Genomic DNA, 57,671 nt, shown 5'->3' with positions numbered 1-57,671 from the left:
TGCAACAGCTCCCGAAATAGCCACGATTGATCCGACAGACAAATCAATCCCGCTCGTAGCTACCACCAGAGTCATCCCGATCGCCACCAGTATCAGAGGGGAGCCAAAGTTGAGAATATCGATCAGACTGCCGTATAAATGTCCGTTTTGAAACGTAATCGAGAAGAAATCAGGAGAATAAAAAAGATTAAATAACATCAGTGCAGCCAGAACGCACAGCGGCCAAAATAAATGATGTTTGTAAATGGTTTTCATATGATCTCAGCTCCCTGCTATCGCCTGCATGATTGTATGCTGGCTCATATCCTTGTCAGAAATTTCTGTTACTATATGCCGGTCACGCAGCACGGCGATTCTGTCGCTGACGCGTAACACTTCTTCTAGCTCGGATGAAATAAACACAAAGGACATCCCTTGGCGTGAAAGTGACAGTACCAGCTTCTGAATTTCAGCTTTCGCGCCGATATCGATACCACGGGTCGGTTCGTCCAGAATAAACAGATTTGGCTCTGTCAATAGCCATCTGGCGAGTAATACTTTCTGCTGATTACCTCCGCTTAAATTCTTGATTAGATGATCAGGATTTGGCGGATTAATATTTAGCAAACGGATATATTCATCCGCAATTTCATCTTGGCGTTTGCGGGGAATTGTCTTAAACAAGCCCTGTTTAGCCTGCAGAGCAAGAATGATATTTTCCCTGATCGTAAGATCTCCAATGATGCCTTCCGTTTTTCTATTCTCAGAACAGAAGGCAATACGCCGATGAATCGCTTCGCGCGGCGAATGCACGCTTTCCCTTCCATCTGTAAACGTCAGCTTGCCGGTATCGGGCTTATCTACACCAAACAATAAACGAGCAATTTCGGTACGGCCCGAACCCAAAAGGCCAGCGAGGCCAACTACTTCTCCCTTACCAATAGACAGATCGAACGGTTCGATTGCTCCCTTCCGGCCAAGACCTTCAGCTTTGATGAGCACTTCTCCCGCTTCATTCCTATACGTTTCTGAGAGAACAGGCAGCTCCTCCAGCAAATTCAGTTCCTTTCCGATCATCTTCAAAACAAGATCCAGCCTAGTTAAATCTTTTGCCATATATTCTCCTACAAATTCGCCATTTCTCAGAATGGTCACCCGGTCAGAAATTTCATACATCTGGTCTAAAAAATGAGTAACGAATAGAATCGCAAGCCCGTCACTTTTCAGCTTCCTCACTACACGGAATAACTGCTCTACCTCGTTTTTGTCCAGACTGGAGGTGGGTTCATCTAGAATCAGAACCTTTGAGGAAATATTCAATGCTCTGGCGATCGCAATCAGCTGCTGGACAGCAACAGAATACATGTACAGAGGCTGAGATACGTCTAAATTCAGATTCAGGCGATCCTTTAGTAGCTCTTCCGCCCTTTGGTTCATTTCTTTCCATAAAATCCGGCCTAGTTTACGCGGTTCTCTCCCGATAAAAATATTCTCTGCCACCGTCAGATTGGGACATAGATTGACTTCCTGATACACCGTGCTGATTCCGACCGCTTGTGATTCCAGTGGACTATGCACCGTTATAGGGGTGCCTTCCATTTCAACATTCCCCTCGTCGATGGAGTAAACGCCGGTCAGTACTTTTATCAACGTTGATTTGCCAGCGCCGTTTTCACCCATAAGTGCATGCACTTCTCCAGGAAATAGGCGGAGACTTACATCGCTAAGCGCTTTGACTCCCGGAAATCGTTTATGAATGTTAGTCATTTGCAGTAGGGGCGTTTCACCGCTCATATCATCATCCACTCCTTGGTTTAGTGAAACCACTCCGCTGCCTTGCAGCCGCTGCGGAGTGGCGATGTAAACGATATTTATTTAGGGTTAAGGTTAATATTGACGGCTCGGCAGAGCTTCCTTGGCTTGCTCGGAAGTGAACGTCGTTTCTTCAGTCACAATACGGGTTTCAACCGATTTTCCATCAACAACAGCCTGAACTACCTCCATTAACTGAGGTCCGAGGAGTGGGTTACACTCCACGATGAAGTTAATTTTTCCTTCGCTGGCAGCCTGCATTCCGTCTTTAACCGCATCGACAGAAATGATTTTGATATCTTCCCCAGGTTTTAGTCCGGCAGCTTCAATCGCCTGAATTGCTCCCAGAGCCATATCATCGTTGTGCGCATAGAGAACATCAATATCCTTGTGCGCTTTCAGAAAAGCTTGCATTACTTCTTTTCCCTTGGCTCGTGTAAAATCTCCGGTTTGGGAAGCTATAATCTTCAAGTTTGGATTGCCAGCGATCTCTTCCTTGAATCCCTGCATCCGGTCATTAGCTGGAGCGGAGCCTGTCGTTCCTTGTAGTTCGACGATATTAATGTCATCTGTAGCATCCTTATATTGTTCAGACAACCATTGACCAGCTTTCCGTCCCTCTTCCACAAAGTCGGAACCTAGGAATGTCACATATAGAGATGTGTCTTTCGAGTCGACGGCACGGTCAGTCAGGACCACTGGGATCCCTGCTTCCTTGGCTTCTTTAAGTACCGTATCCCATCCGGATTCCACGACCGGTGAGAAAGCGATCACATCCACTTTTTGCTGAATAAATGAGCGAAGAGCTTTGATTTGATTCTCTTGTTTTTGCTGTGCATCTGAGAATTTCAGGGTAAAGCCGGCATCTTTCGCCGAGTCTTGTATCGACTTTGTGTTCGCGCTGCGCCAGCCGCTTTCTGCTCCTACTTGCGAGAAGCCGAGCGTGATCGTCTTTGCCGGTTTTGTTCCGGAGTCCCCAGCATTCTCCCCCGCAGCATTGTTATTTCCAGCAGCTCCTCCGCCACCGTTGTTATTGCTGCAAGCTCCTACCAACATCATAGACAAGGTTAATGCAAGCACTACACCCATCTTTCCAAATCTCTTCATGAATTGTTGACCTCCCTTTATCAATCACCATTATCCGGTGTTGGCCTCATTATAAACCGCTTACAAATGAACTTTACATGGGCAATCTTTAGCGTTTGTTTTCATTTTTTTGGGTTTTCACAAGAGATTAGTTTCTTTTGGTGTAATTTTTTTATTAAAAGTTGTGAATTTTGGTTGCGCTTTCTTTTTCACTTCCGAATAGGTCATAGTTGGTATAAACTATAAGTTGCACGAACCCTACCCCACTTGAGAGGAACATACTGATGAGGATCAAGCGCTGGATTTCATCCAGCCTGAGGGCAAAGCTGCTGGCCTTGTTTATCGTACTCACCACCATACCGCTAATGACTGTGGGAGTAATTTCTTATCAGAAATCCTACAATTCGGTTTCCAGTCACAGTAAAGCCTCCAGCATGCTCCAGGCTGATATGCTTGGAACAAATATCGATAATATGTTTAAAGATACCGAGAGACTTCTAGAGCTAAGTAAGAACCCTATGGTTATCCATTTTCTCATCTCTCAGTCGGAGACTTACGAGGAAGCCAAAGACATTCTTCGGACTTTTTCTCTTTATCGTGACACCTACAAATATGAGAACGTACTCAACATCAGCCTAATTAATCTTTACGGCAAAGGAATCAGTGAACGCAAAGGGATTTTCCAGACTCATATAAATCCGCTTCGAAATCACCATTTTCAGACGCTCGCGCAGAACCCTGATTCCGTGCTGAGAATTCCTCCTGAGCTGATTACCAGCCTAGATCGAATCGACGGTTTCACCTATGAAGATCGGGGTGTCATTTCGATTATGGCAACAGTCAGGCAGCAAATTACCCATGAAGTGATTGGATTTATTACAGTGGATCTAGACGATTCTTTTATTAAGTCGTTCTGTGATGAGGTCAAGATCGGCAAGACAGGATTTTTTTATATTCTCGATCAGCACAGCAATCCAATCTACGTTCCTCCTATAGACAGCGCTGACTGGGATATTATTCGAGAGACTAAACTTCCTTTGTCAGATCAACCCGGCGGAGACGGATTTGTTCTAAGGACAGACGGACAGCCACGATTCATCGTCCATACCGCTTCTCTTGTCACTGGCTGGACGATTATCGGGATCGCTCCATTGCAAGAGATCGTTGCCGAAGCGAACAGTATCAGGCAGTTAATCATAATCAGCGTAGTGCTCAGCATTGTATTTGCTATTACTCTTCATTACCTGTTGACCAAGCGACTTACTCGCCCTATCCAGCTTCTTCAGCATAAAATGAGACTTACCGCAAGCGGTTATCTTGAGGCTAAAGTCAAGCCGGTCGGTACGGATGAAATCGCCGATCTTGGACAAAGCTTCAACATCATGGTAGAGAAGATTAAAGAGCTTCTTGAGCAAAGTATAAGGAAACAACAGCAGTTGCAAAAAGCGGAACTGCGAACGCTGCAAGCTCAAATAAATCCGCATTTCTTATACAACACGCTTGATTCCATTGTCTGGATGGCCGAAGCGGGTAAAAACGATGCTGTAATTCAATTGGTGAAAGCGCTGTCAGATTTATTTCGGATTAGCTTAAACAAAGGACGAGATTGGGTGATGATTCGCACTGAACTAGCTCATGCTCAAAGTTATCTTGTCATTCAGCAGATGCGTTACCGAGATATACTAGAATATCGAGTTGAAGTCGATCCTGAACTCATGGATTATCCGATTTTAAATATGACTCTCCAGCCATTGATAGAAAACGCCTTGTACCATGGAATCAAAAATAAAAGAGGTAAAGGCTTGATCGTTATTGGTAGTTATACAGAGGCTTCAGCCGTTATTCTAACCGTTACTGACAACGGTATTGGTATTTCAACAGAACGTCTAGCCACGCTGAGATATCAGCTCGAGCAGCCAATCTTGTCTCAGGAAGAAGAACAAACGGAAGGAGGCTTTGGGCTGCAGAATGTGCACCAACGCTTACGGCTTTATTTCGGTAACGAATATGGACTTCGGTTGGAAAGTATAGCAGGAAAAGGTACGACAATCTCGGTACGGATACCTAAGAACAGGGGGGACTTGCCATAAAGAAGATTGTGCTTGTCGATGATGAAATTTTGATCCGTGAAAGCATTCGAGATTCTATAGATTGGAAAAAGGAAGGCTTCTTATACTGTGGTGACGCTCCCGACGGAGAGTTGGCACTTCCACTTATTGAAGAACAAACGCCGGACATTTTGCTTACTGATATTAAAATGCCATTTATGGATGGTCTGGAACTGACTTCCGTCGTTAGGCAAAGGTTTCCCGAAACCAAAATTATCGTGTTAAGTGGACATGATGATTTCCATTATGCCCAGACGGCACTTCGACTTGGTGTTGAGGATTATTGCCTGAAACCGATCAGCGCTGTGGAACTTATTCAGATGCTACATGCTGTAAGTGCCAAAATTGATGAAGAACATAGGCTAAAACAAAAAAAAACATATACCCCTGATAAGCTGTTTGCTGATCTTTGCGGGGGACTGATCAACACGGGGGCTGCCATCGAGGCAGCGGCTCAATTGGATCTTCAGCTTATCGCTCCTTATTACGCAACCGTTATCTTGTCTTTTGTTCCATCAATTCTGGATGAATCCGAGTTTTCCCATTCTCAGGTTAAAGCTGCTGAACTGCTGCTGGAAAGCACTCTGATCGAATATCCGGAACTCAACTACTTTAGGCGGAGTCGTACCGAAACGGTAATCATTTTGAAGAACAGCCATCCGGATCAAATATCAGCTAGAGTTGATGATCTCATCCGAGTACTGGAGCAAAGAAATGCCCATTTCGACTTGCAGTTGTCTGTTAGCTGCGGCGGTGTTCACGAACGTCTTCAAGGTATACATCTTTCTTTTCAGGAGGCTGAGGACGATCGGATGATCAAAAAGCTGTCGAGGCAGAACAAAGAGGCTTTGATCCAGGCCTCGATCGATCATTCCCCGGATAGTGTGCTGCTCGACCGTAATCGTCTAATTGATTTTCTAAAGTTGGGTAATTCTCAAGAGGCTCCGGGCTTTATCCATCAATTTGCCGATGGTCTTCATAAGATAAGCTGGAATTCCATGTATGCCTACTACCTGATTAACGACATTACCCTAGAATTGGTCCAGACGGCAAAGTTAACCTTTCGTTCAGACGGAAATCAAGCGAAAATGATTCAAGAGCTGCAGATGAAAATCCGGAATATTGCAAATGCTGAGGAGTGCCAAGATTATTTTCTTGGAGTATTTGAGCGGCTTTGGATATGGCGGTCTGAAGGTTCTGACAAATATGGAGAGTTAATCGAGAAGGTCAAACTCTATATCCGGGAGAATTATCACAATGACCAGCTCTCCCTTCATGAAACTTCTAAACAGATCGGAGTCAGTTCCAGTCACCTCAGCAAAGTCTTCAGCCAAGAAACCGGGCAAACAATGACAGAGTATTTAACAGCCACACGGATCGGCAGAGCGAAAGAGATGCTTAAAACAACCCGCTGCAAAACTTTCGAAATTGCTTTTCAGGTAGGTTATAGTGATCAGCATTACTTCTCTAACCTTTTCAAGAAAGTGACCGGCATGACACCAATGGAATACCGCAAACACGGGAGTGCTAGTGTGCCGGTTGGAACCATCGCCAAAGGAGGACAGCATTTGTGACTTCCCGATTCCAAGCCATTCAAACGATCTCGTTGATACTGGGATTTGCTTTTATTCTCAGTGGATGCTGGGATACGAAGAGTGAGGGGACCGTCCTTAAACAGAACGACGAGGTCCCCCCTCTCACTTCAGACGCCGGAACCAGGCTAACTTTCGGTATAATCTATCCTATGGTAAACGACACATACGAAATGGTAACGGAAAATGCCGAATCCGCCGCCAGCGACTATAATATCAATCTTATCGTTCAAGCTCCGGATGAGGCAAATCTGGAGCAGCAGATTCGGATCGTTGAGATGATGATCAAGCAGGAAGTTGACGGCATAGCTATCGATCCAGTTGACTCCGAGGCTCTAATTGGCGTTATAAACAAAGCAGTGTCCAGCGGGATCCCCGTTGTGTGCTTCGAATCCGATTCCCCGAACAGTGAACGAAATTCATTTATCGGAGCGGATAACTATAAGACCGGTACTGTGATTGGCCAGACCGTAGACACACTACTGGAGGGCAAGGGTATGGTCCTGGTTCAATCCGGGATGCCGCAAATGCTTGGATTGACTCAAAGACTGCAGGGGTTTCAGGATTATGTGGCAGAGCATACCGATATAGACGTGCTTGAGGTTCGTCATAACGACGGGAGCGAAGGAAATGCGATACTGCAGTTGGAACAAATGATTACGGCACATCCGCATTTTAGTGCACTGATCAACTTGGATTTCGTGTCGAGTTCAAGTTCTGTTTTGGTCTGGAAGGCCAAAGGGCTTAATCGATATAATGTAGCACTCGGTCTTACCCCCTCTGTCAATCAATCCATCGAGAACGGACAAATTACCCGCATTATCTCCCAAAATGAGCAAAATTGGGGTCAAGCTATCGTTAATACCTTGCGTAAGCTGGCTCAAGATGAAACTTCATCAGAGTTTATTAATACGGAAATTAAAGAAATACACAATTAATCGGTTCATAACGAAACAAAGGGCATTCTCCTCAGGGGAAATGCCCTTTGTTTATATTTTTGGTGAGCAATGGTAAGCAGATTAACGACAAGGTCCTGCCACGAAGAATATTTTCGCAGCAGGACCCCAGCAATCTAAAGGGTGATATAATCTGGTTGCTTTTCTTTTAAAAGAGTCCTGATTTTTTCATCAATTCTTGAGTCAGTTTGGCTGCTTCAGCACGGGTAATACGTGCTTTTGGCGCCAGAACGGATGCGCTTCTTCCGGAGACAATACCAGCTTGCAAGCTATCTGCAACTCCGGATTTTGCCCAGCTAGAGACGCTAAGAGCATCGTTGTACTCGCTCAGTATCTCTTCCGCAGCCGGACCTCCAACAACTTTCTTAAGCTCGGTGATTTCCATGCTTTTAGCAGTAATGACCATGGCTTGTTCCCGCGTAATCTTCTCATTAGGACGGAAGGTGCCGTCCTCGAACCCAGTGATTAGGCCGTATGCTTGTGCGATTCTTACATTGTCGGCATACCAATCCGATGTTTTTACATCGGAGAATACCTGCTCTTCTCCATCCGATTGAAGTCCAAACGCCCGCACCAGCAGTGCGGCAAATTCTGCACGGGTGATTTCCACATTTGGATTAAACAAGTTGCTGCCTGTTCCACTCAGTATCATCCGTGAAGCGAGATCATTGACGCTGTCCTTCGCCCAATGCGAGGTCATATCCATGAATTCTACCGAATTCGAGACAACCGCATAAGTGCCGTTGTTCAAACTGTGGATTTTCGCATACACTCTGCCGTTCTCTGTGACAATTTGAGTCGGCACCTGACGCACCATACCATCTGGATCGATCAGAATGCCGGTGGCAATACGGCTAGCGTCTGTACCTTTCGGAAGAATGATAGTACTTTCCACATATCCATTAAATGAAGCGATCTTTCTAACAGTAGATCCACTTATAGCAGAAACCTTAAAGTCGAGAAGAACCGAGCTAAGCTTAAATCCTTTTGCTGTCGCCGCCTGTTCCGCAACCTTAGTCATCGATGTTTCCGGTAAAGCAATCTCAATTTGGATCGTCATCTTTGTATTGGTTCCCTCTCCCATTGTCTCCAATGTGTTCAAGCTAATTTTGGAGGCCGGAACCTTGTAGATCCCCCCATCGTTCCGCAGTTCGATTACGATCTTCTTATCCTGAAGTGCCTTCAGCATATCAGTATTTAATTGAGCGATTGCACTGTCTGAATTCGCGGTAACCGTAATGGAAATCACATCGGCCTCACTAGCTGAGGAGAGCCAAGTTTCTAACCTCTTCTGGTCAAGTACAATTGTCGTTACTTTACGACCTTGCTGAGTAGTCGTTCCTATCGTACCCAAATCCACTTCTTTACCGCCAACCTTTATTGCCGCATCTTTACTAGCAGGTAATGCTGTTGATGGCTCTGTTGGGGTCAAAGGTGTATATGTTGGAGGTGGAGTAGAAGGATTAGACGGATTAGGACCAGGTATAGGCGGTGTAACACTTCCGCCGTCTTCAGCGTTTACCGTAATAGCAGTATGAGTGGTAATCTCTTTGCCGCCGGCCCTAACTGTTAAAGTCAAGGTACCATTGCCTGGAGCAGCGCCCTGTATATTCACTGTGTCTTTATCGCTGTCACCTGTAATCTTAATATTACCAAACGCTTCCCAGTGGTACTCCGGGTTCGTCGCATTGATAGGATTCAACTGAGAACCAAACTTAAGTGAATGGTTCACCTCAACAGAAGCGGCTCCTCCGGTGATCGAGACAGACTCCAGCGGGATGACTTCCGGTTCGATTTCGCTTTGTGTAAACTCCCAATAATCCATGCGGAAGGAATCTTTGCCTCCTGCCTTAAACATGAAGAAAATATTGTGAACACCCGTAACAGGTTTGACGGTAGTCTTAAGCGTCTTCCATTGATTCGCTCCGCCAGTTGGTGTCACTTCCAGCGTTCCGATCACATCACCAACCGGACTGTCCTGCCGGATTTCGATGGTGCCAACGGTTGTTGATGCAACGCTTGCTTCGAAGTCACCTGCCCCCCTCGTACCGAAGTCTGCATTTGCAACAGCAAGCCAATCCCCATCTTCCACATCCGTTATGTTCAAATTGATGCTGTCTACCATGTTTCCGGGCTGTGAGGATTTCTCCGTCGCAATTCCAGCTTGCCATGCGATTGTTTCTGCCTCGTTGCGCTGATAAGGATTAAGAGGAATGATCTGTTCAATTCCTTCCATATCTGCCTTGATCGGTTTGATAAACCCGTTGTCATAATACTCCACTTTATTAATGTGTGTAGAACGATACCCTTTTGCTTGGTTCATAGCTTTACCAAGAGTCTGGGCGTGATAGGCAACATACCACTGATCATTAAATTCGAAAATGGCATGGTGATTGTTTCCGCCAACATTGAAAAATACGTTTGGATTTTGCAGAATGGAACCGACATAAGTAAATGGGCCCATCGGGTTATCGCTGACCATGTATGCGATTTCTCCTTTCGGCGGTGATCCTTCCGGATGTGTGCCGGCGAAATTGGAGCAATATGAGTAATAGTATTTACCGTTATATTTGTGAATTCCAGAATCCTCGAAAAGATAAGGAGCATCGATGAGCTCCGCTGAACCCACGGTGCTAATCATGTCTTCTCCCAATTGGATTACTCTGCCGCTCTTCGGATTTGCAATCTGCTCTTGTGTGGGATTGTTCCCGCCGGGAAGACCCCCGCCGAAATACAGATATCCGGTACCATCATCATCCACCAGAACAGCCGGGTCAAACATCCACACAACCCCGTTCGTTCCAGGGATGCTGCTATTAATAAAAGATTTTCCTAGCGGATCAGTCCATGGTCCGATCGGGCTATCGGCGGTAAGAACGCCAATGCTGGAAGCATTATTGGCAAAGTATAAGAAGAATTTATCCTTGCCATCGATTACCTTGTGGGCAACCGCAGGAGCCCATGAGTTGTTGGCCCATTTAGCAGCGCCATTCGCACCTGCTACTGGAATCTCGCCGTGATCCGTCCAGTTAACCATATCAGCAGATGAAATGACGCTGATTGTGTTGATTTTGGAATAGCTATTATCTTTAAGATTTCCGTTCGCGTCATATTCAAAAGCATCGCTTGTCATATAAATATATACTCTATCGTTGTAGACAAGCGCATATGGATCTGCGCCGAATTTATGACTGACGAGCGGATTCGCATATCCAGGTACTTTGGCAAGGGCTTTCGTGTCCAGAGCTTTCAAATCAATGTTAGCAATCGCTTTACTCACGTTGTAAATCACATTGCCACCTTCGATTTTGATGTAATCCGTCCGAATTTTAACCGCTTGATCCTTCGGAACAAAATCTTTAACTTTAAGTTTAATGGTGGCGAACAGGTCGGATGAAGCATTCGTGAATCCCACGTTACTGCCGGATACCTTCAGTTCCAGCCTGCGGTCAGCAAACGCATAGGATGATGTACCCCTAATATTGTCTGTGTTAAATGACACCCCAGTTACCGATACAAATTCCGGAATATCGAAGGAAGCAGAAATTCCATTGTAAGTTCCGTCAGGCAATGCTTCCATTTTTACCGGAACTTCGAATTCTGTATTCGGGCCCCCTAGAACCTCTGAGACATTCCCCAGACTCGCTGTAAGAACTGGGGCTGATTCTCCCGTTCCTGTCATCTTGTTGTCTGTTCTGAAGTAGTCAAAATCAACGTACCCTCCTACTACTTTTGTGGAGTAATTAAATAAAGCATAACGGTAACCCATAAAATGCGGCAGAGTGTATGACATTTGGAGCTGTTCTCCGATCGCTGTCCAACTTACTCCATCTAGGCTGTAATAGAAATATGCCTTATCTGTTCGTTCTTTAAAATCCATATCAATCTTCAGATAAACTTGATCCTGAGTGAGTGGAATGTTAGCGATTTCTTGCGACTGGTTGCCGCTACCATTGACCATTACGATAGATTTAGAGGTCCCGGAGGCTTTCACAGCAACGTAACCATAGTTTTTCTGGAAAGCTGCAAGGCCCGCGACATCTCCATCTTTCATATGATCTGTTTCAATGGCAATATAGCCTGAACTTTCCGGTCCAAAGGATCTCTGTGTCAGCGTATTACGTGCATCTTGAATTCCTGTGCTTTTTCTTCCAGTTGTAAGGCGTAAGTAGCCAGGGCGCTGAGTCAGCGACCAGTTATTGTTATCTGGGTTATGGTTCCACTGCCACGCCAGCGCCAGATTAGAGCCATTATATTCACTCTCTCCTGGCTTCTGATTATCAACAACTGGAGTGCTCGAAGCCGTAAACGAAATGTCATCAACATAGAAGTCCATCAGATCGGTAATTGGATCCTGATTCTCGGTCCATGGTGTCTCAATGAAAATAAAATTGTGGGATAAATCCGCGTCCGAAGGGAGCGTGTAAGTGCCTTGTATCGTTCCCCACTCTCCTCTGTTGATCGTAGCTGAACCAAGCACTTTGATTCCCTGCCAGTTCGGACCATTTTGAATACTGAAGTTGAACTGTTTCTGATCCGGTCCCTCATCGTATCTTACCTTGGCAGAGAAGGAATAAGTGACATTGGTATTTACCTTTCCGGTAATCTCCTGCATGGGACCGTCCCCGGTCGCTTTGCGTCCGGTCGTTTTCAATGCTGAAGTACCACTGCTGTATACGTCATTTGTAACTGACACGGATGCCGCTCCATTAGCAGTCCAAGGCTCGATACCGCTTTCAATATCGCTGTTGATAATAAGCTCCGAAACTGAGTTGTCTGCAAATGAAATGTCATCGACATAGAAGTCCATTAGATCCGTGGTTGGATCTGGAGTTCCGGACCATTGTGTCTCAATGAAAATAAAAGTACGGGATAAATCCACGTCCGAAGGGAGCGTGTAAGTGCCTTGCACCGTTCCCCACTCTCCTCTGTTGATCGTAGCTGAACCAAGCACTTTGATTCCCTGCCAGCTCGGGCCGTTCTGAATGTTGAAATTGAACTGCTTCTGATCCGGCCCCTCCTCGTATCTTACCTTGGCAGAGAAGGAATAAGTGACATTGGTATTTACTTTTCCGGTAATCACTTGCATGGGACCGTCCCCGGTCGCTTTGCGTCCAGTCGTCTTCAGTGCGTTTGTACCGCTACTGAATACATCATTTGAAACTGACACGGATCCTGCGCCAAATGCAGTCCAAGGATAAATACCACTCTCAATATTGCCGTTAACCAGAAGTTCCTTACCAGATCCTCCAGTCGCAGCAGAAATATTCACTTCAGAGAACTCCGAAGATACACTTGGTGCACTGTCTGTAAGTATATTCGAGGAACCTACCCGTTCTGTCTGATTATAGAACTCATCTGAGACTACGATATTAGATTCCGCTTTATGTAACGGAAGAGATATTTCGGTCGGGACTTTGCCATTGACACCGAATACAGGCCAGTCGTCTTCCCATGTCACGGGAACTAAGTAAGGAATACGTCCAACGGAACCGCGGTCCCCAAAGAGAAAAGCATACCAATCTCCAGAAACCGTATCAATCAGACCACCTTGAGCAATGCCAGCATCCTGCAGCACGACTTTTCCTTCATATGGGCCGTCGATTTTGTCAGAGCGAAAAACCAGCTGCGTCCGCATACTGCCACTAGGCCAGGTAATCAGTGAAATATAATACTTCCCATTGATTTTCTGAATATGAGCACCTTCAGCAAGGAGTCCCACATTAGGGCCTGCTACCAGACTTGAATCCTTAATGATGATTGTGTTCAATCCGCCTTCTTTCACCGCAGTGGCGTCTGAAGTGAGCTCGACAATACGAATATCGCCGCCTCCATAAACAAGATATACTCGTCCATCGTCATCGAAAAGAAGGGACATATCATGATAAAAAGGGAGCGTTGAGTGTGTCCAAGGTCCATTTTCAATATCCTTCGTTTGATAAATATACGTCTTCCCTGTTGTACTAGAAGAAAATGCAACATAATATGTTCCGTCATGATACCTGAGACTGCTAGCCCAGGATCCTTTTCCATACTCATTTTCATCATTACTCAATCTTTGTTTGTCGCCTTCGTCCAGAATATCATATACGTAATTAACAATATTCCAATTTACAAGGTCATAAGATTTCATAATCGGAACTCCAGGGTTCATGTGCATGGTCGTGCTGGTCATGTAATAGGCATCACCAACACGAATGACATCGGGATCCGGTACATCAGCCCAAATAATCGGGTTATTGGCAATCCCCGTTTCTTCGAGTGCTTCTTCTGCATAAATGAATCCGGCTGGCACCAAATTCAGCAATAATGCAATCGTTGTTAGAAAGGAAATAAGTCTTTTTTTCATTACGCTGATTCTCCCTTAAGTTTGATATAAGCTAGAAATAAAGCGCTTTCTAAATGTACTATAAAAAAATTTACTTTTTAAGTTCTTTATTCTATTTGCAGTCCCCCTCTGGATTTTGTTGTTATGACTGACTACTTTCGTCAAATTCGAGTTCATTATATCTTGCCCTTACGAAAATCACGATGTAATATCTTTTTTGAAAAGTGAGTTTTTTTATTTATTTCGAAACAGGTATATCTTATTAGTTGGCCCTCATATCGATTATCCAGAATAATTTGTGGTCGCTGTGACTGAACCACTCAAGCTCATCCCCGCTGATACCATGTAAAAGGTTCCGCACATTGTAATTTCTGATTTTGAAATTCAGGAGACTTTTTCCTCAGTTAGGGCAAGGAGCGTAGTGATTTATCCCTTCACTCTAAAAAAGCCCTACCGTAATTCGTACGGTAAGGCTTTTTTTGTATTTAGCTATATTGTTGGAGCTTTTTGTTTTCCAGAATCGTGTTATAACCCAGATGGAATGAAGCATACTTCTTCTCTTGAAGAAGTATGCTTCATTCCATCTGGTCATCTTACTAGTTCCCCCAACTGTAACTGAATTATCATAGTTGAAACGTAAACTATCGAAAAATTTCAGTTGAGCGGATTAAATAGTAATTCTCTTTAACCTCTTGCTGCTGCATCCGCATAATACATAACGGTATAGAATTTGGTTATCTCCGTCCCCGGATTGCAATATTGGTGAGGGCGGTTGGCTGCAAAATGAACAGAACTACCGGCCGGCACTTTATAACTCTCACCGTCAAACCTAAGTTCTAACTCACCTTGATGCACAAATATATATTCTTCTACTCCCTCATTATGAGCTTCCGATCCATGTTCGCAGCCCGGGTCCATCATAACCATGTATGATTCGAATTTCGTACGCAAATTGTAGGGGAATAACGGATAAGAACGATAAGCTCCTTCTTCCTCCACAAAAGGTTCGATTTCATCAGGTGACACAACATTCACATCTAACTCAGCCTTTTCTATGAGTGCTGTGAATGAAATACTCAACCCATTCACGATCTTCCACAATACCGATATCGTGGGATTCGAATCCCCGCGTTCGATTTGTCCGAGCATCGCTTTGCTTACACCTGTCAATTCCGCAACATTATCCAAGCTTAAGCCCCTTGATTTACGTATGGACTGCAAATTTTTACCTACTTTTTTATGAATGGGTTCCAATCGCTAAATTGCCTCCTTCTCTCCGCGTTACTATTAACTGATCTTTGTCTTGTCGTCCTGTAACTTCTCCATAAGTTTCATTACCATATCATCGGTCATGCGTTCTAAATCATATTGTACATCAAAGCCCCATTCTTCGCGCGCTGCTGTTGTATCGATTGAATCTGGCCATTCTTCTGCAATATGTTGACGAATCGGATCCACATCGTACTGAAGTATGAAATCAGGGATATGCCTTCGAATGCTTGCGGCAATCATCTCTGGATCGACGCTCATCGCGCTTACATTAAAAGCATTACGATGTATCAACTTGGATGAATCCGCTTCCATAAGTGTAATGATTGCACGAATCGCATCCGGCATGTACATCATGTCGAGGAACGTTCCACGCTTAATATAAGAGGTATAACTGCGATTAACGAGTGCTTCTCTATATATGTCAACGGCGTAATCGGTTGTTCCCCCTCCAGGAGGTGCCGAGTGTGAGATGAGACCTGGAAAACGCAGCCCTCGGGTATCCACACCAAATTTATGATAATAGTAATCACATAACAGTTCCCCCGCTACCTTACTTACACCATAAATGGTCTTCGGTCGTTGCAGGGTATCCTGCGGTGTTCCTCTCTTCTGTGTATCCGATCCAAATGCTGCGATTGAGCTAGGGGTGAAGAACTGACAAGATAGCTCGCGCGCTGTCTCTAGCCCACTTAACAAGCCGCCCATATTCAAGCGCCAAGCGAGGGCAGGATCCTTTTCTGCTCTGGCGGAAAGTAATGCAGCGAGATGAATAATCGTATCTGCTCGATGTTCCTGTGCCGCTTCAAAGAATGCTGTACTATTCGTTACATCTAATATTTTAAAAGGACCTGACTGACAGGCTTCATTGTCTATACGGCGAATATCTGTAGCTAATACAGCTTCTTCACTGTAGATCTGTCGAAGCTTCTTTACCAAGTCACATCCAATCTGACCAAGAGCACCGGTTACCATTATTCGTTTCATCTCAGAACCCTCCTGTTATATGAGACCCAATTCCCGTCCGATCGTTTCATATGCGGTAAGCGCTCGATCCAGCATCTCTGGTGTATGAATTGCTGTCGGCATGTTCCGAACACGACCAGTACCTTTTGGTACAGTTGGAAACACGATGGATTTGGCGTACACGCCTTCTTCGTAAAGTCTTTCACTGAATCTTTGCGTTGCTGTCTCATCTCCAATAATGCACGGAGTGATCGGTGTTTCTGTTCTTCCGATAGAGAAACCAAGAGTCTTAAGCCCTTCTTGAAAATACCTTGTATTATCCCACAACTTTGTTTGAAGTTCCGTACTGTTTTGCAATATATTTATAGCCTCAATACAAGCGGCGACATTGCCGGGAGGAAGAGCTGTAGAGAATAAAAATGGCCTACTTCGTACTTTAAGCCATTCAATCAAATCATGTGAACCTGCTACATATCCACCAACAACACCTATTGCTTTCGAGAGCGTTCCGATTTGAAAATCGATTTTGTCTGACAGACTAAAATGTTTTACGGTTCCAGCACCGTCTCCCAAAACACCTGATCCATGTGCATCATCTACATACGTAATAAGATCATATTCTTCAGCGATGGTAACGATTTCAGGAAGCTTTGCAATATCACCATCCATGGAAAATACACCATCCGTAATGACCATGATCTTATCATACTGGCCAGACTCTCTAGCTGCCTTAGCTTTATTCCGCAAATCTTCCATATCCGAGTGATTAAATCGAATAACTTTCGATTTTGTCAATCGGCAACCGTCGATAATGGAAGCATGGTTTAATTCATCAGATAAAATCGCATCACCCGCACCCATCACAGCAGAAATCGCCGCCATATTACAATTAAAGCCTGACTGATAGGTAATCACTGCTTCTGCACCTTTAAATTGTGCGAGTCTCTCTTCAAGCTCAACATGAATCTGAAGCGTTCCGTTAATGCTGCGAACAGCGCCGCTGCCCGTTCCATAAAGTTTTGTCGCTCGTATTGCAGCTTCCTTCAAGCGATCATCATTTGCCAATCCTAGATAATTATTCGAGGATAAATTTACGAATTCGCGGCCCGTGATCGTAATTAAAGGACCATTAGGGCTTTCAAGCGGCTGAATGGTGTTATAGAGCCCCTGCTGTTTTAACCCCTCAAGATTTTGCTGAAGAAAAGAGGTTAATGAATGACTGGCCATGTGGATTTCCTCCTCGGAACTGAATTTGATCGACCATTTCCTGTATTGTATGCAATAATCAACCGAAATGCAATATAGCATACAAAAATATGTTATATTAAACAAAATAAAACCAAGCTCCTTAACCATCAGGTAGCCTGGCTTCAAAGAAGCAATCTATGTATATTTCACCATCATCATATTAAAATTCAATAACTATACTATAAATGAGACTAAACACGAGGGTTATAAGCGTAACAATATGTTCTCTTGATTCCCTAATATACTTCCATTCGATTAGAAAATTAAAGCTTAGCACAACTATCAAAAGACCCAGCCAATACAATTTCTTTAAGTTCAAATCAGGTAGATCAAGATAGATGAAAAAGAGAACCCCCATAACTACTAGTATGATATTTCCCCATCTCGAAACATGTTTTCCGCTTGTCTCAGACATTCGATCTGCTTCCTGATTTATGATTTTTTTTCTTAATATGAATTGAATGATGACGAGAAACAAAGCTAATATTGAAATTTCTACACTCATATTATTCCCCCTTACATATCATCGTCTCCTTTTAGATAACACATGAACGAAATATAAAGTTAGGAAAATATTCGGCATTATTCAACAGAGATAACAAACAAGCAGGCTACCACGGTAGCCTGCTCTTATAACCCTAATTTATTCACCCATACATCTTATATGATTATCTTAGCTCGATTACACCTTGAGTGCATATTTCGAACGAGCAATCTCCGTAGCTTCCACCATATTACGTAATGAATCAACGGTTTCTTCAAGTCCTCGTGTTTTAAGTCCGCAATCAGGATTGATCCAGAACAACTTCGGATCAAGAACTCGCAAAGCGCGTTCAATCATGCTTGTCATCTCTTCAACTTCTGGAACACGCGGACTATGAATATCGTAGACACCCAATCCGATTCCTAGTTTATAGGTGTTTTCCTCGAAGCTTTGAATCAGCTCACCATGGCTGCGTGAAGTTTCAATCGAGATCACATCCGCATCCATCGCTTCGATGGAGTCAATCATGTCATGGAACTCGCAGTAACACATATGTGTGTGGATTTGCGTTGTCTTCTGAACCGTACAAGTCGTCATGCGGAATGCTTTGACCGCCCACGACAGATACTCTGCTTGATCTTTCTCCTTAAGAGGTAACCCTTCACGTACCGCTGGTTCATCTACCTGAATCATTCCAATACCGGCTTTTTCAAGCGCCTCTACTTCTTGCCTAAGAGCATACGCTAGCTGATAAGCAATCTGCTCACGTGAGATATCATCACGGACGAAAGACCAGTTCATAATCGTGATCGGACCAGTTAACATCCCTTTGACAGGATGCTTCGTCTTAGTCTGGGCATACTTCGTTTCCTTCACCGTCATGGCTTCGTCAAATGCTACATCTCCAAAGATAATAGGTGGTTTGACACAGCGGGAACCATATGACTGGACCCAACCAAACTGTGTAAATGCAAATCCTTCAAGCTTCTCACCGAAAAACTCAACCATATCTGTACGCTCAAACTCACCATGTACGAGTACATCGAGTCCAATCTCTTCTTGAAGTCTAACCCATGTGTCGATCTGTTCCTCGATGAAATTCTCATACTGTTCATTATTCCATTCGCCCTTACGCCACAACTGACGTGCCTTACGCACTTCAGATGATTGCGGGAAGCTGCCGATGGTCGTCGTCGGAAATATAGGTAAATTCCATTTCTCCTGTTGAAGAATATGACGCTCAACAAAAGGAAGACTACGTTTCGGTTCCTGTGTACGGATGGCCTCAACTGCTTGCAGGACGTCATTTCGATTGCGCTCGCCAGATTCTTTTAGCGCTTGTAAAGCACGATCACATTGCTCCAATTCTTTACTAATAGAATCTTTAGTTGTGGAAATGGCTTTGGTCAGAAGGACTAGTTCATCCAGCTTCTCATCAGCAAATGCCAGTGCATCTTTAAGTTCGGGCAAAAGCTTCGTTTCATTGCTCACCGTAACTGGCACATGAAGTAAGCTGCATGAAGACTGCACAATAAGTTGATCTTTCGCTATATATTCCGATAACTTTTCCAATAAATCCAGTTTTTCATGAAGTGACGCTTTCCAAATACTTCGTCCATCAATGACACCTGCACCCAAAATCTTATCCTTAGGAAATCCAAATGCTTGGATGGATTCAATATTAGCAGATGATCCATGAGCGAAATCTAGCCCAATACCTTTAACAGGCAACTGGATAATGTCATTATAGTTCTCTACCGATTCAAAATAAGTTTGCAATATAATGTTGAGAGAAGGAGCTGATGCCGTCAGAGTTTCATATACATTTTTTAAACGTTCAAGATCAGACTCGCTTAATTTCGTTACTAATATCGGTTCATCAATTTGAACCCACTGAACCCCTTCCTTCTCTAGCTCTTGAAGGATTTGAACATAAAGTGGTAGTAAACGCGCTAACCAAGCATCCGTCTCAGATGGCTGGTATCCCTTAGACAATTTCAGGAATGTTAAGGGTCCTACAAGAACTGGCTTCCCTTCAATTCCGAGCTTCTCTTTCGCTTCTCGGTATGCTATAAGCGGACGATTCTCAGTAAGTGCAGGAGCTGCTCCATCTAATTCCGGAACGATATAGTGATAGTTTGTGTTAAACCATTTTGTCATTTCACTTGCCGTTGCTTCCTTGGTTCCACGGGCAATTCCATAATATATAGATAAAGGTACAATACCACCTTCATAATTAAACCGCTTAGGTACAATTCCGAACATTGTAGCTGTATCAAGAATATGGTCATAATAGCTGAAATCATTAACTGCGATGAGATCGATCCCCTTCTCCTGCTGCTTACGCAAATGATTCAGACGGATCTCCTGAAGCTGATTATGAAAATCTTCTTCTTCAAGCTTTCCAGACCAGAATGCTTCGAGCGCTTTCTTCCATTCACGCTTTGCACCAATACGCGGATATCCCAATACACTACTTTGCACCATCTTGTAACACTCCCTATTTCAAATTGTTACAAGAAAGATACCATGTTCAGCTGGATATAGCGTAACTCCAATAAACTATATCTAGTTATAGCCTGTGACTATAACAGAGTGGTTATTATTATTCCTGAAGGTACTACAGCAACCTTTACGGACATTACGTGCATTCTATACCTCGTTCATATTTTATCTTACGTCCTTAAGCTAATATCGCTTTTAAGAACTTGCCAGTATGTGACTCCGTTACATCCGCTACCTGTTCTGGTGTGCCTACGGCTACAAGCTGCCCACCAGCGGCGCCGCCTTCTGGACCTATATCGATAACCCAATCGGATTCCCTAATGAGTTCCAAGCTATGCTCAACCACAACAACGGTATTTCCCAGATCAACTAACTTATCTAGCAGGGTATAAAGCTGTTTAATATCTGTCGGATGAAGTCCTGTTGTCGGCTCATCCAACAGGTAGAGCGTGTGGTTCTTGGAAGGCTTACTTAACTCCTTAGCCAATCTGATGCGCTGTCCCTCGCCGCCTGATAGCGTTTTGACCGATTGGCCCCATTTTAGATAACCTAGCCCGACCTCACATAGCATTTCGATGATTCCTGCAATTTTCGTTTCTGTCTTGAGGATGGACAAACTTTCCTGCACCGACATATCAAGCAAATCCGATATAGAATAACCATCATACTTCACCTGTAAGACCTCATCTGTAAATCTTCTACCTCTACAGTCATGGCATTTAACTTCCAGATCAGGCATGAAGTTCATATCGACAGATAATACACCGAGCCCTTGGCATGTCTCACAACGACCACCAGCCGTATTAAACGAGAAATGCTTCGCGGTCAACTTTCTTGCTTTAGCTTCTTGTAAACCGGCAAACAGTTGTCTTAGCTGTGTATACACATCGGTGTAGGTAGCTACATTGGAACGCTGAATTCTCCCCATGGGTGATTGATCAAAGATCACGATGTTCCCTACATTCTCTAACCCCGTAATCTCATTGCATCCCGTTTGCTTATCTCCTTGAGGACTCCCTTGTGCAAGGATATCGAAGACAAGGGTGGATTTTCCTGAGCCTGAAACGCCCGTAACTGATACTAGACTGCCAAGCGGAATAGAAACAACAGGAATAGAGACATTGCGGGACTGCGCTTTATGGATTGTAATGAATTGACCGTTGCCCTTCCTACGAAGACGTGCAGTAGCCGATTGATTTTCTTCTCTCAAATATGCTCCTGTTATGGAAAGCTCTCTTGCCATTAGGTCTTCCAACCTGCCTTCACCCACGACGGTCCCGCCATTCAATCCTGCCCCCGGTCCAATATCAATCACATGATCGGCAGCTCGCATCATTTCAACATCATGTTCGATCACAAGTACGGTATTTCCCAGATCACGAAGCTCTTGAAGCACCCTGATGAGTCCAGCTGTATCACGCGGATGAAGGCCAGTAGTCGGTTCATCCAGAATGTACAGCACACCAGTCAATCCTGAACCAAGCAATGATGCGAGCCGTAGGCGCTGAGCTTCTCCTCCAGATAGAGTTACCGTCTGCCGATTCATAGATAGATAACCTAGCCCAACATCAATAATTCTCTTTAAACGTGAGGGCATTTCATCAAGGATCGGCTCTAATAGATGAAGACCTTCACTTGGTAGCACTGACTGCAAATTATTAGTCCACTCGTATACCTCGCCTAGAGACCAACTTAGCACATCGGTGATGGTTGCGTCGGCTACTTTAACGAGTCTTGCTTGTTTCTTCAGACGAGTCCCAAGACATTCAGGACATACCTTTTCACTGAAAAAACCTCCGTCTTTCTCCTGACTTGAAGCCTCCCCATCCTTCTCCTTATAACGTCTCCACAAACCGGGGATAACACCTTCAAACTTCGTTCCTTGAACCGGCTTCACATTGGGATAATGGCGCTTGAATGCCTCACTATCAACTCCGTAATATAACAAATCACGTTGAACCTCTCCATAATCTCCCAAAGACTGATCCGGGTCAAAATCAAAGCCAAAATGTTTTCCAGCCGACATTAAAATTCGAATCTGGATATCTCTATGTACACCATTTAACGAGGCTACTCCTCCATCCCGTATACTGAGATCAGGATTGAAAACAGCTGTTTCATTGATGCTTGCTACATGCCCAAGGCCACTGCAAGTTTCGCAGGCTCCTTCAGGTTTGTTGAAAGAAAAGTGTGGCATTCCAAGCTGCTCAAGTTCTGCGCCGCAATGAGGACAGTCTATCGACGGATGTCCCCATTCTTCCTCTTCCTCCACAAGCATACCCTCAGGCTCAAATGTTGGTGGGATATTCTCGTTGCAGGAAGGGCAAATCCTCTTCCCAAGTCTCGAAAAAATAAACCGGACGAAGGTATAAATATCTGTCACTGTCCCGACTGTTGAGCGCGGATTACGATTGGTAACATGCTGTCCAACACTAATCGACGGAGATAGTCCCTTGATCGATTCGGCCTTTGGCTTGCCAATGGTATCTGACGTCATTCGCATAGAGTCCATATACTGCCGCTGACATTCCCGCTGAAGTGTATCCATAGCTAGCGTCGATTTACCGGAACCTGAGGGTCCTGTCAGAACGACGAGCTTGTATTTAGGAATCGATAGCGAGACATTTTTTAGGTTGTTTTCTCGTGCACCTTTAATAACGATATATTCATTCACTAAAAATATCCTCCCTACTTTAACGTACCTAACTCTATTTTCCCGAGGTAATCTACATGTATTCCTTGTTTTTAAGGATTGATTTCGATACAATTAATCCATATTTACTCCAATATCAAGTATCTAGACAACAAAACATCTCGATCATCGAGATAATGAATATCTTAGAAGGAGGTTTATCTTTTGTCAAGCAATCAACAAGAACCCACAACAGATCAGCAGGAACAATTTGTCTCACTCATGCGTGGACTAGGAACTCGAATTATTTTACATCAGCAGAATGTAGCTGCCTCTCTAGGGTTATATAATACTGATTTAATATCCGTGGATATTCTACGCGAAACTGGTCCAATCACTGCTGGAGAACTATCTAAACAAATCGGACTTGCTACCGGTAGTGTTACCGCACTCATTGACCGACTTGAAAAAAGTGGATATGTTCGTAGGGAGAATGATCCTAGTGACCGCCGTAGAGTCATTATCGTCCCCGACTATGAAAATAAAGAAGAAATCATCAACACATACATTCCACTTCATAACGCTATGGTTAATTTAATATCTTCTTATACACCTGAAGAACTTGAACTCATTACGCAATTCTTAGGCAAAGCAAGCAGAGTCTTAGAAGATCAGATTCATTATCTTAGTCCCGCTTCGCGGAACAAATCTTAAATAAAAAGGACGGTGGCCAGAAGAGTCAATTGACTCTTCTGGCCACCGTCCTTTAACACTTTATTTTTTTGCAATGATCATGAAACGTTTGGAATTCGTCTTAATCCCCTTGCTCGTCTGATTAGCTTTGATGAATTGATCTAATATGACAAAGTCATGTTCATCCTGTCCAAAGTTAGGGACAATCGGAGTGTGTTTGAGCAGGAATACTAAATCTTCGTAGGTCTCATAATAATCTGTAGCATCATAATCAATAGCCTTAACTTCTGTAAATCCAGCCTCATATAATTCAGAAATATATCTATTTTTTAATGTGCCATCTTGGACAGATCCTTGGTTCAACCCGAAAGCTTGCCTGATATTAAGTTTATCCGCTTCACTCACTTGCTGAGTTAAGAATATGCCATCGTCGACTAGGATTCTAGCCACTTCTGCTGTATTAAAGGGTGAATGGCGACAAGATACCACATGGAATGAGTTGTTAGGAAAATCGATTTTGTCTGCATCCATCAACATAAAGCTCACATTGGTGTACCCTGAATGACGCAAGTTGGACTTCGCCTTCTCAAACATTCCTGCTGAATTGTCTATTCCTACTAATCTCAAAGCATATTTAGCAATTGATAGTAAAGCTTCTCCGCCACCTGTTCCAATATCCAGCAAGGCGTCTGACTGCTTACATCTTTGAGTAACTTCATGATAGAAATCCCACTTCACACCCTCAGATGCACATTTAACTTTACTGAAGTCCCAGCCATTTAACTTACCAACACGATTGTAAAAGTCCTTATATTCTAACTCGTTCATTTATACTCAAATCCTCTCTATGAGTTCATCGTTCAATATTAGTTCGACTGTAATCAAAAAGGGCAGAGAACCCCCTTGATAGCTGGTACGCGTTCTACCCAGCCCGATAACTAACTACGTCGAACAATACGGAATGACATCCATTTCACCTCATTAGAAAAGATTGTTAATAGTATACTGCCTGAAATCACCTTTGTACAATTACTTTTATAACTTCGGATATTTCTTAACGTAATTCAAAAACCGTTTTGTTGCAGGAGACACTTGCCTCATCGAATTTACCGCAATACCAAGAGTACGATATTTAGGATCATTTAACTCTAAGAGACGTATATTTCGTTGCTGTCCACGCAGGACAAGTTCAGGAAGAATACTAATCCCTAGCCCCTTCTCAACCATAGCCATAATGGCATAATCATCTCCAACAGTATACTTAATCACAGGATTGATCGATGTATTCGCAAGGATCCGATTCACATCATTGTCTGAGCCTTTACTTGGCATAATAAACGGTTCATCTTCAATCTGAGATAATGATACATTGGGCTGCGCACTAAGAGCGTGATCCATAGGTAATAATACGAGCATACGATCTTGTTGCAACGGTACCACATCAAACGCCTCTTTGGTTGGAAGTGATAGAAAGCCACAATCAATCTTCCCCTCCGCGATCCAGTCCTCTATCTCTTGATAATCCCCTTCAGACAAGCGAATCTCTATCTGCGGATAATCTTGCTGAAAATCCTTTATTATTCCTGGCAGCCAATGCACACCTACACTTGTAAAAGTACCGATGTGAACGGTCCCCAGTTCGATACCATGTATAGAAGCGACTTCTTGTTCTAAATGTTCATTCCATTTCAATATTTCTCGTATCGTCTTCAAAATCTGCTCACCGTTTGTAGTTAGCTGTACGCCCGATCGGTTTCGTATGAGCAATGAAAATCCAAATTCATCTTCCAGACTATTCATGATATGGCTGACTCCAGACTGTGTGAACCCCATAGCTTCTGCGGTTTTCGTCAAGCTTCCAAGCTCGACAACCTTCATGAACACTTTATATTTATTAATGCTCAATGACTTCTCCCCTTGTTTCAATTTACATTAGTTATTCTCATGTATACCATAAGTAACATTCGTTTTACTTGTATATTGTACGTGAGTATACTGTTCTAGTTCAATCATTATAGGGAGGAAATACATATTGAAACCGTTGAAGGCTGACCTACTCATATTTTTAGTCACCATTGGTTGGGGATCGTCTTATCTCTTCATGAAAATGGGACTTGGTTCGCTTGGAGAGTTTAATTTGATTGCCTTACGTTTTGGACTGGCCTTTATCGTTGCAGGCGCATTATTTCACCGCCGTTTAAGGAAGGTTAATCTAACGACACTACGTTATGCCATGTTATTAGGATTGCTGTTATTCTTAACCTTCACAGCAATTACCTTTGGTCTTAAGACAACGACAACATCAAATGCTGGCTTTTTGGTGAGCTTAACTGTTGTGTTTGTTCCACTTATCAGTAGCTTCATATTTAAGAAAAAGATAGAGAACAAGCTCATCATTAGTGTTATCCTAGCAATGTCTGGGATAGCATTTCTAACTATACAGCTTCCTTTTACATTTACGATCGGTGATCTGTTATGTATGGCAGCCGCATTCTTCTATGCCATTCACATCATCGTATTAGGTTCTGCTGCACAGAAGGTGGATACGTTAAACCTGGGTATATTGCAATTGGGATTTGCAGGTTTCTATGGATTGATCTTTTCTAGTATCTTTGAAACCCCTGTATTCCCAAGCACACGTGAAGGATGGATTGCAATTCTCGCTTTGAGCATGGTGTGTAGCGCCTTAGGATTTATATTACAAGCCATTGCACAAAAATACACAACTCCTACACGAACAGGACTTATTTTTTCATTAGAGCCAGTATTCGCAGCTTTGTTCGGCTTCTGGTTTGCACAGGAACTAATGGATACGAAACAATTTATTGGTGCAGCCTTGGTACTGCTAAGTGTTGTCGTTTCAACGGTTAATATTAGTCATCTAAAACGTTCGATCCATAGAAGACCTATCAGTTTTGAGTAAATAATAAAACCCCTGACCTTAACAAAAGGTACAGGGGTTCATTTACATATGTATCACTTAATATAGACACCATAGTCCAGAATAACATTACCTTTTTCATCTGGAGAAGTAAAACGGGTATTGTCATACCGTTCGAAAAACCATGGCTTATCTTGTAATTGCCAGCCCTCTTGATTAATCTTCTCCATACACATCTCATGAGGTTCTATTCCAAAAATTTCTCCATTGTCATCTCGGCCATAAATCCAACAAACAGCTACATCTCCGTCCTCAATATCGGCGTAGCTATAACCTTCTGGTACTTCTGTCTGCTCAGGGAATAACATGCCGATCCAGTACTCAAATGTATCCTCATTGAATCTCATCATGCCGTATGTTGCACCATAAGATTCAGGCAATGCACCAAGTTTCACGAGTTCTTCGAACCATCCATTCTTAATCCATTCATCCCATTTGTCCGCAAAACTCCCTACCGCATTACGATCTTTATCAGTATATAACTTACCTATCAAACGCAACTTCGGAAGATACTCTCGATACACCTTAATCACTTCAGCAGCCATCCTACCACTCCCCCCCTGAAAATTCCATAATTTCAATTTATGAATTCTCTTAGGTTCGTAGAAAATCCTTCTACATTTGATCTTAATTTCTTATTTAGTAATCACAATATTATGATCAGCATCCCAGTTAATCATATATTCGAGTGATTACATTTGGTCTTTTATCTGCTGTGATGCAAATTCATAAAACGCTTGAGCATCTTCCCATGTTGGGAAGCCTGCCTGCGCTAGAATATTGCTGCCTCCACCTTTACCATTGAAGTTACCGAGATGTTCTTTGAAGAATGCTCCGCAAGATTGTCCTGAGTTATTATTCTGAGCAAGGACAACTTTATTCTCGGCAGCAGTGGCTAATAGTACGAATGCGTCACTTTGTGAAGTGATTTTACTTGCCAAGTTCTGTAGATCTTTTAGTGTTTTGTCTTCAAAAATATGAGCAATTAAATTCCCTTCCTGGCCATCTAACATTTGCGCTGCAACATATTCATCATTTTGTTCTTTAAGAATGGCTAGCTCAGCTTGAAGCTGTTTCTGTTCTAACTCCCATTTCTCAATCCGATCCATGATCTCATGTTTGCCCGTTTTAAATTTTGCAGATAAGGCTCCTAAGATACGCTGACTATCATTGAACTCTTCTAAAGCTCGATATCCAGCTTTAAAATAAATACGAGTGTTTCCCTTATGTTTCTCTGCCTTTAGAAGTTTGATCATTCCGATTTCGCCCGTTGAAGAGACGTGCGTTCCTCCACAAGCATTGTATTCCACATCTTCGATCTCTACGATGCGGATATCTTTTGTCACTTTGGGCTGTTTGACAAGATTCAGTGATTTAACTTCTTCTTCATTAACCCAATAGCTTAGAATACGATGATTCTGATAAATTCGGCGGTTAACTTCGCGCTCTATTGATTCAAGTTGGCTCGTGCTCAGTTCAGAAGCTTCCACATCAATCGTGCAATAATCAGTTCCTAGATGAAAGCTCAAGGTCATGGCTTTGTATAAATCCAGACAAACTGCCGAGAGCAAATGCTGTCCACTATGCTGCTGCATATGGTCAAATCTTTGATTCCAATCCACTTTACATGTTACTGTTCCCTCTTGGGGTATAGACTTTAGAGATGCAACCTTATGTAGAACTTGATCATCTTCATTGAGAACATCGATAACCGATATCCCTTGGATCGAACCTGTATCACAAGGCTGCCCTCCCCCATGTGGATAGAAAGCCGTTTCTTCCAAAATGACATAATAACCATCTTCTTTCTCAATGGTCTCTAAAATGTTTGTTTCCCACTCCGTCAAATACGCATTTTCATAGTATAGTTTTTTAGTCACATTGATATTCCTCTCTAATTTTGTACATTAAGTTCAATATATAGTTGTTTAAATGTACAGTCAAAATATAATGAACAACAAATCACTATTTGAATCTTAATCACTTGTTTTATTTGTGGGTCTGTGGAATTTCTTTTTATACAAGATAAGTAGGTAAGTGTGAACGATTGTTGTTTATGTGCGAAGAGACAAGAGAGTGATTATGAATTATTGTATTCTATTGTTAATTTTTCATATGTTGTAGTTTTCACTATATTAAATATACTCCTTATTTTATATCCCCGCGGTTTGTGCTATTTCGTTTACGCCATACATAAAATTAACAGTTGTTATCTGTAGTAAATTGAAATAATCCATAAAAATAACACTTACTTTTATATAGACTCTTGACTTAATACACTCCGTGAGTTATTATCTTAATATCGAGATAAACGATATAAAAACACATTCCAATAATGAATTGAGGAGGAAGAAAAAATGTCTAAATTGAACATTGGTATTATTTTGGGAAGCACACGTCAAGGTCGTTTAAGTCCACAGGTTGGTGAATGGGTAAAGAGCATCGCTGATCAACGTGGAGATGCTAATTATGAAATCGTAGATATCGCTGATTACAAGCTGCCACTTTTGGGTGAAGCTGATGCTACTGAGCAAGCAACTGCATGGAACACTAAGCTTGCAAGCCTTGATGGTTTCGTATTCGTTGTACAAGAGTACAACCACAGTATTACTGCATCCTTGAAAAATGCGATCGACTACGCTCGTGAGGCATGGAACAATAAAGCTGCTGGTATCGTGAGTTATGGTTCTGTAGGTGGCGCTCGTGCTGCTGAGCATTTGCGTGGAATCTTGGGTGAAGTTTCTGTAGCGGATGTTCGTGTACACCCAGCACTTTCGCTATTCACTGATTTTGAAGATGCTTTCTCACCCAATGCTAAATTCAATCCGGCTGAATTGCACCTCGTAAACTTGAACGGTATGCTTGATCAAGTTATTGCATGGAGCGGTGCACTGAAAGTTCTTCGTTAATTGACAATTAAACTAACATATTGAAAAGAGAGACTCGATGAGTCTCTCTTTTTTTGTGCTAATGATCATAGATCATTGAATAAACTAGTTTTCTTCTGTGAATGTTATCATCAATAAAAGTACACAAAAAACCGCATAATTAGTGCGATTTTGTTACATTAAAACGTAAACTACTGTACCAACTAAAGATATACCCATCATCAATAATGACATCACATGTTTTTTTGAGCTTCGGATATATTTCCATTCAAAGATAGATCGAACACCGAATATTAAAATAAGTAATACACCATTACAAATATAACGATAGGATTCTTGGACAAAAAAAGCTAACGAAATTACCACAATAGCCCCAATCACCATGAACCACCTGTATGGGATACAACCGTCCGTATGTGATATCTTTTCATCATTTTTCGTGATCGTTTTATCCAAAACAAATTGAATCACAGCTAGAATAAATAATACAAAAGCAAAGCTCAAAAATATCACCTTCTTTTTCCATTTGCTCAACTATACAATACAGCTGAAAATTATTCATCCATCGAGAAATGTCTAAAACCCGGTGTTTTGTGAATATGAGAGATCATATTCAACACAAATCTCTCCCCGTCCTCTTCATGCCTAACTGTGTTTGTCCGTTATTTTATATAAAGCTTCTAAACATCTTAATTATTCGCCATCAATGAAATCGAATCAGGAATCCTGTTTTTGTCACCCAACAACTCACCTTGATAGTTTCTCATTGACACAAAATATATGTCGGCTCCCTTTCGTAAGTTCCTTATTAAATTAAATTTAAGGCAGCTAATCAATCTGACCGGATGCCTTATTGTCTTTATTAAACTAACGTTCCCCGTTAGCGTAATGAACCTTGCTGAATTAAGAGTGGAAGACGGAAGATTCAATCATCCACCAATTCTAATAATACGACTGGTCGAGGCGATAACGGCGTTTTATGCATCAACATCTCTACCTCATCTGTACTCAATGACAAGTCGTTTACAGCCGGTACATACAAATCAACATTACAAAATCTAATAGGGTTCTTTTTGTCGCTCCGCACAGTATTAATCGACTCCATCTTAATTCCATAATGGTTTATTGTTAATAGCATTAACCAAAATCTTAATATATCGTAATCATCCAACGGGCGCATGTCTTTTATAAGGAGGGGCATTCCATTAAAAACATAACCAGTTATTACAGCAGCAGTGATAAAAGCTCTTACATCAGACATATCCCTGCGTTCTATGATTGCAATTGAGTGTTGGATGGCATTTATAACTTCTTGGGGTAAGGGTCCTGACAAAACATAACCGATATATGTATCTCTTAAATACCCCTTAGTTACCTTTTTTACTATTTCAAGATAAGTTTCTGGTGAATTTGCAAGAGTGGTGAAATTATGTTTGTTTGCAGCACATCGTTTGTAACCCCTTTGTTTTACGGTTAAAATTAATGCCACTTCTTCTGTGACGTTTTCTACAACAATAGGAGAATGAAAATTTGATATGGAATCAAAGTTGCTCACAGAACTAGTGTTATCTTGGTAACCGGACTTTTCGATTTTACCAAAAGAATCGGACGTGTACTGCATCACCCATTGTCGTTCCAAGTCTTTCGCATCTTTATTCTCATATCCGCGTTGTGAGGAAATATTGTTAAATTGCTGACCACTTCTATGCGTATGACCAAATATCCGCCAACTATTATCACCTTTAAGTGCGGTTGTTGAACTCCACCAACAATCTTTATCTTCTTTCGTGAAATTAACCATAGGGTAATGGGTAACTATTAATACCTTTTCCTCTTTTTTTAGCACATCGTTGGCAAAAGACACCCATTCATTGTGCAAATCTATAATGTTTCTAGGGTTGAAATCCTTAACTTGCACAGCATCAATAAGACACATAAACTGATTCAGTTCGACTTGTCGTCTCCCCCTCCGAAAACTCGTCCAACCAGTATCTCCAATAATGCAAATATCGTTAAAATAATATTTGCGACCAGTAACAAGAAATCTGAAATATTGATTCTTTTTTGTTGCATCAGAAAAAAGATTGATAATATCCCGATGACTCATTGAACCATTGTTCCAATAATCGTGATTTCCAAGAACAAAGAAACCTACTATTTGATTTCTCTCAAGCTCTTTCACGAACGAAAGTGTCTTTTTATAGCTATTGAAAAAATCTCCCGCCAAGCATAATATGCTATCAGAGTAACGCTCTTTTACAAATGTAATAAAATCATCCTTCATTCGCAAAGCTGCTTTCGGCTTAAATTTTCTTTTCGTAAAATCAAAATGCAAATCAGATATGAATACAATAGGATTCTCGGTTGATTTGATAGGGATATTGTTACTTTGGATTATTAGGCTGGTCATTGGAATTATCACTCCTAATATTCTCTTGGTATAACATTCTATTTTATTATGAGACACGTTGGTTAGACAGTAAATAATGATTTGTTTAACTAACCTGCCATTAGTTGAATAAAGACAGCCAATCATGTTGAGATCAGCTGCCTTCTTGTTTTTATTGAGCTATCGTTTTCCGTTAGTCCGATGAAGTATTATCGATAAAACCACTATTTATATGTAAATTCCTTGAGCTTGATAAGCTATATCTTTCATTGCGTTTTCTTGAAGTAATGATATGAATTCATTTGGCGCCTCCAATTCTGAAAAATTCATTTCATTTAGAGGATTTTGATTAAATCAGAATATTGTGCAGATTCAAATTGGTATAAATCAGTATAATTTTCCCCTAAAACATAATTGCCCACCAACGGGCTTACAGACAAAGTCCAGCATCACTTTCGTTGGAACATCGGTTATACCGTCATGCCATTTATGAACTCCTGTATTCGAGAAGACCCCAAATAAATGCGAGACTAGCACGTCTATTCCGCTTTCCTCTTCTATCTCTCTAATCAAAGCTTCGATTAAGTTTTCACCTACTTCTACTTGTCCCCCTGGGCACACCCAACCGCCATGTCGAGTTTTCACTAAAAGGACTTGCCCTTGTTCATTTTCCACAATACCGCTAACAGCAACAATATGAGTTGGCCATGTCACGAACATTCCTCCAAATCTATATGGGTTGTTTCGAATTTATATGTGTTAATGATATAACGCATGATCAGCCGGGATATTATCCCCTGACAATAAAATTTGAGATGTCCATTTCTCATTCGGAGCAGACCAAAATTCATCAGATGGTGAAAGACCTAAGGAAAGGAATACAGTAGCACATAGATACAAGCTACCTGTATTAATATATTCTTCTGCCAGATTGGGTTGATAACCGTAGACTCCCGGACGAAGCCAACCCGCATCGTCAAAATTACCAGGAACCATCAAAGTTCGTTTAATAACAGAAGTAAGGGCACAACGCACCTGTGCAGGGCGGATCTGTTCGTCTAAAAAATGCTGTAAAGCAGCTTGTGATAGATGCTGAAAGGCGCCAAAACGATATGTAATGGATCGACCAACCAAAGGATACGTTCCTTCAGGTGAAATCATACGTTCGAGAATCGACGCGTATCGCTTCGCCCGCTCCTGTATAACAGGCTTCCATGTTGTATAGATAGGTGAATCTTGTTCAAAGAGTTTAATAAGATCAACCAACATGGGCTGGATGACAAAGCTGTTATAGTAATCCGATCTGAAATCGGGTCCATCGCCATACATGCCATCTCCGCAATACCATTCCATAAACATGCGTATCGCGTAATTAACACGCACTTTATCGTAATCTTGATCTCCAAGGACATGAATACCCGCTTCCACCATCGCACTGAATAAAAGCCAATTATTCGCTCCAGGAATCATACGGCGAGTTTTTTTGAAAGCAACGATCAGATTGTTCTTCACACGACTATTCAGCTTATTGGTTATATTATGTGGGGCTCGAACAAGAGCATGAGCAAGAAAGGCCGCATCCACCAACGGTTGACCTAGAGAATCAAAATCCATATAGTCGGGAGAATCTGGATCGGTAGCTGCATCCAATGATTTAAGCATTAATTCAATGTACTTCAGTCTTAATTGCTCCTCTTCACCTTCTAGCCCACGCAACTCAAACCAAGGAGCCATGCCACAAGCCAAACGGCCAAAAGCTTCAAGATGTGCAAATCTACTTCGCTCACTATGAAAATCAGTCGGCAGTTTTTCCTTAAGCGTTCTTTCGGCCAATGAGGATAACACTGGATCACCAATTTTAATCATCATATCCACCCAATATTTACGCTGCTCTAAACCGTTCATGTAAGTACCCCTTCCACACTGACTTCCATTTAACCTCTCATGAGATTGACATTCTTAATATGGTAAATAACTTTATTCCTGATATGCACGCCTAATACCTTCCTTATTACAAAACATTAGGATGTTATATTTAAGAGACTATGGCTGAAATTGATCTCATTTTTTGTCGAAGCATAAAAAAACAGACGTCTTCCTCGAAGAGTCACCCTCTTCTTAAAAACGTCTGTTCTTTGCTCTATTTTTACTGGTAATACGCAGTTTGTCTATCTATTCAAGTCTGCCCGCTGCCTTTACCTTCACGAGTAAAGCGTTACCTGGGAGATACGCAATTGGAATGTCTTCAGTGAAGACAATCTGCACAGTCTCTGGATCAGCACCCGCAAGCACTGCCTGTTCGATAGCATGACGACGAGCCTCTATCATGACGTTATCGTAAGTCATGTCATCCAGTGAATAGATCCGTTCGGTTTCTCCACTCACTTCCCCAAGGGCTGCACCGATCGCATTAGCCGCATCATAGAAATCTGGCCGAACAATACGGGATACACCTGACAGCTGATCTGGAACGAGGATACTACCACCCCCAACCAAAATGACATCCACAGGATCAGCACTTGTCTTCATTCGATCGATGGCATCTTCAAGGTCTCGAGCTATCAACGTCTCAGCAACACGGCATACCTCTTCATCAATATCTTGAATAAGAGCATCCTTCCATTCAACTCTGCCGAGCTTTACTACGACATCTGTTGCCGTCAACGTATCACCACCAAAAATCCGTCCACGCTTAAGAAGTTCGTATCCTACACTATCTGGACCAACAGTTACTCCTGACTTGGCATCTGTTTCTTCCCCCGAACGAACAATAGTTCCTCCGCCGATTCCAATGGATAAAATATCTGGCATACGGAAGTTTGTCCGCACTCCGCCCAGCTCTACAGCTGTCGAAGATTGACGAGGGAACCCTTGCGTCAGCACACCGATATCTGTGGTGGTACCTCCAATATCAACGACTAACGCATCATGAAGTCCAGACAGATGAGCAGCGCCTCGAATGGAGTTGGTTGGTCCGCAGGCAATTGTCAGAATTGGATAACGAAGCGCATAATCACTTCGCATTAAAGTCCCATCATTTTGGCAGATATAAACACTGGCTTGAATCCCAAAACGATTCAAAGCCGCTTCGAATCCCTTTACAACCCCGGAAATAACGCCAAGTAAAGCACCGTTTAACAGCGAAGCATTTTCCCGTTCCAACAATCCGATGCTGCCGATCTCGTGTGACAGCGTAACAGGCATATCTAGCCCAAGCACTTGTTGAGCAATCTCAGCCGCACGTTTCTCTTGTGAGGTATTTACAGGTGAGAACACCCCACATACTGCGACTGCATCAACCTGCCCTCTCATCTGCTCACATATTCCCTGAATCTCTGATTCATCCATTTCCACAATCGTGCGGCCATCATATTCATAGCCGCCCTTTGCCACATAAGCATGCGTTCCAACAGCTGCCTTCAGTGTATGATCCCACCCAGCAAGTGGTGGAATCGCTGTCGTAGCCGGGGCACCGAGACGGATCAGTCCGACTTTACCCAGATGCTTTCTTTCGACAATGGCATTGGTACAATGCGTCGTTCCAAGCATCGCATATTTGATCTGCGCCGGATTCACACCGCTCTCAGTTAACAAGCATCTAATTGCTTCAACGATCCCATCGTTTACATCACGGGTTGTTTGCACTTTTACCGTGTGAATAGTGTTTAGTTTCGAATCCAGTAACGCTGAATCGGTATTCGTACCACCAACGTCAATGCCGATGCGGTAGACTTCATGTTCATCGATCCGTGCATTTTTTAGGTTCGTCATTACAGATCCGCTCCTTTTTTCGTAGATGTTAACTCTTCGATAGGAATATAAGGAACGTCATAACCAAAATACTTTGGACCCACGGTATTAAGGCCTTGCGGAGTGCGCCACTTTGGATCACATGGAAAGCCGACTGCAGTTACACGGGCACCGTATTTCAGATTTTCAGTCGTAATCGGCATCCCGGTATCCTGATCTAATAGGGAGATAAGGTCTGGTGTTACGGCTAGTGAAGCTCCTTCTTCAGTTGCAAGTAAAAACTCATTTTGGAAAAACAGCTTCATCGTGCGGCCTTTATGCTCACCTGTTCCTTCAAACGATGCTTCTCCACGTGTAAATCCACCTTCCATCCGGCGACGAATATCAGAAGCTTTACCATGAAATAATGCATAGCCATTTAACTGCTTAAGCAAGGACTCAATAGGATGCTGCTTTCTCTCCTTAGATTCAAACAAAGTTTTGCCAATTTCATACGCAAGCGACAACGTATGCGGAATAGCACTTTGCTTAATCTGTGCTCCTGTTGCCGGGTAATCACATATTGAAGCCGAACCACCCATCTGTATCGTAATGGCTCTTGCGATTCGCTCCTCCCACACCCCATCAACCGCATGTAAAAGAACTCCGTTACCGCGCTCATCTGCCATCGTAATCGGATTGGGATCCATCCCATCCAAGTAAAAAGTCACCATCTGGGATTCAGGGAATGCTCGTCCCATAGCGTCCGCATCAAGCACAGGGATCCCTCGTTCAGCTGCAGCTATAACTGGAATGAGAGAATTCCCACCACCGACTTCGATGGGCATCAAAGCTGTAATTTCACGGCCGAGTTCTTTTTCAATTAGTTCCAAAGGTTTCGTCATTTGTGTTAAGGCCGGAATTTTCTCATTCATAACAGTAGGGGCACCAATCATAGACAAAGGCACGATCAAATCCTCATCGTTCAGATCCTTAGGACTTACAACACGAACGGGGCCATGCTTTTGGATTGCCTCGATCGCCATTAATTTACCGATATGAGGATCGCCGCCCCCACCCGTCCCTAGCACAGCGGCGCCGATAGCGATATATTCTACTGCTTTTTCATCCAATAAGGTTAATACACTTTTGTTCATCATGTTGTCATCCTTTCGAGCTAACTACTTTAGCTACCAGCCACTGCACTATAAAAGCAAAAATGAATCCATCCAGCGCAGGAACCTGCGTTAACTGGAATAAACCTAGTCCATCTGGTGCCGAAGTCGTCATATAAGCGAAAAAGCTTGATACAGCCCAGACGATAAGTGAGCGAACGACCCAGTTTTTGTTATGATCTAATCCATCAAACGTAAATTTCGATTTATTTATAAGTAAGTATTCCGCTGTATAAATACCACCGACCGGTGAGATCAACATCGTGATAAATGTAAGGAACGTAAGAAAACGATCATAAATACCGAATACAGCAAGAAGCGTTGCTAGCAGCCCTGCTACGATCGTAATAACGTACTTGGGTATGCGTGAAAATACAACAGAGAATCCGAGTGATGCGGAGTACAAATTATTCGTATTCGTTGTCCACTGGGCCAGTGTCAGCACAATGATTGCCGGAAGCCCAAGACCGATAGTCAGGAATATCCCTGTTAAATCGCTTGAATCCATCACTCGGGACAGGAATATGGCGATAACCGTCATAAAACTGTTCCCTACAAAAAATCCGACAAATGCAGCATATATAGCATGTTTAGGTGTACGCGCCCAGCGTGCAATATCAGGCGACAGTACGGTACCTAGCATGAAAATGCCAATAACGAGAGAAATAGCTGTACCCATAGGAAGCGGAGTAACACTAATGGGCTCCCAAATAGCTGAAGTTCCTTTTATACTAAAAGCTACAAACAAAGCGATCAAAATAAAAATAACTAAAAGTGGGACAGACCATACACTCAGTTTTTCAATGGAACGGTAACCCCATATTGCTGTTGACATCATAAGGGCACCACCGATGAAAGACAAAATTCCGAGGGACAAGTTTATTCCCCATAAATCTTGCAAAGCAGTCTGCATATTGGAGGCAAAAAAGCCTGTCTGTACCCCAAACCAACCAAGCGACGAGATGCCAAGTGCAACCGATACGATACGAGCACCGTTATTACCGAACAAAAAGCGGCTGATCATGGCTGTGGAAAGACCTGTTTTCGCTCCTACGTATGCACATAGAGCACCGATGAGTCCTAATATTAGTGAACCGATAAAAGTCGCTGTCAATGAACTTGATAAATTCATTCCTGCTCCGAGTTCCGCACCTAAAAACATAGCCGATAAATCTATCCCGATTGCAATCCATACAAAAGCCATGGACAACCAATGCTTACGTAAATGCTGAGGAACTGGCTGCCGTTCAAAATCTTCAATCTTACCGCTCTTTCTTCGATTACTATGTTCTACCTCACTATTGACCACGCTCATCTATGACTCCCCCTGTTGAATTTACTCCTATAGAGATGTTCCAGAATGGGCGCCCTTCCAGAACAGTTCGAAGGCATTTTCTAATTTGCGTTCAAACACTTTTTTAGAGTTGTAATAAAAAAACTGCATGCTCAAACCATCCATCAAGTTCAAGAAAGCATCCACAAGCGGTTGTACAGGCTGATCCGGTAATAAACCTTCTTCCATCGCTTGTATCATAAACTGTTCAATCGTCTTAGATAACAGCTGGTCTGACTCTGAAAAAGCCTCCTCTATTCCATCTTTAAGAAAATCCGGAGGAAATAAGAGGGTACGCACAACAAATAGATTGGACTCCCTGCTTTTTATGTAGTACTCGTACTGTCGTAGCAGCACACCATGAAGCCTTACCTTCGCATTTACGGACTCACCGTTGCCCGACAAATCCTGAATAAATGAATTATAGGCAAGCATTGCTTCCTTGAAGGCTGTAATAAACAATTCTTCTTTATTCTTATAAAAAGCATATATAGCTGGTGTCTTTACCCCAACCGCTTTGGCTATTTCAGACAGTGCCGTACCATCATATCCTTTCTGTCCGAAGAGCAGCATTGCTGCTTCCTTCAACTTGTTTCTGGTCATAAATCTTCACATCCTATTATTTAATTAACGTTAATTAAGTGAATTATACGACTGGTTGCATAAAAATTCAATCATTATGTTAGATATTTTTTCCTAATTGCTTTCCTTAGAAAAATCTAATAACAAAAAAGACGACTTTCAACTCATATTTCGAATTGAAAGTCGTCTTTACTAAAGAATCGGGTTAAGCTACTTGCTGTATACATCCATTTTGAAATTGAATGCTCAGTAGCAATATTTATTTAAACAGCCATAGAGCATTAACGTTTGCGGGCTCCCACCCAATCAAGGATGGTTGAGTCTAGCTACATAATTAACCTTGTAAGTAACATTTGTTGCTCATGACTAAGCACCGGACCCCACATTCTTTGCCATATTCCTAACTACCCTAGGGGACAAGTTGCTATTCGTAATAGTTGTGTACGTGATACGACATTAACTTATGCTAAAAAATTGTTGGCTTCAACTCGTGAGATCCCCTGATGAATCGTTTCTGAATATATTGGTGTAAAAATAAATAATCTCTCAATATCATTGAACCATTGCCGATATTCTATGCCAAAAAAAGCGACTACATATATCATTTTCCTGGAATAATCCTCTTTTACAATCATCTTCATGAATACGTAACAAATCAGAATTAATATGTAGGACAATTTTGTCCTTCATATAAACTATGTTGCGACTCATCCCATGCCTTGATTTTCATTTTATGAGAACAGGCACTTTATGGAGCTTATACACTAAAAATCAAACCAACTTGTCTGTATGACACAGGCTTTCACTCTATCTTGTATTTATATAAAAATATCCATTCAGCAAAATTCTAAATGTCTGACGCGCAAGCAAACTCTGCATTTATTATTAATCATATCGCTAATTACTTGTGCTTCTTATATGTAACAAACTCCTTTAATCTCTCTTGTCTAAATAATATTTTGAAAGTATAATTATGGATTCGTTTTGCAAAAGCTTACGCTGTTTCTCGCTCGTCCGTAAAAAGAAACGAGATAAAAAGTATTTATAAAACACAAATACTGAAACTCCACAGATTAGGTAATAAGCACATTTAGCAAAAGTGACACTCAACTGAAAAACATCCGTCAAAACACCTAGAAAAATTAGTATACAAACATACCAGCTTAACAACTTAAACACTCCCGTAAACGAGCGGTGCAAGATGATTTTTGCCAACATTAGTTGCAAATTTAATCGATCAGAAGAATTGGGGCTTAGAATGTTTGCCCATCGATAATAGACAATCCATTTATTATTGTAATTCACAGCATCCCAGTTAACTTTCATTTGAGAATGCAACTCTTTATCAATTAATGCAGTTAACGCTTTATTTTCCATATACACATCATTAAGTTCTAAATCGTTATAATGATCTGATGAAACTGCATCTGTAGAGTTTAGGTCTAAACCTTTCACCATAGCTTTTGTATTCTTCTCATGATCACTCTTGCTATCAAATCTATGCTTTTCGGAGAAAACAACCCCAGATATATAACAAACTATAAATACCAATACAAGAACAAGACCTTCTCGAGAAGCAATAGCCTGAACGAAAGGATGCGATGTGTCCGACAACAACATTTTTGTTGGAAACAGAGTAGAGAGAAAATGAATGGCTTCAATAGGAAGGAACAAGACAGTTGTAAGCCAAAGTAAGAGCCAAAAGGAAAAACCCGGTATGAATATCCCAATAAAATCATAGATGTAATCCATTACTTTTTCCACAATGCATAATCTCTCCTTATATTCTATTCCGCAGATCGATCCAAGCTTCCCTCATCCCCAACTAGCTAACAATAATATGGATCCTGCAACGCTTGAATGGTCATATCCAGAATTCGCAAATATTCCGCTCGACTTCTAGTCCTTCTAATAAAGGAAGTTTCCATACCTGACTTTCTGAGCTTCTCAATCCAGTCTAGAGCAGCCTCACGTCCAATGCCTTGCTGCAGCATACCGTAGTAGATGTAGACTAATTCATTACTGACATTCGTATTAAAGATCATTGGATCATCAGAGTTAATATTGACCAATATATTGGATAGATCTCGATTCCCTGCTGACTGAATGTTATACAGCTGATTGCTAAACATCGAGTCTATTTCCCCAATGGCTTCATTTGATGATGGATTCACCTCAATGACAACGCCGATACTCGCGATTTTATGAATCAGATAATTTTGCATGTCTACAGCCATCATACGTTCGATCTCATTCATCGCTACATAAATGGGTTCATTCATCTTGGTTAAGGTGCACTCTTGGTGATAGCATACGAATAATCTATCCTCAGCGTCCTTAATCCCTTGTAAGGGAACAGCAGATCCTTCTATCGCACCTGTGTCCTGATTCTTATATTTGCTATAAACACGATTTACTTCATCCTTTATTCTTTTGAAGCGTAATTTGTACGTATTGAAGAGAGTTGACACTCGAAGCTCACCTGCCGACAGTACATCCTCAAAAATGTACCTAGCCATTTCATCAATCCGTCTCTCTAAATAAACCAATGTCTCAGTACGTAACTGTGTTGTACGGCTATAAACTCCCCATATCCATAATAAATTGTCCAAATATTCGCCCCTAGGAATAATCACAATAGGGTTCCTTCGAATCCAATCCTCAACATCTACACCCAGAGCTATTCCATGACCTATTCGGTCTCCGGCATGTAGCTTACAGTAATCTATCACTTCATCCATACGTCTTAATCCTGAATTCAGATGGCGAAATTCTTCTCCTGCATGAAACGTGAAGAACAAGCTTTGTCTAGGCAAAACATTCCCTTCCGGATCAACGATTCGCAACGCATCATATCTGCTATCTCGCGCCTCTTCAAATACAGGGGCAAACACTTGTACAGGCGTATGATTCTCCACGCTCGCCGCATCCAAACCAACGATAAAATTTGTTGTCATAGGAACGTTTTTACGAAGCTGCTGTACCATCTGTACCTGTTTAATGTATGTTTCTTGATGTTCGCCATAATAAAGATGCTTGAATGTATGGTTGCGATCTTCATCAAACCACGCACTATCCTTGTCTAACTTGTCTGGACGCTTAATCAAATGATAGACGATGCCGATCAATGGAAATTCGGAGTTGGGATCATCATTCACCTTATAGTCCTCATCTAGAATTCGTCTGTATGATTCCAATATATGTAACAGATTTCTACGATTCTTCGCCTCACTATTTAATATCGATATCCGAAGCTCGATTTTTCGTAAGTACCTGTTTTGAAAGAGTGTTCTTAGCATAATCGTGAAGTAAGCTTGATCTCTCTTCATTCCATCTGTTGCGCTATCAAAATATCCTCTAAAGAAATCCAAACCATGCAGCACTGTAGGCTGTGTTACCTGCTGATAGAATTCATTTTTGATCGAAGTATACATAAAAAACAATCGAAAAAAATACTCATAATGACTCGATAAATTGGCTTTATCTTCTATCCGTCTCTTGTATGCCATTACTTGATGGAGAAAGATATTTTCCCCATATGTTTTAATATACTGATGTTCGGGAAAAATCGTATATATGAAATCTAAGCTCTGTTCCTTATCCGTTCCCATAAACATAATCTCTAATCGCTCAATGGCATCCTTGAGCATATTTAACGGCGAAAACTGACTATTCTCATGATCATATATATCATTTAGCAACTTACGAGTCTCGTGCTCTTCTGCAAGATTATCGTCGATCCATTCATTCATTGACTTGTTATATCCAGCCTGTGCATCTCTTAAATACTGTGACATGATTAGGCGTAGCAAGCGCGCTGTCCATATATATTCCTGCACTTCAGAAGAGGCGGCGAGATGATTCGTTATAAACTTCTTAAAATACTGTGGTGGGTAGACTCCATTCATCATCATTTGCCACAGGATGGAGAAATTGAATGCTGCTGAAGCATGGATATGATTCTCTGCCACTCCCCTTGCGAGGATATCGTCTAATGGCGCATCCGCAAGATTGATATGCTGGTAGAATTCATGAAGCTGGACAGGCTCATGGATATTATTTTTGGAATGATGTAAAGCGATCAAAAGATCAATAGGTATAAACCGGCTTAACGCTTGAAAAAAGAGAACCTTATCCTGACCGTTATACTGATCCATAAAATCAATGAATCTCCATCGTTTGTGACCATTCGCATCATTTTTCCAATATTTGAATATGACATCACCATCGCGATAGGAGAACAGCGCATCCGAGAACTCTTCTAGAATATAAAAATAGTGCTGATACAGCTTTTTCTCGATATTTAGAACTTTATCTGATGAAAGCAACGGTACAAAGCCGTAGCGTTCTGCCTCCCTCTCACTACTTAGCATAGGATAGAATTTCTGTATCATAAGATTGATTTCATCAAGACTATTTGGGCTAGCTTTGGCGAGAAGCTCAGCATACAGCTTGCGTCGAAAGTTGCGTTGCGCATTTTCGCGTTTCTTCTTGGCTACACTTCCCGTACCGGTATAGTCCACAACATCCAATAGTTCTTGCTGACAATAGAACTTTAGATTCTGAATGGGAAATAAAGAGACATTGATGAGCAGGTTTATTTTTGACAACATTCTATTTCACCACTATTTCCACTTATTCTTCAATCTCTTCCAAAAGTAAATCAAACTCATGAAGCTCCAATTCAGATTGCCTTCTAACACTCCTAAAGGTCTTATCCAGATTTCTCCTAATACTTGCTTTTGCATGTTCATAGTTCTGTTCTTCTGAAAATTCTCGGGTGCTAGTATAATACTGATAATATAACCCCAGGATTAATATGTCATTACCAGTGAAGAACGAATCCCTACTATATTCAGGGTTGTTCGTATCGCGCTCAGCTATGATTGAGGAGTATTGCAATGCGTTGTACAAATTTCTAGCTTCTATTCGTCCATACCATGCATACACATTTGAAGCTAATTCTTCTAAACTACTTAGTAATTCGTTGTATTCGTTAAACTTCAGTAAGATACTCTTTTTTTCTTTTTTGAGATGCATTGTAACAATATCCTTACATTCTCGATATCTAGTCGTTTTACTTTTCCCTGCGTAACCATCCTCAAAATTATCTAATACCTGTTGCGTAGATCCCGCTAGTTCAATGTACACCTTAATATCTCTTTCCATAAGCTTACCAAGTAAGTAATATGAAAATTTTTCCATATCCTCTTCTATAGTTTGAGTCACGCTCTTTGGAAGCTCAATTGCTGGATATTCAGATATTTTCTTCAAAATTCTCACCAATCCGTTTGCAAGATTGTGATGGGAGTCTTTTACTAAAATCATCATATTACTTTCTAAGTCTCTACGTTTATTTTTAGTTAACTCTACCGGTTGTTTATTTCTAATCCTTGTTAAATTGTTAATGAACAAAGTCCTTTTTATTTCCTTGTCTTTAACCAAGTTTGTAGTTTTAGAAAAAACTGAATTGCGCAATATTCCTTCAAATATTCGCTCCGTCACTTCAACCTCAGCGGGTACGTTACATAGATCATGCAATATATTTAGCGCAGTGTTAATCTCGTAATTTTTATCATATTGAGCTTTATAATAAAGCGGTTCAAATATCAATGGATACTGTTCAAGAATTTGGGTTATACACTTAACAACAAATTGATCTTTATCCCTTCTTTCATTGTCCCATATATACTCATAATAGTAAGGATCGTAAATAGACTCTGAAAGCTTCTCTAACATCAACATTGCAGCGGGCACATCAGTATGTAATACTAATCCTCGCATCAATAGATATAGCCTGTACTCATTAGAATAGGAATAGGAATAGGAAAATATATTTCCCTTGTTATACCCACGAATATATTTCTCAAACAATTTGACTTTGGACGTCTGGAAGGCTGTTTCTTCATATCTCACATTAGGTAGTAGTTTCTTTACAATTTCTGCGACTATAAAGATTGGTAAGTCCAGTTCTTCTTCATCTGTATGCTTAGCGGAGTAATTAATATAAGTAGATTGTTCATTACCACCCCACTGCAAAAATTGTTCGAAAAGCCATTGCTGTTGCCTTAATAATTTCGTATTAGATAGGATCAACGTATCTACAAAAGCCTTAACAGCTCTAAATAAATTTGTGCTGTGACTTTCAATATCATTTAACAACTGCACTAAATTATAATAGGCGTATACAAGTCCACGGGGTCTCTCATCAAACACACCGTAGCTGTTTTTAATTGGAAGATAGACATCTTGTTTATTCTTATTAGTTGTACTATCATTAAAAGCTATATAATTAAAAATTGACCGGTCACCCATTAACTGAGCCATTCTGTCCATCAGGTAGTACTGACCAAATGAGAAGTAAGGGATTGTTCCAGTATTCCATTTTACCAACTGATGCCTTCTCGCTGACGGAATGATTTTCTTCAAATACTCATGAGCCAACTCTGATTTACGTTCCATAATGGTAAGCAATTTACTTGTATCATTACGGATTTCTTTATAAGGCTGATCCAGTGCTTCTAATGAATCATATGCTTCTAATCCTATTTCCCTTAATGGTTCATCTGCTAATAATGACAGAGTAAGCGATTCTAGCAGGATATCGTAGTCTCCTGATAGTACAGTTACAATATTTGGGTGATCCGTATATTTCAACAGAGCTTCCATTAATTCTCTCGTTTTAGAGGTTTTTAGATCGATATCATCTATAAAAATAAAGATTAGTACTGGTTCTTTAGGTAAGTCTAGCACCTGCTTAACACGTATTATTTCTTCGATAAACTCATTTAACTTCTCTTTGAAAGCAATGTCAGGACTAAGCACGCGAGAAGAATTTTTAATATATGCAGCTAAATCCTCATAATGCTGGGAAAGTATATTTCTATATTGACTTTCTGTGTATAAGTGATATTCAATCGTTTCATTTATAACCTGTTTCAGCTTATTGTTAGGCTTGTATACTCCCGCATTAAAGTAATCTGACAAATCTTCTTTTTGGTCTTCTGTCAGGCGTTCTTTTTTCAATTTCTCTAATAAAGATTCTCCCTCTTTTTTCATAAAGCCTACGATAGATCCGATAATCTTGGTATTCTCACCAAAATTATCAGGTTCGATGAGGGGAAATATAACACTAGACTTCTCATTTAGATCGTTTCGCAAAGTATATAGAGCAGAAGTTTTACCTGCGCCTCTTGGTCCAAAGATTCCAACTGTATTATTATAAACCTGGACTTTACTGACATGATTTCTTTGTGAGACATTCACTTGATGAACCGCTTCTCTTATTTCATCTAACTGCTTCAACATAATTTGATATGTTGGCATGATATTAACTATTTGATCTCCTAAAGCTCTTGCTCCCAGAATCACTTCTTCTTGCAGCATTACTTTCATCCTTCCTCTTTATGAAGTAGTGTCTCATAATACTTAACTTCTTCATTATTGCCTTGCTACTCTAATGCCAGACTGCTCAAATCTTTTACACACATAACCTACTCCCTACTGAACAATAAACATTTTCCAACTCTCTCGTCTGTACCTTTAAACAGCATCATCTGATGATTAGACCTATTCTGTTCTACATTAAAATACATAATTCTACAAAACAAACCTAATTCCCTCCAAATGATTACTCTATTTATAATCTGTTACATTAAACTTGCTAAGGTTTATGTACAGCAAAAAAACTGCGTCCCTAGCTGGGTTCACAATGTTTTTTCTAAAATGCTTTTCTCTTCCTCATTTTTTTTAAATCAGTGTACATAAACTCCAAACTATTTTTCTTACCATCTAACAAAACAGCAACTAACAGAGAAAACAACTCAAAGTAATTCTTCAAGAATCAATTAAACGAGCAATAAAGACGTTCCTCGAAGAAGAAGTACTTGCTCCGAAAACACATTTTTTATCGCTGAAAGGTATTTAACATAAATCTACGAATAAAACTTTCGAGATTATTAATCTTGGCCTAATTCTTATAATTAGAAATGCTAAATCCGGTTCCGATTCGTTATCTATGACTGGATTTCCTAGAAAATCCCGTCGATTGATGTCTAACATCTCTGCAAGCTTAAAGTATATAGGAGGTTCTGTTCGTTCCCATCGTTCCTTCATAATCATCTCGCCTCCTTATTTGTATTGCCTGAGCCGCGCTCCTGCCGACCATTCCAATTATGAGCTAGGGACATGCGCCATTAGATCATATTTATTTTATTTTCAAACTGTACTTTTTCCCTCTACTGCCCTAACGGCAACCTTTAAAGCTGAAGCGATAATCATAATGATCAGGCCGCTTATAATATATTCGCTGTATAAAAAAATTAGGTTAATATAATTTGTCATATCCAGTTCATTTATGCTTGGATAACAGCAGACCATCTGTATATTCGTATATAGTATCAAAAATTATGGTTAAAAACCCCAACTTATACAAAACAGCTAGGTTCTCATGCATTTACAAGTTGTCTGTGTGAATATTCCCCTGAAAAACTACCATGGCCATGTCAGATATAAAAGCTATTGTGATATAAGATTTATTACTGTAATATTCAGGAGCCTGATCGAAATAGAGATCGACATAGGAAAATACAGGCTCAAAACCTCCTAAGAACTGCGTGAATGCGCTGCCCGGGAATCATAAATAGCTTACGTAATTCATAACTATAAAGATCCCTACCACCAGCGTTAAATAAAATAAACTAAGACATGCCTTGGAACCCCATTTAAAAATCTTTTTTAACTTCATTGATTTGTCCTTCTCCCTGTTGTCTGAATTGTTATGTAATGAAAATGAACGATCATCGTAACATTTTCCAATATTAATCGTTTATAATTCCGTTGAAAGAGACGTTAAAGATATTATATCTCTAACGCCTCTATCTCCATTTCTATTCAATTATTCTCTCGAAGTTAGTAAGAGTTAACCCCCCTCTTAATCAGCAACATTTGCATACTCTTGAGCGGTAGCTTCACCTTGCCATAGGAGCTGCATCTCTTCATTAGTAGCGAGTAATTCTGATAAACTTCCCTCGGCTTCAATCCGCCCATCCTTCATAACGATGATATGATCGGCCTTGCTAAGGGCTGCTCTCCTGTGTGATACAGCAATACAAGTAACATCATGCTCCTTAAACAACCCATCCCAAACCTGCTGTTCTGTCTCCACATCAAGCGCGCTGGACAGATCGTCAAAGATATATAGATCTGCACCAGTCATCAACATACGAGCTGTAGCCAACGTAAGTTTCCAATCCTTGATCCAGGTTGTCTAGATCTTTTTCCAAAACGGATAGGCGAATCGCTCGTTCCAAGGATTCCTCAGCTTGATCTTGTTTCCCTTGCACGATGTTCTCTCTGAGAGGATCACTGAACAAGCGAGGAACCTGCGGCGTATAAGCCGCTCTAGGCGGCATAAGAAATGTAGCCGGATCCACTTCTTCTCCATTCCATGTAATCTTGCCACCCTGCTTAGGCAGCAATCCAAGAAGCGCACGGACAAGTGTGGATTTACCTGATCCGATACGTCCTGTAACGACAATGAATTTACCGCGTTCGAGCCGGAAATTAATATCTTCAATCCCTTTTTCCGAGTCAGGATAGTGATACGATAGGTTACTTATTTCAAGCTCTCTCAGTTTCTCCGAAGCTTCTCTCTTGTGTACCATTAGCTCTGGAGGATCCTCGTTCAGATAAATTTCCCTAGCTTCAATAATCCTATCTTCTTCTCCAGGACGAAACAGAGTCCGCATGCGATCAAAAGATACTTTAAGGCGCTTGTGTTGAAATACCATATATCCAAATAAAGAAATACTGATTCCTATATTCCCCAGATAAGTGGTAAACAAAGCGAAATCCCCTACACTAAAGCGTCCGGCCTGCATTTCGGCTGCACACATTAGAAGAATCAAACCAGTACAAATACTAAGCACATGTTGATTGAGTGATCTCATCCACTGTTTGAACAGATTATCCTTCAGCGCTGCCTGGCGGCGGTCTTCATTCAACTTGGTAAAACGCTCATGAACATGATCCTCTGCTTGCCCCAGCTTCAAAGCTTGAACCGCACCGAATGTTTCCGCGATAAAACTTGTTATACGTCCGGTAGCCTCACGATTTTTTTGTCCATATTGACGGGCTCTATTACCCGATAAATTGTTAAGCAGTGTCACCACTACAAGCGGAAGAACTGCAACCAACATGATCTTCCAGTTGATACTTGCCATGATGATAATCGAAACGAGAGCAAATACAAATCGTCCCCAGAAATCTACCCAGGATTCCACGTATTCGACCACTTCATCTACATCATCCCGAAAGCGACTCATCGCTTCTCCTGGTGAGGCCGGCAAATTCCTTCCTGGCCAGCGCATAATACCCGCGAGCATATTCGTACGAAGAATAGCTTGAATGTGATAAATATACGTTATCCATTGATAGAACGCTGCAAAAAAGACCCCAACTCTCGATACCCTTACTAAAGCGATGAAGATCAATGGTACAGCTAGCCACATATAATTCGTTGAGTTCGAGGAAGTTCTGTCAAAAAACCACTGCATACCAAGTCCGATCCCGAGCGGCAACGAGTGAAATATACACCATAACAATCCGTTTATAAGAAACAATGAAGGTTTAAACCGAAATAGCCGCCCTATAAATCCACCAATCGTCATGCCAATTCCTCCTCTCTTCCTGAGATGAGCAGTCTGGCATAATGTGTAGACGGATCTTGTGCTAATACTTCGCGCTCCCCAAATTCCAATATCCGTCCATCACCAATGACCATAATCTTATCCACCTGCTCTAACGTAGACAGCCGGTGGGCTATGATAATCCCCGTACATTGACTCATCATCTGATCCACTGCCACCTGTAACAAATTTTCCGTAGCTGCATCAAGCCGTGATGAAGGTTCATCAAGAACCACCAGGCTAGGCTCTGTTAAAAATACTCGGGTTAACGCAAATAGCTGAGCTTCTCCAGCTGATAGAGATGCACCACCTGTTGTCAAATGAGTATCCAACCCTTCAGGCTGGGCATCAATCCACTGCCGTAGTCCCAAGCGTTCTGTTGTTTCCAGAATGAAATCATCGGATACATTATGATCAAACAGCGTGAGATTATCTCGCAGTGTGCCATCGAACAACTGTACATCTTGCGTTACCATCCCCACCCTGCGATAGAGTGACGAGATCTTCAGTTTCGTAATATCCGTACCTCCAATTCGAATAACCCCACTGTTAATATTGTACAAGCGAAGGAGGACACGACTGAGACTTGATTTCCCACTCCCGGTACGTCCAATAATGCCAAGGCGCTCACCTGGTTTAACAGTAAAGTTAATATCTTTTAGCACTGGCTTATCTTCGTTATAACTAAAATTGACTCCTTCGAATTCAAGACTTAGCGCTCCATCTGGAAGCTGCTCTTGATTCCCATCTACGATCTCACTGCGGTTCGAGAGTAGTTCTCTGGAACGGAGCATACCTGATTTTGCTTTCTGGAATTCCTGAACCTGATCGCCGAGCATCTCGATAGGATCATTCAACATCTGCGTATACTGATAGATGAGGAACAGCGTACCTAAACTAATCTCACCGATCAAATAATAACGAACTCCAATTAAGAGTACAGCAGTTACAGCAAGCGCAAACAGAACGACAGTCGTATTCCATGGAACAACTCTAAGCATCCATGCCTTTCTTCCTTTGAGAAATACAGCTCGCATTAAACGATGAAACCGATTCATCACATAAGGAACATGACCGTTTGCCTGAACATCTTCAATTCCCGCAATCCGCTCTTCGATCAAACCGAACAGAGAAGCACTCGCTTCACGTTCGTTTTTGGATGAATGAACACCAAGATTACGAATAAACACCATGAACATAATCGATATTATTGTAAAGACCGTCATCACAATAGCAATTGGCAAGTTCACAGTAAACATAAAGCCTAAAATACCAGCGAGCAGGACAAAGCTGCCGATAACCTGGACAATAAACATAGCAAAAAAGTTTGAAATACTTGTAACATCACCATCTACTCGCTCAATCATTTCACCTGACGTTTTCATGTTATGAAATCGCATATCCAGCCGTAAACAGTGTTTTAGCAGATCGCCTCGAAGACGGTTCGTTGCTCTCCACGAAATATCATTTCCAAGATAACTAACTCCGACTGTGATCAATTGATTCACTACTGCAACGATCAAGAATAACCCTGCAAGCTGAATTAAACTAGATAACAGCCCTCCACCAGCAGCCGTATCAATAAAGCGTTTTGTAATTTGTGGATGCAACAACTGCAAGCCCGTAGAAGTTAATAGCATCACTAGGAGTACTATTAACCGTCCTTTGACTGGGCTCAAATATCGAAACAGCCACAACATCGAAATATTGTCTTTTTTGGGCAATTTGCCCACCCCCATCATTTTTCGAAATCATCTGAGATATGACTTACCATCATTGGAATGTCGTATTGTTGATTCGCTAAGAAGAATCATGTAACAAGACTTTTACTACCCGAAACACATCATGACTATTTTTCATAAATATCATATGTATCACCTTTTTCTTTTTAGTTTTCTTCCCTAAACCATTAACTCGAACTACTAAACTTCTCCTTTCCATGTGGAGGGAAAACAGGATTGGACGCAAAAAAGCTGTAGATGAACAAAAGTCCATCTACAGCTTATAACATTAAGAAAATGGCATAAGTAATTGTACTCGATGCTTATTCCTTGTATGCGATACAAGATTGATGAAAGTTCATGACAGAGAGTGCACAAACGTGGACAATTCAAACAATATAACTAGTCACTTGTTCGAATCCCTTTCCGTTCGTCACTTATTCAGTTATCGATAGTCGATAGTTCCTGTCTGAATCTTATTCATCTTTATCCACCCACTCACATATTTGTTCCTATTGTATTCGCTTGATACATGAATGTAAAGAAATTTTTTCCTTTTTTTTAGTGCGCTACATGAACACACTACATCGCACACCAGCACAAATTGTACCGAAAAAAACTATGCTAGCACCTTCTTCTTATTTATGGTAATTTCACTGTAACTCGAATGATGAAGTCACACCGCAAGATTATAAATCAGGGGGTAAGAATAACCTAATGTTCAGAAAAACACTTAAATGGCTGGGATGGTTCGCGCTAACCATAGTTGCTTTGGTTGCCATCTTCCTAGTTTATATTACCGTGATGGACTATAAGCCACCACAACAAACAGAACTACATACCAATAATAGCAACAACCTTAACACACTGAAGCAAGGTGAGCCTTTCACGGTTACCACTTTTAATATCGGCTACGCCGGACTTGACCAAGGTCAGGATTTCTTTATGGACGGAGGGACGATGTCTCGATCGAGAAGTAAAGAACAAACGGAGGCTAACCTGAGTGCCATTACTGATTTTCTAAGTAACACCCGTTCAAATATGTATATCCTGCAAGAAGTGGATATGAACTCCTCACGAAGCCATCATATAAATCAAGTTGAGACACTTAGTCATGAACTACAAGATTATAGTGAAACCTTTGCTTATAACTACAAGATGCCTTGGGTACCCGTTCCGATCACACATCCAATGGGTTCGGTAAAAAGCGGTTTAATGACATTATCTGAATACAGTAGTACTTCTCATACGCGATACGATCTTCCAGGTAAAGAGAGTTGGCCAGTTCAATTGTTTGAACTTGATCGTGGGTTTATTGAGAGTAGATTTCCGGTCAACAACGGTAAAGAACTCGTGTTAATTAATTTGCACTTGTCCGCATTCGACAAGGGAGGAAAGATCCGTAAACAACAATTAGAGTTCCTCCAAGACTATATCAATAAGGAGGTAGTAAACAATAACTATCTCATTATCGGCGGAGACTGGAATCACTCCCTGCCCGGCACGGATCACAGCCAGTTTAGATCTCAGCAGGAATGGCCGCAGTGGCTTCAACCCTTCCCGGATACTTTCGGTCCAGATGGTTTTCAATGGGCAACAGATTCAAATACTCCTACTGTCCGAACGCTGGATGTGGCATATCAGGAAGGTGTTAATTTTCTTTCGGTGATCGACGGATTTCTAGTATCTTCGAATATTGTGATCCATGATGTTACCGGTCACGATCTGAAATTCAAAAACAGTGATCATAACCCTGTTACAGGGACATTTATTTTGAATTAAGCTAACATAGTTATCACGAAGCCAACAGCTCTGTTCTGCAGAGGTTGTTGGCTTCATTTCGTCTGATACTATTTCTTGTCATATGTACAATACTTATTTCGGGAGCTTAGCTTCAGCATCTCTAATCACATTTCGAATTTCTACTTCCCACGAATATATTTTCTTTTGAGATACTTGAATCCGACCTAGTTCACTTGTGATGAGATTCAACTCTGCAGCTGCTATTACAGCATCCCCCTGTTTGACCGCTACCTGATACCTTTTATTCGCTGCAATCCTGCTCTTATTCCATTCAGTAATCTGTTTATTCTCGGCTGTAATTTGCTTTTTTATCGTTTGTACCGGAATCAAGCGATCCTTAACATTTTTAGCTTTCACCGAAGCTTGCTTCTTTGCAGCTGTTAATGCATCTGTCTTCACTTTGATTTCCTGACGAGCCTTTGTAGCAGAATCTTTAATTTTGTTACGTCTTAGATCGAACATTAGAGCAGCTTTTTTATTATTATTTTTTCGTGCTTCCGTTGCTTTCTTGCCAAGATTCGTATATTCCGTAAGAAGAGGATCATGCTTCTTCTTAGCCTGCTCTACTTCAGTTTTAAGTTTATCGATCTTATTCTTGTCGATGAGCTGTATTTGTGAATTGATTACTTTCAGCTTGTCGTTGTTCTGTTTGCGAAGCTCTTGTGTCTGCTGCTTTACGAGTTTATTACTTGATTCCAAAATCGTTAAACTATCATACAACTGATCAATACTTGTTAACGCAGCGTCCCACGCTGTTCCGGAAGCTTCTGCGTAAGAAGGTTTGAACATGATTAACAGGATACTCACAAGTATTACTCTGGAATAAATCATATAACGTCTGTGCTTAATTCTTCGCTTCATCAATAAAATCATCTCCCCTATTATGATTATTCTTAATCGAAACGCAAAAAAAAGCACCCCACAAGAAAGGCTTAATTAGCCTATCAAGCGAGGTGCTTCTCCCGCACTTCAATTCAATTGATAATAATATATAATCGATTAGCTTAGATGTCAACCAATTTCGGAACGCCCGTTCCCATCCTGTTTAGGACGAAATTTAATGAAAGACCATAATGTGAGCAGCGTTAATACGGCTAAACATATCCCTATACTGAATCGGCTCTGACTATCAAAAACAAACAAGAGTGCAATGACTGAAAGGCATACCACTACGAATCCTGTTACATAAGGGTAACCCCAAACTTTGAAAGCCGGTTTAATGGGGTAATGATTCCTGAGCTTCCATTGGGATGAAGCAATACAAATCCACACAAGTATCACAACGAACCCTGGAACAGCCATCAAGATACGGAATAGTTGATCCTGAGCGAATAATCCCAACATTGCGCCGGCAAGTAAAATGACCGCACATAGATACAGTGTATTAACAGGACTGCCATTTCGGTTTGTTTTGGCTAGAGATTTAGGAGCTTCTCCCGCTGCTGCCATAGAGTAGAGCATTCTTGATGCACCATAAATTCCAGAATTGGCAGCCGATAATACGGCCGTAATCAAGATGAAATTCATAATATGTGCCGCACTAGAAAGTCCTGTCGATGTGAGAACTTGAACGAACGGACTGCTGTCCGGCCCGAGCTGATTCCACGGTATTAAACCGCAAATAATCAAAATCGGGAGAGTGAAGAACAATATGATTCTCAAGATAAAATTAGCGACCACCTTGGGCAGAATTCGTTCAGCATTCTCTGTCTCCGTCAATGTTAACCCGATTAGCTCAGACCCCCCATAGGAGAACATCACGACTAGTAATGCAGAGAAAATCGACGTCCAGCCATTCGGGAAAAACCCTCCAGAAATGGTGTAGTTTTCAAGATAAGGTGTATGATCACTTGGAATGATTCCGAAGATCAGACCTGCTCCAAGAACAATAAAGATGAGAATCATCGCAATTTTTATTCCCGCTAGCCAAAATTCAAATTCTCCGAAGGTACCTACACTAAGAAGATTAATTAGAATGATAAAGGCTGCACAGGCTAAACTTAATCCCCACAATGGTACATCTGGAAACCAATACTGCAAAAAGCTGCCTGCCGCAATGACTTCTATAACACATACAGACAACCACATGAAGCAGTACATCCATCCCATAATAAAAGAGACCTTTTCTCCAAAAGCTTCACGGATAAAATCCTTCATATTCCGGTTAGGGTAAACGGTCGCCATTTCAGCCATCGCAGCCATAACGACCAGAAGCAGTAACCCAGCAAATATATAGGATACAATGACACCTGGACCTGCAAGACCGATCGTTTCAGCACTTCCCTTAAAAATCCCAGTGCCGATTACGCCGCCCATAGCCATAAAACTGATATGTCTAGGTTTTAATTGCTTCTGTAATGATCCTTTTGTTTGTCCCATCCATATCCTCCTGATGTTTCATTCATATATGACTATGATATTTATAAAAATACACATCTCAGTATAACCTATTGTGCATATTTGTGAAAATACTATATTTCTGACATTGAATATCAAGGAGAATGTGCAAATACATTGTGTGAATCCTAACCAAACAGGGCTCTCAAGAATGAACCTTGAGAGCCCTGTTTTAAGTTCTTGAATGATGACTTTTCCCAATACATTGAATCATAAATCGGTCTTTTATCCGAAACATCTTACTCAACCATGTCAACTCATTTAAATAGAAGCACGGTCCATCTAATCATTTGATAAGCTACGTAACCGGCAATACCTCCGGAAACATTTAAGATAATATCATCCACATCGAACACACCTATAGAAAATATAGCCTGTGAACACTCCAGTCCTAAACTAAATGCGAAAGATAAGATGAAGGAACTGATTAATTTATATCTTGTCAATATACTAATAAATATCCCGTTAGGTATGAAAATCAGGATATTACCAATTAAATTGGAAAAGTCACGTATACTCAATAGTCTATGGATATTATGTTTTATAGATGAAAAAGGCGTGAGATTCCCTGCATGCATTCGTTTCATAACAATATCTGGATTTTCTAAAACAATATGAAGCTGTCTCCAAAGAACTGCAATATCTACCGAACTAAATTTAAACAATATAATTTTAATTACGCAGTAGATATATATGATAAACAGCATCAGTATGATGAGCTTATTCCACGACTTCTTCATGCTCTTCTTCCTGATTTTTAACAATAGTTAAAATAACGCCGTCAACATTATTTCCAGATAGTTCATAATTGCTATGAATCGGTACTTCTATAGTCGTTTGCTCAGAAACAGGGATATATGAAATCTCAAACGACTCACCTTTGATCGTAGTAGTGAATGTTGTCTGTTCCTTCAGAAAATCCAAATACTCCTCAAGCGTTAATTGTTTTTCTTTCATAATCATACTGTGAGGTAATCCTACATATCTAAAATGCCATGGCTCATAGTGAATACCCGTTATCGCTGTTTTATTGGCTGGATAACGAAGTATAAAACCATAATCCCAGGCATTTTCTTTCAACCACTCGCCTTCAGGAGCCACGTCAATCGACTTCAAAGTTGATCCAATGTCTAAGGATAACCCAGCATTATGTTCACTGTATCCCGCTGGCAAGGCATAGTCAGATCCCTTTTCAAGATATAACTTCTCTTGCTCCGTCTTATCTCGATAACCACTGCTTATCATAAAATGATTTACTCCAGTTTGAGATGCTGCTTCGACCATTTCGCCAAAACGCTCCGCCACACTCATCGATAATTGTACCGTATTGTCTAGCAATGCGGTTCCCTTAATCAATTCTTTGTTCTCATATAGATTAACGATATCCGTTGGCAAGCCTTCATCTTGGATCGGGTTGTCTTTGTTAACAAGCAGCAAATTTCCTTCATAAATCTGTTCCTTTGAAATCTCAATCGTCTCATGAGTCTTTTCTGCTACCTTTTCCGGAACTTCACTCTCAATATTCTGATTGGAATCACACCCCGCAAGCATTAATACAACCAACAAGCACAACCATTTCTTCAACCTCAACATCTCCCTTATGCTAGCTTCATCTAGTTTAAATTAAATACATTAATAACAATTGTAGTAAATCTAAAGAAATCCTTAAGTTCTTAACAACACCACTCTTATTCGACAAAAAAGAAAACCCGCAATATATGCGGGTTTTCTTTTTTAACGCATATCATCTGCTTAATAAATGCCTAAAAATGTTACCACGTACGGTAAGTCCTTGTCCATTAGGTAATAAATGGATGAGGGGCGAGCCTATTCTGTTGTTCAATTCGATTTCTAATGGGTATGTATGAAGTATTATGTCTGAAGCTGAACTTCGATCTTGCTAGCTCATAATCTAGGAGGTTATTTACATGGTACAAACAAAGTTTATCCCTAAAGAATCTGGATTGGATCATAGCTTAGATGTACTTCGTGAAGGCTATTTGTACATTACGAATAGAACGATAGGATTTCAATCTAATATATTCGAGACACGGATCTTGGGTGAGCGAGCGATTTGTATGCGAGGGGAAGAAGCTGCAAAACTATTTTATGATAATAGTAAGTTCGCACGTAAAGGCGCGGCTCCAAAAAGAGTCTTAAAAACCTTGTTCGGTGAAGATGGTGTTCAGACACTGGATGGTAAGGAGCATCATCATCGGAAAGCTATGTTTATGTCTCTAATGTCTCATAAAGCTCTCGGAAGGATGAGAGAAATTACTCGTAAACAGTGGAAAGATGCTGTTAACCGTTGGGAGACACAATCGGAAGTTGTAATATATGAAGAAGCTAAAGAAATTTTGTGTCGTG

Annotated in this window: 40 protein-coding genes and 1 pseudogene (2 of these 41 cut by a window edge); 8 read left to right on the top strand and 33 right to left on the bottom strand. The window is 41.3% G+C overall.

Annotation, left to right across the window (positions count from 1 at the left end; all coding sequences use genetic code 11):
- The 3 genes from ACFQV5_RS13205 to ACFQV5_RS13195 all read right to left on the bottom strand — a co-directional run.
- Nucleotides 1-255: the 5' end (the start) of an ABC transporter permease gene (locus tag ACFQV5_RS13205; protein ID WP_379247485.1), read on the bottom strand. The gene continues 786 nt to the left of window position 1, outside the view; the window shows 255 of its 1,041 coding nt (coding positions 1-255); its start codon is at nucleotides 253-255; its stop codon lies off the left edge, out of view.
- A gap of 6 nt (nucleotides 256-261) precedes the next feature.
- The gene (locus ACFQV5_RS13200; RefSeq protein WP_379247483.1) at nucleotides 262-1,773 is read right to left on the bottom strand and encodes a sugar ABC transporter ATP-binding protein; all 1,512 of its coding nucleotides are present in this window, start codon (nucleotides 1,771-1,773) and stop codon (nucleotides 262-264) included.
- Between the two features lie 93 nt (nucleotides 1,774-1,866).
- Nucleotides 1,867-2,898, bottom strand: a complete 1,032-nt coding sequence (locus tag ACFQV5_RS13195) for an ABC transporter substrate-binding protein (protein ID WP_379247481.1) — start codon at nucleotides 2,896-2,898, stop codon at nucleotides 1,867-1,869.
- 263 nt (nucleotides 2,899-3,161) lie between these two features.
- On the opposite strand from ACFQV5_RS13195, the gene ACFQV5_RS13190 reads away from it, so the two are divergent.
- Genes ACFQV5_RS13190 through ACFQV5_RS13180 form a run of 3 tightly spaced genes read left to right on the top strand, consistent with a single transcriptional unit; the run spans nucleotide 3,162 to nucleotide 7,515 of the window.
- Entirely contained in the window at nucleotides 3,162-4,967 is a 1,806-nt protein-coding gene (locus ACFQV5_RS13190; protein ID WP_379247479.1) for a sensor histidine kinase, read from the top strand.
- Nucleotides 4,968-4,975: 8 nt separating this feature from the next.
- Nucleotides 4,976-6,559 (top strand): response regulator, encoded by a 1,584-nt coding sequence (locus tag ACFQV5_RS13185; RefSeq protein WP_379247477.1) that lies wholly within the window; start codon nucleotides 4,976-4,978, stop codon nucleotides 6,557-6,559.
- Entirely contained in the window at nucleotides 6,556-7,515 is a 960-nt protein-coding gene (locus tag ACFQV5_RS13180; protein ID WP_379247475.1) for a sugar ABC transporter substrate-binding protein, read from the top strand. The genes ACFQV5_RS13185 and ACFQV5_RS13180 overlap by 4 nt, the downstream gene beginning before the upstream one ends.
- Before the next feature lie 166 nt (nucleotides 7,516-7,681).
- Here ACFQV5_RS13180 and ACFQV5_RS13175 read toward each other — a convergent pair whose 3' ends face one another.
- The 8 genes from ACFQV5_RS13175 to uvrA form a co-directional block, all read right to left on the bottom strand.
- Nucleotides 7,682-13,882, bottom strand: coding sequence for a family 43 glycosylhydrolase (locus tag ACFQV5_RS13175; RefSeq protein WP_379247472.1), 6,201 nt, complete (start codon nucleotides 13,880-13,882; stop codon nucleotides 7,682-7,684).
- A gap of 418 nt (nucleotides 13,883-14,300) precedes the next feature.
- Nucleotides 14,301-14,453, bottom strand: coding sequence for a hypothetical protein (locus ACFQV5_RS13170; protein ID WP_379247470.1), 153 nt, complete (start codon nucleotides 14,451-14,453; stop codon nucleotides 14,301-14,303).
- 92 nt (nucleotides 14,454-14,545) lie between these two features.
- On the bottom strand, nucleotides 14,546-15,115 hold the full coding sequence (locus ACFQV5_RS13165) for a helix-turn-helix domain-containing protein (RefSeq protein WP_379247468.1): 570 nt from the start codon (nucleotides 15,113-15,115) through the stop codon (nucleotides 14,546-14,548).
- Nucleotides 15,116-15,148: 33 nt separating this feature from the next.
- Nucleotides 15,149-16,117 carry an NAD-dependent epimerase/dehydratase family protein gene (locus ACFQV5_RS13160; RefSeq protein WP_379247466.1) on the bottom strand — a complete coding sequence of 323 codons (969 nt, stop codon included), beginning with the start codon at nucleotides 16,115-16,117 and terminating at the stop codon, nucleotides 15,149-15,151.
- Between the two features lie 15 nt (nucleotides 16,118-16,132).
- Nucleotides 16,133-17,323 (bottom strand): glycine C-acetyltransferase, encoded by a 1,191-nt coding sequence (locus ACFQV5_RS13155; protein ID WP_379247464.1) that lies wholly within the window; start codon nucleotides 17,321-17,323, stop codon nucleotides 16,133-16,135.
- A 181-nt stretch (nucleotides 17,324-17,504) separates the two neighbouring features.
- A complete protein-coding gene (locus ACFQV5_RS13150) occupies nucleotides 17,505-17,849 on the bottom strand; it encodes a DUF4181 domain-containing protein (RefSeq protein WP_379247462.1) in 345 nt (114 codons plus the stop codon).
- A 177-nt stretch (nucleotides 17,850-18,026) separates the two neighbouring features.
- Nucleotides 18,027-20,315 (bottom strand): 5-methyltetrahydropteroyltriglutamate--homocysteine S-methyltransferase, encoded by a 2,289-nt coding sequence (metE, locus tag ACFQV5_RS13145; protein WP_379247460.1) that lies wholly within the window; start codon nucleotides 20,313-20,315, stop codon nucleotides 18,027-18,029.
- Between the two features lie 196 nt (nucleotides 20,316-20,511).
- On the bottom strand, nucleotides 20,512-23,007 hold the full coding sequence (gene uvrA, locus ACFQV5_RS13140; RefSeq protein ID WP_379247458.1) for an excinuclease ABC subunit UvrA: 2,496 nt from the start codon (nucleotides 23,005-23,007) through the stop codon (nucleotides 20,512-20,514).
- Nucleotides 23,008-23,247: 240 nt separating this feature from the next.
- Here uvrA and ACFQV5_RS13135 point away from each other — a divergent pair, with 240 nt between their 5' ends.
- Nucleotides 23,248-23,679: a MarR family winged helix-turn-helix transcriptional regulator gene (locus tag ACFQV5_RS13135; RefSeq protein ID WP_379247590.1), complete on the top strand. Its 432-nt coding sequence runs from the start codon at nucleotides 23,248-23,250 to the stop codon at nucleotides 23,677-23,679.
- Nucleotides 23,680-23,739: 60 nt separating this feature from the next.
- Here the strand turns inward: ACFQV5_RS13135 and ACFQV5_RS13130 are convergent, their stop codons facing one another.
- Complete coding sequence (locus ACFQV5_RS13130) at nucleotides 23,740-24,486, bottom strand: class I SAM-dependent methyltransferase (RefSeq protein WP_379247456.1); 747 nt, start codon at nucleotides 24,484-24,486, stop codon at nucleotides 23,740-23,742.
- 207 nt (nucleotides 24,487-24,693) lie between these two features.
- Nucleotides 24,694-25,563 carry a LysR family transcriptional regulator gene (locus ACFQV5_RS13125; protein WP_379247454.1) on the bottom strand — a complete coding sequence of 290 codons (870 nt, stop codon included), beginning with the start codon at nucleotides 25,561-25,563 and terminating at the stop codon, nucleotides 24,694-24,696.
- Nucleotides 25,564-25,690: 127 nt separating this feature from the next.
- Here ACFQV5_RS13125 and ACFQV5_RS13120 point away from each other — a divergent pair, with 127 nt between their 5' ends.
- Nucleotides 25,691-26,581: a DMT family transporter gene (locus tag ACFQV5_RS13120; RefSeq protein WP_379247451.1), complete on the top strand. Its 891-nt coding sequence runs from the start codon at nucleotides 25,691-25,693 to the stop codon at nucleotides 26,579-26,581.
- 53 nt (nucleotides 26,582-26,634) lie between these two features.
- Here ACFQV5_RS13120 and ACFQV5_RS13115 read toward each other — a convergent pair whose 3' ends face one another.
- On the bottom strand, nucleotides 26,635-27,144 hold the full coding sequence (locus ACFQV5_RS13115; RefSeq protein WP_379247449.1) for an AraC family transcriptional regulator: 510 nt from the start codon (nucleotides 27,142-27,144) through the stop codon (nucleotides 26,635-26,637).
- A gap of 147 nt (nucleotides 27,145-27,291) precedes the next feature.
- Complete coding sequence (locus ACFQV5_RS13110) at nucleotides 27,292-28,479, bottom strand: alanyl-tRNA editing protein (RefSeq protein WP_379247447.1); 1,188 nt, start codon at nucleotides 28,477-28,479, stop codon at nucleotides 27,292-27,294.
- A 477-nt stretch (nucleotides 28,480-28,956) separates the two neighbouring features.
- On the opposite strand from ACFQV5_RS13110, the gene ACFQV5_RS13105 reads away from it, so the two are divergent.
- The gene (locus ACFQV5_RS13105) at nucleotides 28,957-29,508 is read left to right on the top strand and encodes an NADPH-dependent FMN reductase (protein WP_379247445.1); all 552 of its coding nucleotides are present in this window, start codon (nucleotides 28,957-28,959) and stop codon (nucleotides 29,506-29,508) included.
- Nucleotides 29,509-29,661: 153 nt separating this feature from the next.
- On the opposite strand, the gene ACFQV5_RS13100 is transcribed toward ACFQV5_RS13105, so the two are convergent.
- The 14 genes and pseudogenes from ACFQV5_RS13100 to ACFQV5_RS13035 all read right to left on the bottom strand — a co-directional run bounded on the left by ACFQV5_RS13100 (nucleotide 29,662) and on the right by ACFQV5_RS13035 (nucleotide 51,116).
- Complete coding sequence (locus tag ACFQV5_RS13100) at nucleotides 29,662-30,021, bottom strand: DUF4181 domain-containing protein (RefSeq protein ID WP_379247443.1); 360 nt, start codon at nucleotides 30,019-30,021, stop codon at nucleotides 29,662-29,664.
- A 391-nt stretch (nucleotides 30,022-30,412) separates the two neighbouring features.
- Nucleotides 30,413-31,897 carry a metallophosphoesterase gene (locus tag ACFQV5_RS13095; protein ID WP_379247441.1) on the bottom strand — a complete coding sequence of 495 codons (1,485 nt, stop codon included), beginning with the start codon at nucleotides 31,895-31,897 and terminating at the stop codon, nucleotides 30,413-30,415.
- Nucleotides 31,898-32,263: 366 nt separating this feature from the next.
- Entirely contained in the window at nucleotides 32,264-32,590 is a 327-nt protein-coding gene (locus ACFQV5_RS13090; protein WP_379247439.1) for an NUDIX hydrolase, read from the bottom strand.
- Between the two features lie 45 nt (nucleotides 32,591-32,635).
- Nucleotides 32,636-33,781 carry a DUF2264 domain-containing protein gene (locus ACFQV5_RS13085; RefSeq protein ID WP_379247437.1) on the bottom strand — a complete coding sequence of 382 codons (1,146 nt, stop codon included), beginning with the start codon at nucleotides 33,779-33,781 and terminating at the stop codon, nucleotides 32,636-32,638.
- A gap of 267 nt (nucleotides 33,782-34,048) precedes the next feature.
- Nucleotides 34,049-35,647: a hydantoinase/oxoprolinase N-terminal domain-containing protein gene (locus ACFQV5_RS13080; RefSeq protein WP_379247435.1), complete on the bottom strand. Its 1,599-nt coding sequence runs from the start codon at nucleotides 35,645-35,647 to the stop codon at nucleotides 34,049-34,051.
- On the bottom strand, nucleotides 35,647-36,762 hold the full coding sequence (locus ACFQV5_RS13075) for an S-methyl thiohydantoin desulfurase family protein (protein WP_379247588.1): 1,116 nt from the start codon (nucleotides 36,760-36,762) through the stop codon (nucleotides 35,647-35,649). Before ACFQV5_RS13075 ends, ACFQV5_RS13080 begins: the two co-directional genes overlap by 1 nt.
- Nucleotides 36,763-36,769: 7 nt before the next feature.
- A complete protein-coding gene (locus ACFQV5_RS13070; protein ID WP_379247433.1) occupies nucleotides 36,770-38,095 on the bottom strand; it encodes a cytosine permease in 1,326 nt (441 codons plus the stop codon).
- A 27-nt stretch (nucleotides 38,096-38,122) separates the two neighbouring features.
- Nucleotides 38,123-38,716, bottom strand: a complete 594-nt coding sequence (locus ACFQV5_RS13065; RefSeq protein WP_379247431.1) for a TetR/AcrR family transcriptional regulator — start codon at nucleotides 38,714-38,716, stop codon at nucleotides 38,123-38,125.
- Between the two features lie 912 nt (nucleotides 38,717-39,628).
- Nucleotides 39,629-40,459 carry a hypothetical protein gene (locus ACFQV5_RS13060; RefSeq protein ID WP_379247429.1) on the bottom strand — a complete coding sequence of 277 codons (831 nt, stop codon included), beginning with the start codon at nucleotides 40,457-40,459 and terminating at the stop codon, nucleotides 39,629-39,631.
- A 65-nt stretch (nucleotides 40,460-40,524) separates the two neighbouring features.
- Nucleotides 40,525-43,308: a hypothetical protein gene (locus tag ACFQV5_RS13055; RefSeq protein ID WP_379247427.1), complete on the bottom strand. Its 2,784-nt coding sequence runs from the start codon at nucleotides 43,306-43,308 to the stop codon at nucleotides 40,525-40,527.
- A gap of 22 nt (nucleotides 43,309-43,330) precedes the next feature.
- Entirely contained in the window at nucleotides 43,331-46,081 is a 2,751-nt protein-coding gene (locus ACFQV5_RS13050) for a P-loop NTPase fold protein (RefSeq protein WP_379247425.1), read from the bottom strand.
- A gap of 537 nt (nucleotides 46,082-46,618) precedes the next feature.
- Complete coding sequence (locus ACFQV5_RS13045) at nucleotides 46,619-46,810, bottom strand: hypothetical protein (RefSeq protein ID WP_379247423.1); 192 nt, start codon at nucleotides 46,808-46,810, stop codon at nucleotides 46,619-46,621.
- 817 nt (nucleotides 46,811-47,627) lie between these two features.
- A pseudogene (locus ACFQV5_RS13040) lies at nucleotides 47,628-49,365 on the bottom strand (ABC transporter transmembrane domain-containing protein).
- Nucleotides 49,362-51,116: an ABC transporter ATP-binding protein gene (locus tag ACFQV5_RS13035; protein WP_379247421.1), complete on the bottom strand. Its 1,755-nt coding sequence runs from the start codon at nucleotides 51,114-51,116 to the stop codon at nucleotides 49,362-49,364. The pseudogene ACFQV5_RS13040 and the gene ACFQV5_RS13035 overlap by 4 nt, the downstream one beginning before the upstream one ends.
- A 705-nt stretch (nucleotides 51,117-51,821) precedes the next feature.
- Between ACFQV5_RS13035 and ACFQV5_RS13030 the strand changes: the two genes are divergently transcribed.
- Nucleotides 51,822-52,886, top strand: a complete 1,065-nt coding sequence (locus tag ACFQV5_RS13030; protein ID WP_379247419.1) for an endonuclease/exonuclease/phosphatase family protein — start codon at nucleotides 51,822-51,824, stop codon at nucleotides 52,884-52,886.
- A 93-nt stretch (nucleotides 52,887-52,979) separates the two neighbouring features.
- Here the strand turns inward: ACFQV5_RS13030 and ACFQV5_RS13025 are convergent, their stop codons facing one another.
- The 4 genes from ACFQV5_RS13025 to ACFQV5_RS13010 form a co-directional block, all read right to left on the bottom strand.
- A complete protein-coding gene (locus ACFQV5_RS13025) occupies nucleotides 52,980-53,768 on the bottom strand; it encodes a hypothetical protein (protein ID WP_379247417.1) in 789 nt (262 codons plus the stop codon).
- Between the two features lie 150 nt (nucleotides 53,769-53,918).
- Complete coding sequence (locus tag ACFQV5_RS13020) at nucleotides 53,919-55,286, bottom strand: amino acid permease (protein ID WP_379247415.1); 1,368 nt, start codon at nucleotides 55,284-55,286, stop codon at nucleotides 53,919-53,921.
- Nucleotides 55,287-55,561: 275 nt separating this feature from the next.
- Nucleotides 55,562-56,011, bottom strand: a complete 450-nt coding sequence (locus ACFQV5_RS13015; RefSeq protein ID WP_379247586.1) for a VanZ family protein — start codon at nucleotides 56,009-56,011, stop codon at nucleotides 55,562-55,564.
- A gap of 13 nt (nucleotides 56,012-56,024) precedes the next feature.
- Complete coding sequence (locus tag ACFQV5_RS13010) at nucleotides 56,025-56,888, bottom strand: D-alanyl-D-alanine carboxypeptidase family protein (protein WP_379247413.1); 864 nt, start codon at nucleotides 56,886-56,888, stop codon at nucleotides 56,025-56,027.
- A gap of 344 nt (nucleotides 56,889-57,232) precedes the next feature.
- Here ACFQV5_RS13010 and cypC point away from each other — a divergent pair, with 344 nt between their 5' ends.
- Nucleotides 57,233-57,671: the beginning of a CYP152 family fatty-acid peroxygenase CypC gene (cypC, locus tag ACFQV5_RS13005; RefSeq protein WP_379247411.1), read on the top strand. The gene runs 827 nt beyond the window's last position; only the first 439 of its 1,266 coding nucleotides appear in the window; it begins with the start codon at nucleotides 57,233-57,235; the stop codon falls past the right edge of the window.

Source organism: Paenibacillus sp. GCM10028914 (assembly GCF_042666275.1).
Taxonomy (GTDB): domain Bacteria; phylum Bacillota; class Bacilli; order Paenibacillales; family Paenibacillaceae; genus Paenibacillus_AQ.
This window is presented reverse-complemented; position numbering and strand designations above follow the sequence as displayed.

Coding starts and splice junctions, on each gene's coding strand:
- ACFQV5_RS13160 (WP_379247466.1), bottom strand. CDS start 16,117: ATGAAACGAATAATGGTAACCGGTGCTCTTGGTCAGATTGGATGTGAC.
- ACFQV5_RS13150 (WP_379247462.1), bottom strand. CDS start 17,849: ATGAGTGTAGAAATTTCAATATTAGCTTTGTTTCTCGTCATCATTCAA.
- ACFQV5_RS13080 (WP_379247435.1), bottom strand. CDS start 35,647: ATGACGAACCTAAAAAATGCACGGATCGATGAACATGAAGTCTACCGC.
- ACFQV5_RS13020 (WP_379247415.1), bottom strand. CDS start 55,286: ATGGGACAAACAAAAGGATCATTACAGAAGCAATTAAAACCTAGACAT.
- ACFQV5_RS13190 (WP_379247479.1), top strand. CDS start 3,162: ATGAGGATCAAGCGCTGGATTTCATCCAGCCTGAGGGCAAAGCTGCTG.
- ACFQV5_RS13050 (WP_379247425.1), bottom strand. CDS start 46,081: ATGCTGCAAGAAGAAGTGATTCTGGGAGCAAGAGCTTTAGGAGATCAA.
- ACFQV5_RS13135 (WP_379247590.1), top strand. CDS start 23,248: ATGCGTGGACTAGGAACTCGAATTATTTTACATCAGCAGAATGTAGCT.
- ACFQV5_RS13045 (WP_379247423.1), bottom strand. CDS start 46,810: ATGAAGGAACGATGGGAACGAACAGAACCTCCTATATACTTTAAGCTT.
- ACFQV5_RS13195 (WP_379247481.1), bottom strand. CDS start 2,898: ATGAAGAGATTTGGAAAGATGGGTGTAGTGCTTGCATTAACCTTGTCT.
- ACFQV5_RS13105 (WP_379247445.1), top strand. CDS start 28,957: ATGTCTAAATTGAACATTGGTATTATTTTGGGAAGCACACGTCAAGGT.
- ACFQV5_RS13155 (WP_379247464.1), bottom strand. CDS start 17,323: ATGGCCAGTCATTCATTAACCTCTTTTCTTCAGCAAAATCTTGAGGGG.
- ACFQV5_RS13085 (WP_379247437.1), bottom strand. CDS start 33,781: ATGAACGGTTTAGAGCAGCGTAAATATTGGGTGGATATGATGATTAAA.
- ACFQV5_RS13025 (WP_379247417.1), bottom strand. CDS start 53,768: ATGAAGCGAAGAATTAAGCACAGACGTTATATGATTTATTCCAGAGTA.
- ACFQV5_RS13130 (WP_379247456.1), bottom strand. CDS start 24,486: ATGAACGAGTTAGAATATAAGGACTTTTACAATCGTGTTGGTAAGTTA.
- ACFQV5_RS13015 (WP_379247586.1), bottom strand. CDS start 56,011: ATGCTGTTTATCATATATATCTACTGCGTAATTAAAATTATATTGTTT.
- metE (WP_379247460.1), bottom strand. CDS start 20,315: ATGGTGCAAAGTAGTGTATTGGGATATCCGCGTATTGGTGCAAAGCGT.
- ACFQV5_RS13055 (WP_379247427.1), bottom strand. CDS start 43,308: ATGTTGTCAAAAATAAACCTGCTCATCAATGTCTCTTTATTTCCCATT.
- ACFQV5_RS13065 (WP_379247431.1), bottom strand. CDS start 38,716: ATGACCAGAAACAAGTTGAAGGAAGCAGCAATGCTGCTCTTCGGACAG.
- ACFQV5_RS13175 (WP_379247472.1), bottom strand. CDS start 13,882: ATGAAAAAAAGACTTATTTCCTTTCTAACAACGATTGCATTATTGCTG.
- ACFQV5_RS13095 (WP_379247441.1), bottom strand. CDS start 31,897: ATGACCAGCCTAATAATCCAAAGTAACAATATCCCTATCAAATCAACC.
- ACFQV5_RS13070 (WP_379247433.1), bottom strand. CDS start 38,095: ATGAGCGTGGTCAATAGTGAGGTAGAACATAGTAATCGAAGAAAGAGC.
- ACFQV5_RS13200 (WP_379247483.1), bottom strand. CDS start 1,773: ATGAGCGGTGAAACGCCCCTACTGCAAATGACTAACATTCATAAACGA.
- ACFQV5_RS13075 (WP_379247588.1), bottom strand. CDS start 36,762: ATGAACAAAAGTGTATTAACCTTATTGGATGAAAAAGCAGTAGAATAT.
- ACFQV5_RS13170 (WP_379247470.1), bottom strand. CDS start 14,453: ATGACCAGATGGAATGAAGCATACTTCTTCAAGAGAAGAAGTATGCTT.
- ACFQV5_RS13115 (WP_379247449.1), bottom strand. CDS start 27,144: ATGGCTGCTGAAGTGATTAAGGTGTATCGAGAGTATCTTCCGAAGTTG.
- ACFQV5_RS13030 (WP_379247419.1), top strand. CDS start 51,822: ATGTTCAGAAAAACACTTAAATGGCTGGGATGGTTCGCGCTAACCATA.